The 56113-nt window shown below is 39.3% G+C and carries 71 protein-coding genes and 2 tRNA genes (2 of these 73 running past the window's edge); 70 read left to right on the top strand and 3 right to left on the bottom strand.

Translation table 11 applies throughout. The features are described from left to right. A protein-coding gene (yfkAB, locus tag ACXAJH_RS17365; RefSeq protein ID WP_474994732.1) for a radical SAM/CxCxxxxC motif protein YfkAB crosses the window boundary here: on the bottom strand, positions 1-188 show its 5' end (the start). It extends 1003 nt beyond the left edge of the window; the window shows 188 of its 1191 coding nt (coding positions 1-188); its start codon is at positions 186-188; its stop codon lies off the left edge, out of view. Between the two features lie 144 nt (positions 189-332). Between yfkAB and ACXAJH_RS17370 the strand changes: the two genes are divergently transcribed. The 59 genes from ACXAJH_RS17370 to ACXAJH_RS17660 all read left to right on the top strand — a co-directional run bounded on the left by ACXAJH_RS17370 (position 333) and on the right by ACXAJH_RS17660 (position 50551). Next, positions 333-1856 carry a recombinase family protein gene (locus tag ACXAJH_RS17370; protein WP_474994734.1) on the top strand — a complete coding sequence of 508 codons (1524 nt, stop codon included), beginning with the start codon at positions 333-335 and terminating at the stop codon, positions 1854-1856. Positions 1857-2048: 192 nt separating this feature from the next. Then, positions 2049-2366, top strand: a complete 318-nt coding sequence (locus tag ACXAJH_RS17375) for a hypothetical protein (RefSeq protein WP_474994735.1) — start codon at positions 2049-2051, stop codon at positions 2364-2366. 191 nt (positions 2367-2557) lie between these two features. After that, positions 2558-2767 carry a hypothetical protein gene (locus tag ACXAJH_RS17380; protein WP_474994736.1) on the top strand — a complete coding sequence of 70 codons (210 nt, stop codon included), beginning with the start codon at positions 2558-2560 and terminating at the stop codon, positions 2765-2767. A 177-nt stretch (positions 2768-2944) separates the two neighbouring features. Beyond that, entirely contained in the window at positions 2945-3133 is a 189-nt protein-coding gene (locus ACXAJH_RS17385) for a hypothetical protein (RefSeq protein WP_474994738.1), read from the top strand. A 122-nt stretch (positions 3134-3255) separates the two neighbouring features. Next, complete coding sequence (locus ACXAJH_RS17390) at positions 3256-3450, top strand: type II toxin-antitoxin system HicA family toxin (protein WP_474994739.1); 195 nt, start codon at positions 3256-3258, stop codon at positions 3448-3450. 63 nt (positions 3451-3513) lie between these two features. Then, on the top strand, positions 3514-3807 hold the full coding sequence (locus ACXAJH_RS17395; protein ID WP_474994848.1) for a type II toxin-antitoxin system HicB family antitoxin: 294 nt from the start codon (positions 3514-3516) through the stop codon (positions 3805-3807). A 677-nt stretch (positions 3808-4484) separates the two neighbouring features. Then, positions 4485-4862: a hypothetical protein gene (locus ACXAJH_RS17400; RefSeq protein WP_474994741.1), complete on the top strand. Its 378-nt coding sequence runs from the start codon at positions 4485-4487 to the stop codon at positions 4860-4862. A 320-nt stretch (positions 4863-5182) separates the two neighbouring features. Then, positions 5183-5569, top strand: coding sequence for a phBC6A51 family helix-turn-helix protein (locus ACXAJH_RS17405; protein WP_474994742.1), 387 nt, complete (start codon positions 5183-5185; stop codon positions 5567-5569). 450 nt (positions 5570-6019) lie between these two features. Continuing rightward, a complete protein-coding gene (locus ACXAJH_RS17410) occupies positions 6020-6613 on the top strand; it encodes a hypothetical protein (protein WP_474994743.1) in 594 nt (197 codons plus the stop codon). A gap of 117 nt (positions 6614-6730) precedes the next feature. Next, entirely contained in the window at positions 6731-6967 is a 237-nt protein-coding gene (locus ACXAJH_RS17415) for a hypothetical protein (protein ID WP_474994744.1), read from the top strand. 121 nt (positions 6968-7088) lie between these two features. Beyond that, the gene (locus tag ACXAJH_RS17420; protein WP_474994746.1) at positions 7089-7880 is read left to right on the top strand and encodes a hypothetical protein; all 792 of its coding nucleotides are present in this window, start codon (positions 7089-7091) and stop codon (positions 7878-7880) included. Between the two features lie 100 nt (positions 7881-7980). Next, positions 7981-8556 carry a recombinase family protein gene (locus ACXAJH_RS17425; protein ID WP_474994747.1) on the top strand — a complete coding sequence of 192 codons (576 nt, stop codon included), beginning with the start codon at positions 7981-7983 and terminating at the stop codon, positions 8554-8556. A gap of 154 nt (positions 8557-8710) precedes the next feature. Further along, positions 8711-10456, top strand: a complete 1746-nt coding sequence (gene terL / locus ACXAJH_RS17430; RefSeq protein ID WP_474994749.1) for a phage terminase large subunit — start codon at positions 8711-8713, stop codon at positions 10454-10456. A gap of 46 nt (positions 10457-10502) precedes the next feature. After that, positions 10503-12026, top strand: coding sequence for a phage portal protein (locus ACXAJH_RS17435; RefSeq protein WP_474994750.1), 1524 nt, complete (start codon positions 10503-10505; stop codon positions 12024-12026). Positions 12027-12062: 36 nt separating this feature from the next. After that, a complete protein-coding gene (locus ACXAJH_RS17440) occupies positions 12063-13010 on the top strand; it encodes a phage minor capsid protein (protein WP_474994752.1) in 948 nt (315 codons plus the stop codon). 122 nt (positions 13011-13132) lie between these two features. Next, positions 13133-13792 carry a hypothetical protein gene (locus ACXAJH_RS17445; RefSeq protein ID WP_474994754.1) on the top strand — a complete coding sequence of 220 codons (660 nt, stop codon included), beginning with the start codon at positions 13133-13135 and terminating at the stop codon, positions 13790-13792. Between the two features lie 62 nt (positions 13793-13854). After that, entirely contained in the window at positions 13855-14700 is an 846-nt protein-coding gene (locus ACXAJH_RS17450; RefSeq protein ID WP_474994755.1) for a major capsid protein, read from the top strand. Positions 14701-14780: 80 nt separating this feature from the next. Then, positions 14781-15008: a hypothetical protein gene (locus tag ACXAJH_RS17455; RefSeq protein ID WP_474994757.1), complete on the top strand. Its 228-nt coding sequence runs from the start codon at positions 14781-14783 to the stop codon at positions 15006-15008. Positions 15009-15013: 5 nt separating this feature from the next. Then, positions 15014-15418 carry a hypothetical protein gene (locus ACXAJH_RS17460; RefSeq protein ID WP_474994759.1) on the top strand — a complete coding sequence of 135 codons (405 nt, stop codon included), beginning with the start codon at positions 15014-15016 and terminating at the stop codon, positions 15416-15418. Positions 15419-15423: 5 nt separating this feature from the next. Next, entirely contained in the window at positions 15424-15756 is a 333-nt protein-coding gene (locus ACXAJH_RS17465; RefSeq protein ID WP_474994761.1) for a hypothetical protein, read from the top strand. Beyond that, positions 15756-16187, top strand: a complete 432-nt coding sequence (locus ACXAJH_RS17470; RefSeq protein ID WP_474994763.1) for a hypothetical protein — start codon at positions 15756-15758, stop codon at positions 16185-16187. Before ACXAJH_RS17465 ends, ACXAJH_RS17470 begins: the two co-directional genes overlap by 1 nt. 1 nt (position 16188) lies before the next feature. Next, entirely contained in the window at positions 16189-16551 is a 363-nt protein-coding gene (locus ACXAJH_RS17475) for a phage tail terminator protein (protein WP_474994764.1), read from the top strand. A gap of 39 nt (positions 16552-16590) precedes the next feature. After that, positions 16591-17025 (top strand): phage major tail protein, TP901-1 family, encoded by a 435-nt coding sequence (locus tag ACXAJH_RS17480; RefSeq protein WP_474994766.1) that lies wholly within the window; start codon positions 16591-16593, stop codon positions 17023-17025. Positions 17026-17120: 95 nt separating this feature from the next. After that, positions 17121-17414, top strand: coding sequence for a hypothetical protein (locus tag ACXAJH_RS17485; RefSeq protein WP_474994768.1), 294 nt, complete (start codon positions 17121-17123; stop codon positions 17412-17414). A 56-nt stretch (positions 17415-17470) separates the two neighbouring features. Then, on the top strand, positions 17471-17773 hold the full coding sequence (locus ACXAJH_RS17490; RefSeq protein WP_474994770.1) for a hypothetical protein: 303 nt from the start codon (positions 17471-17473) through the stop codon (positions 17771-17773). Between the two features lie 91 nt (positions 17774-17864). Continuing rightward, entirely contained in the window at positions 17865-20465 is a 2601-nt protein-coding gene (locus ACXAJH_RS17495) for a phage tail tape measure protein (RefSeq protein WP_474994771.1), read from the top strand. Beyond that, positions 20458-21909 (top strand): distal tail protein Dit, encoded by a 1452-nt coding sequence (locus ACXAJH_RS17500; protein WP_474994773.1) that lies wholly within the window; start codon positions 20458-20460, stop codon positions 21907-21909. The genes ACXAJH_RS17495 and ACXAJH_RS17500 overlap by 8 nt, the downstream gene beginning before the upstream one ends. 14 nt (positions 21910-21923) lie before the next feature. Further along, complete coding sequence (locus ACXAJH_RS17505) at positions 21924-26594, top strand: phage tail spike protein (protein WP_474994774.1); 4671 nt, start codon at positions 21924-21926, stop codon at positions 26592-26594. A 54-nt stretch (positions 26595-26648) separates the two neighbouring features. Next, positions 26649-29282: a DUF859 family phage minor structural protein gene (locus ACXAJH_RS17510; protein WP_474994776.1), complete on the top strand. Its 2634-nt coding sequence runs from the start codon at positions 26649-26651 to the stop codon at positions 29280-29282. A gap of 12 nt (positions 29283-29294) precedes the next feature. After that, the gene (locus ACXAJH_RS17515; protein WP_474994777.1) at positions 29295-29876 is read left to right on the top strand and encodes a DUF4376 domain-containing protein; all 582 of its coding nucleotides are present in this window, start codon (positions 29295-29297) and stop codon (positions 29874-29876) included. Then, entirely contained in the window at positions 29873-30322 is a 450-nt protein-coding gene (locus tag ACXAJH_RS17520) for a YiiX/YebB-like N1pC/P60 family cysteine hydrolase (protein WP_474994779.1), read from the top strand. Before ACXAJH_RS17515 ends, ACXAJH_RS17520 begins: the two co-directional genes overlap by 4 nt. 73 nt (positions 30323-30395) lie before the next feature. After that, on the top strand, positions 30396-30824 hold the full coding sequence (locus ACXAJH_RS17525; protein WP_474994780.1) for a phage holin family protein: 429 nt from the start codon (positions 30396-30398) through the stop codon (positions 30822-30824). 67 nt (positions 30825-30891) lie between these two features. Further along, the gene (locus ACXAJH_RS17530) at positions 30892-31866 is read left to right on the top strand and encodes an N-acetylmuramoyl-L-alanine amidase (RefSeq protein ID WP_474994781.1); all 975 of its coding nucleotides are present in this window, start codon (positions 30892-30894) and stop codon (positions 31864-31866) included. A gap of 282 nt (positions 31867-32148) precedes the next feature. Beyond that, complete coding sequence (locus tag ACXAJH_RS17535) at positions 32149-32928, top strand: helix-turn-helix domain-containing protein (RefSeq protein ID WP_474994782.1); 780 nt, start codon at positions 32149-32151, stop codon at positions 32926-32928. A 12-nt stretch (positions 32929-32940) separates the two neighbouring features. Beyond that, positions 32941-33711 carry a P-loop NTPase family protein gene (locus ACXAJH_RS17540; RefSeq protein WP_474994784.1) on the top strand — a complete coding sequence of 257 codons (771 nt, stop codon included), beginning with the start codon at positions 32941-32943 and terminating at the stop codon, positions 33709-33711. A gap of 19 nt (positions 33712-33730) precedes the next feature. After that, complete coding sequence (locus ACXAJH_RS17545) at positions 33731-34996, top strand: DnaB-like helicase C-terminal domain-containing protein (RefSeq protein WP_474994786.1); 1266 nt, start codon at positions 33731-33733, stop codon at positions 34994-34996. A gap of 275 nt (positions 34997-35271) precedes the next feature. Beyond that, a complete protein-coding gene (locus ACXAJH_RS17550) occupies positions 35272-35412 on the top strand; it encodes a hypothetical protein (protein ID WP_474994788.1) in 141 nt (46 codons plus the stop codon). Continuing rightward, entirely contained in the window at positions 35412-36365 is a 954-nt protein-coding gene (locus tag ACXAJH_RS17555) for a toprim domain-containing protein (RefSeq protein WP_474994789.1), read from the top strand. Before ACXAJH_RS17550 ends, ACXAJH_RS17555 begins: the two co-directional genes overlap by 1 nt. 363 nt (positions 36366-36728) lie before the next feature. Further along, a complete protein-coding gene (locus ACXAJH_RS17560) occupies positions 36729-37460 on the top strand; it encodes a sigma-70 family RNA polymerase sigma factor (RefSeq protein WP_474994790.1) in 732 nt (243 codons plus the stop codon). Between the two features lie 346 nt (positions 37461-37806). Next, positions 37807-37883, top strand: a tRNA-Arg gene (locus ACXAJH_RS17565). A 3-nt stretch (positions 37884-37886) separates the two neighbouring features. After that, positions 37887-37960 (top strand) — tRNA-Arg (locus ACXAJH_RS17570). Between the two features lie 68 nt (positions 37961-38028). Next, positions 38029-38739 (top strand): hypothetical protein, encoded by a 711-nt coding sequence (locus tag ACXAJH_RS17575; RefSeq protein WP_474994791.1) that lies wholly within the window; start codon positions 38029-38031, stop codon positions 38737-38739. Between the two features lie 67 nt (positions 38740-38806). Then, positions 38807-39442 carry a cell wall hydrolase gene (locus ACXAJH_RS17580; RefSeq protein ID WP_474994793.1) on the top strand — a complete coding sequence of 212 codons (636 nt, stop codon included), beginning with the start codon at positions 38807-38809 and terminating at the stop codon, positions 39440-39442. A 103-nt stretch (positions 39443-39545) separates the two neighbouring features. Next, the gene (locus tag ACXAJH_RS17585) at positions 39546-40250 is read left to right on the top strand and encodes a hypothetical protein (protein ID WP_474994794.1); all 705 of its coding nucleotides are present in this window, start codon (positions 39546-39548) and stop codon (positions 40248-40250) included. 106 nt (positions 40251-40356) lie between these two features. Further along, positions 40357-41268 (top strand): hypothetical protein, encoded by a 912-nt coding sequence (locus ACXAJH_RS17590; RefSeq protein WP_474994795.1) that lies wholly within the window; start codon positions 40357-40359, stop codon positions 41266-41268. After that, positions 41268-41780 carry a crossover junction endodeoxyribonuclease RuvC gene (locus ACXAJH_RS17595; protein WP_474994797.1) on the top strand — a complete coding sequence of 171 codons (513 nt, stop codon included), beginning with the start codon at positions 41268-41270 and terminating at the stop codon, positions 41778-41780. Before ACXAJH_RS17590 ends, ACXAJH_RS17595 begins: the two co-directional genes overlap by 1 nt. 90 nt (positions 41781-41870) lie before the next feature. Then, positions 41871-42443, top strand: a complete 573-nt coding sequence (locus ACXAJH_RS17600; protein WP_474994798.1) for a thymidine kinase — start codon at positions 41871-41873, stop codon at positions 42441-42443. Continuing rightward, the gene (locus ACXAJH_RS17605) at positions 42443-42706 is read left to right on the top strand and encodes a hypothetical protein (protein ID WP_474994799.1); all 264 of its coding nucleotides are present in this window, start codon (positions 42443-42445) and stop codon (positions 42704-42706) included. The genes ACXAJH_RS17600 and ACXAJH_RS17605 overlap by 1 nt, the downstream gene beginning before the upstream one ends. A gap of 13 nt (positions 42707-42719) precedes the next feature. Beyond that, positions 42720-43028 carry a hypothetical protein gene (locus ACXAJH_RS17610; RefSeq protein WP_474994800.1) on the top strand — a complete coding sequence of 103 codons (309 nt, stop codon included), beginning with the start codon at positions 42720-42722 and terminating at the stop codon, positions 43026-43028. Positions 43029-43043: 15 nt separating this feature from the next. Continuing rightward, the gene (locus tag ACXAJH_RS17615; RefSeq protein ID WP_474994801.1) at positions 43044-43700 is read left to right on the top strand and encodes a deoxynucleoside kinase; all 657 of its coding nucleotides are present in this window, start codon (positions 43044-43046) and stop codon (positions 43698-43700) included. Next, entirely contained in the window at positions 43700-44878 is a 1179-nt protein-coding gene (locus ACXAJH_RS17620) for a NupC/NupG family nucleoside CNT transporter (protein WP_474994802.1), read from the top strand. The genes ACXAJH_RS17615 and ACXAJH_RS17620 overlap by 1 nt, the downstream gene beginning before the upstream one ends. A gap of 23 nt (positions 44879-44901) precedes the next feature. Continuing rightward, positions 44902-45123, top strand: a complete 222-nt coding sequence (locus ACXAJH_RS17625) for a hypothetical protein (protein ID WP_474994804.1) — start codon at positions 44902-44904, stop codon at positions 45121-45123. Between the two features lie 101 nt (positions 45124-45224). Continuing rightward, positions 45225-46220 carry a DNA (cytosine-5-)-methyltransferase gene (gene dcm, locus ACXAJH_RS17630; protein WP_474994806.1) on the top strand — a complete coding sequence of 332 codons (996 nt, stop codon included), beginning with the start codon at positions 45225-45227 and terminating at the stop codon, positions 46218-46220. Positions 46221-46282: 62 nt separating this feature from the next. After that, positions 46283-48625, top strand: a complete 2343-nt coding sequence (locus ACXAJH_RS17635; protein ID WP_474994807.1) for a DNA polymerase — start codon at positions 46283-46285, stop codon at positions 48623-48625. Next, positions 48625-48921 carry a DNA ligase LigA-related protein gene (locus ACXAJH_RS17640; protein ID WP_474994808.1) on the top strand — a complete coding sequence of 99 codons (297 nt, stop codon included), beginning with the start codon at positions 48625-48627 and terminating at the stop codon, positions 48919-48921. The genes ACXAJH_RS17635 and ACXAJH_RS17640 overlap by 1 nt, the downstream gene beginning before the upstream one ends. A 101-nt stretch (positions 48922-49022) precedes the next feature. After that, on the top strand, positions 49023-49436 hold the full coding sequence (locus ACXAJH_RS17645; protein ID WP_474994809.1) for a hypothetical protein: 414 nt from the start codon (positions 49023-49025) through the stop codon (positions 49434-49436). Position 49437: 1 nt separating this feature from the next. Continuing rightward, positions 49438-49842: a hypothetical protein gene (locus tag ACXAJH_RS17650; protein WP_474994810.1), complete on the top strand. Its 405-nt coding sequence runs from the start codon at positions 49438-49440 to the stop codon at positions 49840-49842. After that, positions 49839-50039, top strand: coding sequence for a hypothetical protein (locus tag ACXAJH_RS17655; RefSeq protein WP_474994811.1), 201 nt, complete (start codon positions 49839-49841; stop codon positions 50037-50039). The genes ACXAJH_RS17650 and ACXAJH_RS17655 overlap by 4 nt, the downstream gene beginning before the upstream one ends. Before the next feature lie 2 nt (positions 50040-50041). Next, a complete protein-coding gene (locus ACXAJH_RS17660; RefSeq protein WP_474994813.1) occupies positions 50042-50551 on the top strand; it encodes a hypothetical protein in 510 nt (169 codons plus the stop codon). 110 nt (positions 50552-50661) lie between these two features. On the opposite strand, the gene ACXAJH_RS17665 is transcribed toward ACXAJH_RS17660, so the two are convergent. Continuing rightward, complete coding sequence (locus tag ACXAJH_RS17665; protein WP_474994815.1) at positions 50662-51075, bottom strand: helix-turn-helix domain-containing protein; 414 nt, start codon at positions 51073-51075, stop codon at positions 50662-50664. A gap of 178 nt (positions 51076-51253) precedes the next feature. Between ACXAJH_RS17665 and ACXAJH_RS17670 the strand changes: the two genes are divergently transcribed. The 11 genes from ACXAJH_RS17670 (at position 51254) to ACXAJH_RS17720 (ending at position 55945) form a co-directional block, all read left to right on the top strand. Then, the gene (locus ACXAJH_RS17670; protein WP_474994816.1) at positions 51254-51835 is read left to right on the top strand and encodes a nucleoside/nucleotide kinase family protein; all 582 of its coding nucleotides are present in this window, start codon (positions 51254-51256) and stop codon (positions 51833-51835) included. Beyond that, positions 51825-52166, top strand: coding sequence for an ECF-type sigma factor (locus tag ACXAJH_RS17675; protein WP_474994818.1), 342 nt, complete (start codon positions 51825-51827; stop codon positions 52164-52166). The genes ACXAJH_RS17670 and ACXAJH_RS17675 overlap by 11 nt, the downstream gene beginning before the upstream one ends. 1 nt (position 52167) lies before the next feature. Beyond that, positions 52168-52545, top strand: a complete 378-nt coding sequence (locus tag ACXAJH_RS17680) for a hypothetical protein (protein ID WP_474994820.1) — start codon at positions 52168-52170, stop codon at positions 52543-52545. Position 52546: 1 nt separating this feature from the next. Beyond that, on the top strand, positions 52547-52918 hold the full coding sequence (locus ACXAJH_RS17685) for a GIY-YIG nuclease family protein (RefSeq protein ID WP_474994822.1): 372 nt from the start codon (positions 52547-52549) through the stop codon (positions 52916-52918). Beyond that, the gene (locus ACXAJH_RS17690) at positions 52915-53184 is read left to right on the top strand and encodes a hypothetical protein (protein ID WP_474994824.1); all 270 of its coding nucleotides are present in this window, start codon (positions 52915-52917) and stop codon (positions 53182-53184) included. The genes ACXAJH_RS17685 and ACXAJH_RS17690 overlap by 4 nt, the downstream gene beginning before the upstream one ends. 316 nt (positions 53185-53500) lie before the next feature. Then, a complete protein-coding gene (locus ACXAJH_RS17695; RefSeq protein WP_474994826.1) occupies positions 53501-53683 on the top strand; it encodes a hypothetical protein in 183 nt (60 codons plus the stop codon). 152 nt (positions 53684-53835) lie between these two features. Then, complete coding sequence (locus ACXAJH_RS17700; RefSeq protein ID WP_474994827.1) at positions 53836-54372, top strand: DUF4352 domain-containing protein; 537 nt, start codon at positions 53836-53838, stop codon at positions 54370-54372. A 100-nt stretch (positions 54373-54472) separates the two neighbouring features. Then, a complete protein-coding gene (locus ACXAJH_RS17705; RefSeq protein WP_474994829.1) occupies positions 54473-54931 on the top strand; it encodes a nucleoside 2-deoxyribosyltransferase in 459 nt (152 codons plus the stop codon). Then, the gene (locus tag ACXAJH_RS17710) at positions 54931-55179 is read left to right on the top strand and encodes a hypothetical protein (RefSeq protein ID WP_474994830.1); all 249 of its coding nucleotides are present in this window, start codon (positions 54931-54933) and stop codon (positions 55177-55179) included. Before ACXAJH_RS17705 ends, ACXAJH_RS17710 begins: the two co-directional genes overlap by 1 nt. A gap of 200 nt (positions 55180-55379) precedes the next feature. Further along, complete coding sequence (locus tag ACXAJH_RS17715; RefSeq protein WP_474994832.1) at positions 55380-55541, top strand: anti-repressor SinI family protein; 162 nt, start codon at positions 55380-55382, stop codon at positions 55539-55541. A 242-nt stretch (positions 55542-55783) separates the two neighbouring features. Further along, on the top strand, positions 55784-55945 hold the full coding sequence (locus ACXAJH_RS17720; RefSeq protein ID WP_474994833.1) for a hypothetical protein: 162 nt from the start codon (positions 55784-55786) through the stop codon (positions 55943-55945). 43 nt (positions 55946-55988) lie between these two features. On the opposite strand, the gene ACXAJH_RS17725 is transcribed toward ACXAJH_RS17720, so the two are convergent. Then, positions 55989-56113: the final stretch of a hypothetical protein gene (locus ACXAJH_RS17725; protein ID WP_474994834.1), read on the bottom strand. The gene runs 364 nt beyond the window's last position; the window shows 125 of its 489 coding nt (coding positions 365-489); the start codon falls outside the window, past its right edge; it ends in the stop codon at positions 55989-55991.

Genomic DNA, 56113 nt, shown 5'->3' on the forward strand with positions numbered 1-56113 from the left:
AGAGCCAAAGGGTCTATGTTAGAAAGGGTATGTCCTACAGCACAATGGGCGCACCTCATGTTACAAAGGTATGTTGTAGTAAACTCTACACTAGAAAGAGCATTCCTACCATAGTCCTTAATATTGGTGTAAGCCTCCCATGGGTCATTGTCAGGAGTAGTCTTTCTTTTAACTTGATTATCTATCATTAAAATTCTCCTATCTATGGTACTTCCTAATAATTATGAATAAGGGCTATCACTTATGTCAATGTCAGAAGAGTGCCTGTATATTATTCTGTTGCTGTATATATTGAGTTACAGTATAATGTAATACAGAGGGGAGGAAATGCTGTGGCATTGACTAAAGAGAAGGTAGCTATATATGTCAGGAAATCAAGGCTCAAGGACTCTGAAGCACTTGAAATTGACAGGCAGGTTGAGCTGCTGATTGATTACGCAGATAAAAATGGTTATGAGTATGACATCTATAAGGAAGAAGGTAGTTCAGAGGACTGGAATAGACCAGACTTTCAGCGAATGATTAGGGCTATCCAGACTCAGGCTTATGATGGTGTACTGGTAACAGATCAGGACAGATTATCAAGGGATAGGACAGACTTTGGTTTGTTCTGTAGGATTCTTAAACAAGAGGGGATTCTGCTCCATACCCTGAATAAGACATATAACTTTATGAATGATGAGGATATGTTCATGTCAGGGATGCAGTCTGAGATGGATAACCATTTCATGCGAATGACTAAAAGGAAACTCAGGAGGGGGAGAATCCAAGCAATTAAAAAAGGAGTATGGTTTGGGTCTACTCCATTTGGATACCTCAAGGACAGCAAAACTAAAAAGCTGATGCCTCATCCAGAGGAATCTGAGGTTATCAAGAAAGTGTTTCAATTGTATGTATCAGAGGGCTACAATCAGGCTGAGATTTGCAATTATCTTAACCTGAGGGGTCACAGGACTAGGGAGGGTAAACAATTCACTACAAGGGCTACATCAGTCTTTCTCAGTAATGTTGCTTATCTAGGGATTGTGCAGTATCAGATGGAGAATGAGGAGCCTGTGTACAGAGAGGACTCTCATCCTGCTCTGGTAACTAAAGAAGTGTTTGACCTGGCTCAGAAGATCAAAGCTGAGAAAAGGATTGTGCCTCAGTCATCACAGAAAGGACAGTATGCCTTGTCTAAGCTGATTGTCTGTTCTAAGTGTGGTCAAACTTTATCCTTCTGCCAAAAGTACACAGACAGAGCTGCTAAAGAGAAATTAGATAAAAGCAGTAGGGAGTTGTTTGTTCTTAATTGCCATGCCTCTAAGTCCAATAAGAAAAAAAGGGAATGGGGAGATAAGGAAAGATGCAGGAACAATGGTGTTAAGTCCAGAAGGGTAGAAGAGGCAGTCTTTGAGAAATTGGAACAGAAACTCCATCTGATTGATAAAGAAATTGATGAGATTCTAAGTGGTGCTAATGATTTTATCAATAAGGTTGCAAATGAGGAGCAAGTCCTTAAAGAAAGATTGGAACAGCTTGAGGCTCAGAAAAAGAAAGTTCATCAGGGGTACATCATGGATATCTTTTCTGATGAAGAAGCAAGGAATCAGATCAAAGAGTTAAAGGAACAGCAGTTAGAAATTGAGGAGCAGTTAAAGTCCCTTGAGGGTACTGATGTTAAGTCTGAGATTGACAGGAAGAAGCAGCTCAAGGCTAAGATTGAATACCTACTGTCCATGGAGGCAAATGAACCTCCTAAGACCAATAAATTACTGAATGAGATACTGGAATGCGTATATTACTGGAAAGAGAAATCTGATGTAGGCTCTGAGAAACCTTTTGAAATATGGCTTAAATTTAAGAAACAAATATAATTCCCATTGGAGTAAGTCTCGAAACTGAGGCTTAACTCCTTTTTTTATGGTCTTTTTGTGTCAGTAATAACCTCCTAAGGTACTCTTGTTGGTTAGGAATGTTGCCTGTTAGAATTACAGAATAAGTCATTACAATTTACTGTCTTGTGGCTTTATTGGGTTTTTTAAGTTTTATGGAAAGGATTTGGAGGAATGTCAATAGAGAAACATCAGCTAGAAAGTCATTTGGAGGTAAAATTGATGAGTCCAAGTAGGCATAATTGGAGAGAGGCAATGCCTGTTGTGATTCAAGAGTATTTGCTTTACTTAGGTTATCATCAGCATCATCCTCAAGTTGAGAAAAAAGATGCTCTTATCATTGCAGATCAGTTGCTCAACAGAATCAAGGAAGATTCCATAGATGATGAAACAGTCCAGTATTATAAAACTCAAGAACCTAATACCTACCAGAAAATATATAGAGATTGCGTATGGTATCTGAGGGAATATGGTGACAGGAAAGAATCATGATTCTCTGGGGCTTTTAAGTTTGAAAGTCATGGGGATGCAGTCTAAGTTTGATGTAGAGATTAAAAATCAAAGAACTGGCTGAGTAACTTGTTGGCGGACTTGTTACATAAGAATATTTTAATGGTACAATGTGTCACATATGTAGATAAGCCTCTAATGATAGCTGTGTAATCCAATTAAGGAGGAATTGCATGGCTGATAAAATCATTTTTAGGGGTAAACAGGAAATTAAGGGTACTGTGACTAGTGATAATGGAAAAGTTGCTGTTATCCATCTGGATGCAGGAGGTACAATGACAGTAGCTACAGAGGACATTGCGCTAGTGCCAGTTAAGACAAAGAGAAAAAGAAATGCTAAGGCTGATGAGGAGTCTAAGCAGTCAGGAGAGTCAGAGGAGTAATCCTTTGGCTCTTTTATTTTTATACATAATGGTTTGTCTCACCCTCGAATATCTTGTAAGAAAATTCATGCGCCTGTATGGATGAAATTCTTAACAAATGTCTCAAAAGTGTATTGCAGTATTCTGTAATTTGTTGTAATATAAGTACAGAGTTAAAAAACAAGGAGGAAACATAAAATGTCTCAAAACCACAAAGAATTATTCAATCAATTAATTAAAGGAATGCAGGAAATCTCAGAGGGGATCTTGAATGGTGATGAGGAGTTGAATGAGCTGCTTGCAGATGCCAATCAGGAAACTGGTCTTTTCCAAGAATCTCTGGATGAATTAGTGATGAAAATGCAAGTCTGGATGATGGATAAATAAGTAAGAGTCCTGCTGATGCAGGGCTTTTTTCTTTTTATTTAAAAAAGTCTCAAAAATGTCTCAAAAGTGTATTGCGGTATTCTGTAATGTTTAGTATAATAAGTATAGAAGGGAGGAGAGAGATGACCTACAGAGAAATCACCAAGGCATTAAAGTCGAAAGGGTGTTATTTCTACAGACAAGGGAGAGGGGCGCATGAAATTTGGCGCTCACCCATTACAGGTAAGAAATTTCCCATTAGCAACCATGGTGGAAAAGCAATTCCCAAAGGTACAGTAAAGAACATTGAAAAACAGTCAGGGGTAAGGCTCACATAGAGCTTTGCCTTTGGCATATGATATAATATAGAAAAACTGTAGGAGGTAGGTTATCTCTTGGCTATGTACAAATATTACGCATTAATTGAGAAAGATCAGGTGGATGACTCAGGTGCTTATCTTGTTAGCTTTCCTGATATTGAGGAGTGCTTTACTGATTCAGAAACTTTAATTGGTGCTGTATCAATGGCTCAGGATGTTCTGGAGAGCATGTTAAGTGTCTTTGAGGATGATGGTGATGTCATTCCAGCTCCAAGTAAACCTGAGGATATTAATGTCCCAGATGGTGCAAGTTTAGTCATGATTACAGTAGATACATCTGATATTGCAGATGAATCCCCTCAGGCTGTCTTATAAGGCAGTCTGCTTTTTTTTGTGGGGCAGTTTTTTCTGCGGGGAGCAGTTTTTTTTTGCAGGTGGTGTGCAGTTATTGAGCTGCTAAGGTGTCATTTCCAATAATCAGGGAATTTTCAGCCTCATTTTGATACTGATGTTTTAGGGCTATCAGCCTCATGGTGATACATAAGGATTTGAGGCAGGAGTCAGATCAGGAGGCGCATAAGTAAGGAAATAAAAGTCAGACAATTTTCTAAGCCTTGGGAGACAAGGGATTGAGGCTTTAAAGTATTAACAGCAAAATAATCTTAACAAAATATACTTTAATTCCTTATACATCAGCTAACATACTATATGTAAGAAACTGAATAACATGAAAAATAAACTACAATATAAAAAGTGTTAAACAGTTTAAAACAGTTAAGTAAAACAGTTAATAAACAGTATATAGAGTATATGGTAAGTAAGTAAAAGAATATAGGTAAGTTACTTTATTATGGTGAGGACAGCAGGACAAGATAGTGAGAGAGAAAGGCTCTTGGATGATACAAGCAGATCACAGTCTCCTAATCTCTCTCTCTAAGTCTGTCTCCTAAATGTCTGCTTGAAAGTACATCTGAGGGCTTTTTCAGTCTGATGGTTATTAGCAATTGGCTAGTAGCTGTCAGGCTTTTTTATTTATGTAAGGGGGATATTTGATGTACAGAGAAACAAAAGATGGTTATGCAGAAGTAGTCAGCTTGTCCCACCTTAATAATCAGGTTGTACCCTTGCTAGAGGATGAATTGATTCCTGTAGGCAGTTATGCTGAAAGTGAATGGATTAATACTGAGGGCTTTGGTACTGTGGCATTTACAATGATGTCAGATATTGAGGTGGACAGTTATATTGAGATTCATTGGAGTCATGATGGCATTCATTATCATGGTTCTACTCCTAATGTTCTGCCTAGTGGTATTGGTATTAGAAAGACTGCCATTACTCCTACTTATGCCAGATACTTTAAGTTGGCAATCAGTAATGCAGATGATAAGGATGCTACTTTTGATGGTCATGCCTATTTAAAGGTTATGTAAGGAATTAGGGGCTGTTTCAGCCTCTTTTTTTTTGCCATATATCCAAGTTATTCAGAGAGAAGGACTCCATTTTTACTGTATAGGGGTAGTTGAAAAAGCAGGGGGAGGGTACTTTGAGGACTTGGATTTTTATTGGATAGTAAATGAGCTGCTAATGACCAGTAAATGGACAGGAAATGTACTTTAAATGGACTGTGTTAAATGCCTTAATACCAGTATGTAGAGGCTGTAAATGTACAGGAAATGAACAGTTAGGAAACAGGTAGGAAATGTAGACAAAGAGAAAGCAAAATGTCCAAGAAATGAGGAGTGTAAGCAATATGAAAAATTCTAAAAAAGCACTAAAGCCTGAGCAGTATAAGGCAATAGCATTGATGATATACAAGGATGTTAATGGGCTGACTAATGACCAGATTGCTAAAGAGGTGGGGGTTAATCCTTCTACCCTGTATGAGTGGAAAAAGAAGCCTCAGTTTAATGAGGAGTTAATCAGGCAGTCTGAGGAGATACAGAAGTCCTTCCTTGCTGACACATATACACAGCTTAGAATGATAGTTAATAATGAGAATGTTAAGGTAGGTAACAAACTGAAAGCAATTGAGTTAGTCCTCAAGAATCAAGGCAGACTTAAAGATGTTCAAGAGCAGACAATTGTACAGGAAGAAAAGTCTCTTGATGATCTGCTAACTGAATTAGATAATGTTTAAAGGCAGAGCTTAGTCTCTGTCTCTTTTTTTGTTTACATTTTGATACAAACTTATGAGACTTTACAAAGCCTGATAAATCAAGGTTCAAGAATTGTCTTAAAAAGTATTTACTTTATGAGACAGCAAGCAGCTCAGCATTATGTTCTGTATGCCTCAGAATCCAAAGGGGGTACACAGGGGGGGACTAGGGGTAGGAGGAGGTGGAGGGAAGTGCCTCAGAAATTTCTACAATAAAAAATATCCCTTACTGGTAATCCCTTTCCAGTCCCTATCCAGTACCCTAACTGCTCCCTTACTTTCCCCTAAATGTTCCCTTCCAGTACCCTTCCTGATTCCCTTAGCAGCTCGCTACATTTATCTATCTGATACAAATAGTCCTTGCAGACCTGTCACAGTTTTGGGAAGGACTCTAAGCATAGTCATGAAAAATAAACCAAAGGGGTTTTAAACATGACAAAGACACTAAACAACCAACAAGTACTTGAGGCACTTAAACTTTACTATCTGGATGGAATGGAAAAGTCCAGAATTGCACAGATTTTCAATGTTACTTACACAGTCATCTACAATAAAGTTAAAGGCATCAGCAGTAAGGATGTTTACAATCAGTTTGTGGCAGACCACCCAGAGATTTTCCCTGACCAAGCTGAGTTTGAGCTGGAGGAACAACAGGAAGCACCTTCTATTGCGGACATTGAAACAAAAATATTCTCAAAACTAGAGCAATTTGTAGAAAAATACATGGATAATAGATACAATGCAATTAAAGATTTCCAAGGGGAAAAGGACAGAAGGTTTACGCACCCTGAGCTAGTTAGGGAGCATGTTCAAAGGTTAAAGACTACTGAGTTTAAAATTTATTCTTACCTAAGAACATTAGGAGATGTTGATAACAACACATTTCATTTGCACCTCCAAACTACTGGAAATTTGCTAAGCTACTCTATCACCTCTTTAAAAGGCACATTTAAGGAATTGGAGGAAAAAGGGTACATTCAAGTTGAATATCCTGATAATAATGTAGCTAAGATCACAGTACTTTAAGGAGAGGGGCTAAGGCTCCTCTCTTGATTTGTGTCAAAAATATGATGTGTTTGTAAAATTTATCTGTTATAATGGGAACAGTTGTTCGCCTTTTTAAGATTTAGGAGGTTTGCCTTGATGAAAGACTGGATGAAAGATGTGCCAGATGTTGTATGGTTCTTATTAGAGGATTGGGGTTATTTCAAAACAGACATCAACCTTACTGATGCTGTTCGAGTAGCAAAGATACTGGTGGACAGGTACTGCCAGCAATTGTTTGAAAAATTTATATATGTTGAATTGAATGAGTGTTTGCATTTCATTGCTAAGTGGGAGGAACATGCCACACAGCAGGGAGAGCTGGAGAAACTATAAGAGGGACAGGGCTTAGGCTCTGTCTCTTTTTTTGTACCTTAGATTACAGAATACTGTCACAGTTTGGCAAAGTCATCTAATCAGAGTCCTGAGAACAAATACAGACTCAGGAGGCTACAAGATGACATTTACTACTGGACAGATTGAGGCTTTACTGTCTCAACCAGAATATGCACCAATCAAAAGACTGGATAAAAAGGCATTGTCAGATGAACAAAAGCAGGAGATTCAAGTAATCGAACAGATCACCTCTTTTGGCAATGACATCATTACATTATGGGATGACATGGTAGGATTTCTGGATGAAATTCCTAGTCAGCAATCCTTTGTTAATGCAGGTGTCAACATCATGCTCAGGTACATAGCTGAGAATAGACAGGATGTAGAGGTAACTACCCTGATGGTAGAAGCATGTAAGCTGAGACTGACAAGGACATATATGAGTAAACTGATTGAGCTGCACCTTGACTGCATCATCAGAGAACATCTGCCACACCTTACTCAGAGACATTTCAAACTGGCTGACTCAGTAATGGGTGTAGACCATATTGTTGAGGATGATCTGAAAAGGTACTACATTCATGTAACATCCAATACTCCCTTTGCACATAAGATGCTCATCCAGAAGGAGAAAAGAGGAGGCTATCAGGTGGGCAGGACATATGTACAGTACTCAAGGGATTTCAGCAATGACATTATCCTAAAGTATGATACTGGTAATGAGACAGACACTACACAGATGGTTAATGGTTTCCCATTGTTCAAACCTGACTACATAGTGTGGAGGATGGCAATGGCAAGGAAGGCTAAGAAAGTTGGGGAGCCTTTAACAACCAAGTATCCTAAAATTCAACACTTTATGGATTGGGCAAGGACTCAACTAAACATAGATATATCTGAGGGGATGGCTTAAAGCCTCCTCTCTTTTGTTGTGTCATAATAACGCTTTACACTATACTGTAATACATGATATACTTTTGATACAAAGTTAATAAGACAGGGAGAGATGAGATTTGGCAAGGACATTAGGATACATGCGTGTCAGCACTATGAAAGAAACTCAAAAGTTTGACAGGCAGCTCAACCAGTTAAAGGATTGCGATAAGATATATGAGGATAGAGTGTCTGGAGCAAAGCGGGAAAGACCGCAGTTACAGCAGTTACTCAATGACCTGGAGGAAGGGGATACAGTCCTCATAGTTTCTATAGACAGACTGAGCAGATCAACAAAAGACTTACTTGAGATAGTGGAAATCATCAGAGATAAAGGTGCTTACCTCAAGTCAGCTAATGATGCATGGTTAGATACAACCAATGACAATCCAATGAATGACTTTCTCCTTACTATTATGGGAGCCTTAGGGCAGATGGAGAGGGAAATGGCTAAGCAGAGAATCAAGGAAGGGGTAGAAGTGGCAAGGAAGAAGGGTAAAAAGTTTGGCAGACCTAAGAAGAGTACACCTAAAGTCATTCATGCTCTTGATCTTTACAACAAAGGAGAGCATACAGTTAGGGAAATAGTTGAAATAACTGGAGTCAGCAAGGCTACAATCTACAGGAAAATCAAGGAGCAAGAACAGGGGAGCTAACTGCTCCTCTTTTTTTTTTGCTTTTTTACTGAAAATCTAACTGCATATCTCAAAAAAGCTCCCTGAGCCTTTAATAGCGCCTTACTCAGATGCCTAATAAATGAGCCTAACTTAATTAGGTCATCTATGTGAGGGAGATTTAAAGGAGGGACTTATGTTGTTGATTCAAGACTTGAAAAAATGGCTACAAAGGACTCCTCTTGAGGAAGTTAAAGCCTATAGTGCAAGAATTGAGGGCAAGATAGAGGAGTTTAAAGTGGATGCAAGGGCATTAGCAGCTCAGAATGATGTTGATGCTGTAGAGGGCATCCTTGAGGAAATCAAATATTACAGCAAGGTATATAGAATTGTCAGAGGGTACTATGATGTACTCTTTTTTGCTTATGAATACTTTTCAGAGGACAGGAATCCAGAGAATGAGACTAACTTAATTCCTGAGGGAGTTGGGATTGAGTCTGCTCCTGACTTTCACAGAGAGCTTACCAGTAAATTGGATGAGCTTACCACAACTAATCCTACTAAGAATATAGGATGGGGAGCGCCCAGGGGGTCAGGGAAGAGTGCTTACTTGAGTAATATCTACCCTACTCATGCCACAGTATATGGCACTAGGAAATACATTCTTATTATCTCAGAGACTGTATCAATGTCACAGGCTTTCCTGGAGTTTATCAATACTAACCTTAAATCCAACGCTAAATTAAGGGAGGACTTTGGTGAGCTGCTAAGCATTAATCCAAACAAGAATGAAATGGATAACAATGTAGCATTTATCACTCACTCTGGGACTAGGGTACAGGCATCTTCTATTGGGGGAAGATTAAGAGGCTCTAGGCATAAAAATGCCAGACCTGACTTAATTTTGTGTGATGATATCGAGTCAGCCCAAAATACTAACACAAAAGAGCTTAGAGATAAAAACCTGCATTGGTTCAACTCTGTAATTGTTCCTATTGGCGACCCTACCACCACATCCATTATCTACATGGGTACTCTTGTACATGGTCAAGGACTTCTGCCTGATGTACTCAGCAGACCAGACTATGATTCTAAGATTTATTCCAGTATCAAGTCAGAGCCTGTTAATACAGAGCTTTGGGATAAGTTAGAGGCAATGCTCAGAGATATAGATAATCCTAACAGGGTTCATGATGCTGAGGCCTTTTATTATGAACATAAGGAGCAGATGGATGAGGGAGTAGAAGTACTTTGGGCTGACAGGTTCAGCTACTTTGATTTGGTTAAGAAAAAGGTTGAGGTTGGTTCCAGAGCTTTTGCATCTGAGTACTTAAACCTTCCATCTGATTCAGAATCAGCAATCTTTAAGGAAGAGTACTTTCAGCACTTTGAGGACAAGGATTTGTATGATGCTCAGGGCAGAAGGATGCACCTTGATGTATTTGGATTCTGGGATATCGCAATGGGTAAGAACAGAAGATCAGACTACAATGCCATTGTCATTATTGGAAGGGATACAAGGACAGGGGCTGTTTATGTACTGGAAGCATGGGCTAAGAAATGCCCTCCAAGTGAGGCAATGGAGAAAGCCTTAGATTTCATTGAGGCATACAGACCTAAAACCTTTGGAGTTGAAACCATCTCTGCTCAGTTTGAATTTTACAGACAGATTCAAGCAAAGGCTGTAGAAAGAGGCTATTACTTTACAAGGATTAAGCCAGTCAATCCTACAGCTAAGAAGGAGCAAAGGATTGAGGCACTTGAGCCTCTGTTTGAACAAGGAATTATCAGGACTAGAGCAAGCCAAAGACTGCTAAATGAAATGTTGATGCAGTATCCAGCTCATCCACATGATGACCTGCCAGACTGCTTGGCATCAGCTTTAGGACTTACAAGGATAAATAGAGCAAGAGGATTCTACAGAAAGCCTGAGGGGATTTAATCCCTTTGGGCTTTTTCTATTGGATAAAAATTAGGGGGTTATATTAATGGCAATGTTCGCTAAAGGAGAATTTTACCCTCCTGTTAATCATCAGGACAGGGTTGGAAGATATAAAGAAAACAAGCAATTGTTTGAGGGTAATCACTATGACATTTTCAGAAAGTACAATATCGCAAAACAAGGCAAGCTGTACATCTCGGTAAACTTGGCAGGTATCATCAGCAAAAAGTCTGCTGACTTCCTGATTGGTGATGGGGTTACAGTTTCCGCAGGTAAAGAGGATAACTCTCCTGAGCAGATCGCATTTGACAGATTCAGAGAGCAGAATGATTTAGACATCCTTTTCTATGAGTCTGCTTTGGCAAATGCTTTCAGAGGGGATAGCTTTTTCAAGGTTAGATATGGTCAGGAGTATGCAGGACTATACCCTGCTGATTTTGATGAGCATAGGGTTCAGATTGAAACAGTATCTGCTGAATATGTGTTCCCTGAGACATCCAAACATAACAGAAAGCTAGTAACTGCATATCATGTTGCTATTCCAGTAAGGGTGGATGGCGCTGAGGATGTTAGGGCTAAGAAGAATTTCAAGCTACAGGTTGAGTCTCATTATTCTGGAAGGATTGAGTACTCTGAATATGAGTTGACTGTAATCAGGACTGAAACAGATGGTACTCCAATTGAGTACAAGATTGGTAATCAGATTGGTGAGACAGAGGTTGCTGAAACTGGAATCCCTGTTCCATTAATTGTCCATGTACCTAACTACTCTACAGATGATGGTTGGGAAGGTATTGATGATCTGACTGAATTAAAACCATTGTTTGATGAGCTTAACAATAGGTTGTCTCAGATTGCATCCATCATGGATAAGCACTCAGACCCTGCTTTAGCAATTCCACCTAATTTGCTTGTTGAGGATGAACAAGGCAGACCAATGTTTAGGGTTGCTGACAGTAAAGTGTTTGAGGTTGATAAGCAAGATATTATCCCTCAATACATCACATGGAATGGGCAGCTCCAAGAGGCATACTCAGAGATTGATAGGATTATCTCCATGATACTTACTACAGCAGAAATCCCTGAGGTTGCTTTGGGTATGGGAGATAGCGGTACATCAGGTAACTCTGGGCTTGCTATTAAATGGAGAATGAACAGCTTACTGTCTAAGATCAAAAGGAAAAGGAAATATTATGAGAAGGCTCTGAAAAGGGTATTTATGATTGCTCAGTATCTGGAGCATAACTTAGGCATTGCTGATTATGAAATCACTCAGCCAGTACTGCAATTCTCTGATGGGCTTCCTAAGGATGAAATGGAACAGACCAACATTGCTGTACAGAAAACTGGTGGCGCTGTTCTAATGTCACAGAAAACTGCAATCATGAAACTTGAGGGACTTACAGAGGAGCAAGCTGATGCTGAGATTGCCAGAATTAAAGAGGAGCAGGAGGCTGAAGCTGAAAGAGCTGCTACAGCTAATCCATCCATCTTTAATGAGGAGGACTCAGGACAGTTGGCTATGGACTTTGGAGAGAATGAGGAAACAGATGAGGAGGAGCAGGAGTAATCCTGCCTCTCCTTTTTTATTTGAGGGGGAGACTGTATGGCTTATTTAGATAGAAATGGTATGCCTGTTCCTACTTATGACAGGGATAAGAAAAGGATGGGGAAAGTTTTATCCAAGAGGTATAAGCAGATGTTTGACTACCTTCTACTGCAATTACAATTCAATCCTGATGACCCTAAGACAATTAGACAGGCTGAAATCATGAGGCAGATCAGCTATTGGTTGAGAGAGCTAGATAAGGAAATGTATAGGGAGATTGAAAAGACAATCAGGAAAGCCTTTAAGGATGGACAGGCATATCATCTCTTATCTGTTAATGAGGCTAAGAATTGGGAGGAGGCACTTGATTCTGCATCATTCAATAAAATTCAGAGAGGTAAAGTGGAGGCTTTGATTGCTGATACTTACAATGACATTCTGCTATCCACCAACAATACTGAGGAGCATGTCAGGAAAGTGGTCAGGAATACTGTCAGGAAGGTTGCTCAATATCACTCTGTCCAGAACACAAGATACACAGAACAGATCAGGGACTTAAAAAAGGAATTATCTAAACAAGGACTCTCCAAGACTATTCAAAAGGATGGTTTTGTAGGTGTAGTGGATAGAGCTGGCAAGAGGTGGAAACTTGATACTTATGCAAAGATGGTCATCACTACTAAGGTTAATGATGCTTTTATTGAGGGAGCAATCCATGAAAGTACAGAAACTGGCTTTGACTTAGCTGTGATCTCAGACCATTCAGCAGAGGATGCCTGTAGAAGATGGGAGGGAGTTGTTATCTCTCTTACAGGGGCTACTGAGGGATATCCTACTTATAAAGAGGCAAGGGCTACCAATGAGATATGGCATCCAAACTGTACTCACTATTTCAGCCCAATCAGATCCATTGACATGTTGCATAAGGATGAAATCAAGGAGAACAGCAGGAAGAAAAGAGCGCTGGGCGACTATAAGAACAGGGTTTATAAGAGAAAAAGATAAAAATGTGACATTATTTTTCATTTTTACTTTAATCCCTATATGAATAGCTAGACTATAGTATGACCTGAGTTAGATGCTTAGGTTCTATATAAGGGGATAGAAATGAGGAAGGAGAGATGCTAATGCCTGAGGAGAATGTTGTAACTCCTGAGACTACTCAAGAGGAATCAGTTGAAACTCCTGAGACAAATGCTGAGGAAACTCAGACTAACAAACAAGAGGAGCAGGTAGAAACTCCTGAGACTAAGACAGAGGCACAAGATGAAAAGCCTGAGTCCAATGAGCAGGAAACTACTGAGCAAGAAACTGAGGAAAAAGAGGAGTCCAAAGAGGAGCAACCTACTGAGGATGAAAAGCCTGAGTCTACTGATGAATCTGATGAGGATACTGTAGATGTTGATGAGCTGCTTAAAGACATTGAGGATAAAGGCAAGCAAGTTGACAAGTTGACTGAACAGTATAAGAAAGAACAGAAAAAAGTAGAACAGTACAAGGAGAAAGTTAAAGGGCTTGAGGGTGTAGTTAAATCCATCATTGATACAAAACTTGAAAGCATTCCTGAGGAATATCAGGAGTTAATGCCTGAGGGTGATTTGGTTAAGAGGTTGGAATGGATTAACAAAGCTGAGAGCAAAGGGCTTTTCAATAAGAAAGCTAATCCTAATGTAGAGATTGGTAAGCCTCTGTCACTTAATGACAAGAAGGACAAAGCAAATACAGAGAGTGTATCAGCTCAGCAAAAACTATCTAACTACTTTAGTAATTTTTATTCAAGGAATTAAGGAGGCTCATAGGGAGTCTCTTTTTTATATCATTTTTTAGGAAAAGAAAAGGGGAGAAATAAATGGCAGGTTTAACACTAGCACAGACTGCTGATCTTACAAATGATGAGCTAAGAGCAGGAGTCATTCAGACAATGGCTACAGAGTCCAAACTTCTTGCAGTACTACCATTTCTAACTGTAGAAGGACATGGCTATAGCTATAATGTAGAGAAATCTTTGGCAGGAGTAGAGTTCAGGGCTTTGAACACAGCTTACAATACTGTTGCTCCAGAAACAGAAAGAAAGACTGAGTTCCTTACTATCTTGGGTGGAGAGGCAATTGTTGACTCCTTCCAAATGGAAGTACACTCTAACATCAATGACTTGATGGCAGTAGAAGTTGCTCTTACAGCTAAGTCTATTGTACACAAGTTTGAGAAATCCTTTGTTAGCGGTGATGTTGCTCAGGATTCCAACAGCTTTGATGGAATTGTTAAGAGGATTGCAGGTACAGCACAAGAGATTGCTAATTCTGGTGATGTAGTGGCTGACATTGATGAGCTGCTTGATATGGTTCAAGGTGGAGCAGATGCTCTTATCATGAACAAGAAAACTAGAAGGGGCTTGACTGCTGTTGCTAGGGGTCACATCACTTACAGACAGAATGAGTTTGGTGTTCAAGTTGCTCAGTTTGGTGGAGTAGACATCATTGATCTTGAGTCTGAGCTTATTGGTGATGATGTAATCTTGGCTATCAAGTTTGGTGTCCATGAGGCTGTAGCAGGACTACAATCTAAGTCTGGTCTACAAGTTAAATCTCTTGGAGAGCTTGGTGAGACTCCACAAGTTAAGACTAGGATTGAGTGGTTTGTAGGTCTTGCAGTATTCAATGAGAAAACTGTAGCTTACAGAAAAGCTAGTGCTTAATTGAATAGATACCATTGAGGGCAGGGCAGGAGTTGTATCCTGTTCTGTCCTCTTTTTTATTTTTAGGAGGGAGAGATTAGATGGCAGTTAAAGTAATTGTACCAAACAAACAATATAACACTATTTTTCATGGAGTAGAGTTTAAGCAAGGTGAGGGTATCTTTGAGGATGAGGCTTTGGCAAAGAGTTTGGCAGAGTCCTTAGGGTATGAGATTGAACAGATCAAGAAAGCAGCTCCAAAGAAATCACCTGCTAAGAAATCAACTACCAGAAAGGCTCCTGCTAAGAAAACAGAAGAAAAGGAGTAATGTAGATGGTTACTGTAGCTGATGTAACTCAGTTTATTGCAGACAATATTCTACATTCTAAACTATATGATGAGGCTGATGAGACTGTAAGGACTAAGGCAGTAAATCAGTCTCTCAATACTTTAGAAAAGCATATGTCTGATGTATATAAAGATAGAGAGGCTATTCCAGTTGATGATGTAGCTGAGCAGGTTATTTGGCTATTGAAAATGGATGACTCTATGCAAAGAGCTGAGATGGGTACATTGATGATTACAGTTGATGGTATGCAGATTCAGCTCAAAGAAATGGATAGGACAGTTGCTCCAAAACTTCTTTCTCTGTATGGGAAAAGGAGTACTCAGAAGAGGAGAGTTGCCTCTTATGGAGTGCCTATCAGAGATACCTTTAGGACTAATATGGGGAGGTAATTTTTATGTTGGATTTTATTCCTATGCCTCACCAGGTCACTATTGAGAAAGCAAATACTCTGGATGATTGGGGATTGCCTGTAGCTGATGGGCAGTCCTCTTTTAATGTCAGAGCAAAGATCAGATACAACACTAACAGAGAAGCCATATCAACAGCATCAGGTGAGCAAGTGGTCTACAAGGCTACAATCCTTTTGGGAGGTTTGCCTGAGGTAAGGTATGAGGACTTTGTTACTTGGACTGATGACTTTGGATATTCTCACAGAAAGCATCCTCTGGAGATTGACTATAAACAAGACCTATCAGGGACTCCAGTTGCTGTAAAGGTTGTGGTCTAGTGAGCTTCAGAGTAAGGACAGAATTTGTAGATAGGTCAAAGCTAGTCAACAGGAATGTCAAGAGGGCAATGAAAGATGCCATGCTTGATGTAACCCTTGACTTGAAAAAGACAGCTACTGCCTCTGCTCCTAAAGAAACTGGCTTTCTGGAAAAGAATGCTCAGCATGAGGTTATTACTTCTAATTCCTATGTTGAGGGTTCTGTAGGATTCTCTGCTGTGGAGGATGGCTTTAACTATGCTGAATGGACTCATGATGCAGAGTATGAGCTTGGTGAAAAATCAGCTAAGAAGAAGGGTGGTAAATCTAAGTTTGGCTCAGGTACTGTCCCTGTTGGTACAGGATATCTAAGTAAGTCATTGTCAATGAACAGGCAAGGCTACATGGACTATCTACAGGAAAGATACACAGATGCTTTAAGGAGGGGATAAGGTGAGCATTACAGACCTAATAGTTTATATGAAAGGTCTTGGAATCAGTATTCCATTGTTTCCTTTAGCTTTTCCTGCATCCTCTCCTACAGAAGCAATCATTGTAGAGACAGGACAGGGAGCTGGGAACAGAGGTTCAGTCTATGAAATGACATGGACATTTACTGTCAGAGCAGATCATCCTAGCAAGTCTGAAAAGGCAGCTCAGGAAATTATGGACTTACTGGACAAAAAAACTAATCAAGCAGTAGGAGATGCAGATGCAATTCTCATCAAGTCTGCTCAATTCATTCCTCAATATCTAGGTAAGGATTCTGAGGACAAACACTTTCACATGGTCAATTTTAAAGTCCTAATTTCTTAGGGCTTTTTTTAATGGATAAATTTAAGGGGGAAATAGAGAATGGCGAAAAAAGTTGCAGGTGTAGATGTACTTTTAAAAATGAAAGATGAGTCAGGTACTCTACAGGTACTTGGTGGACAAACAAACTGTACTCTTAACAGAGAGGCAGACACTATTGAGACTACTGACAAAACAAGTGGTGGGTTTAAGACTTCCCTTGCAGGTCTGATTTCTTGGTCTATTGATTCAGATGGTTTTGTAGTTCTTGGAGATACAGCATTCCAAATGGTTGAGGATGCTTTCATGAACAGGAAAGAGGTAGAGGCTGAGATTAGAGTTGGTGCTAATGATGATTCTGATGGAATTACTTACACAGGTAAAGGCTACATTGTAGACCTACCTTTGGAGTTCTCTCAGGATGATGCAGTAACTTATAGCTTGTCCATTGAGGGAGCATCTGCTCTTGTTAAACAACTTGGAGTAGTAAGTCCATAAGTTACTTTAAAAAGTAAATAACAGCTAGACATAGTAGAGAGTGGGATAATACCTGCTCTCTATTATTTTTATGGAGAAAAAAGGAGAGAGTACTTATGAAAAAAGTAGAGATTATGTTGGATAAAGAGAGGACTTTGGCTTTCCCTGTGATGTCTTTGATTAGGCTCAAAAAAGAGCATGGTATTGAATTGAAAGACTTGCAGGATGAGGAAAAGGCACAAGACATGGAAGTGATTCTAGCTATTATTTGGGCTGGACTTATCCATGAGGAAAGAGACTTGGATATTGAGGATGTAGGTTACATGGTTGATATTACTGAGCTGCCAGAAGTCTCAGAGAAACTATCCTCCATCTTTAAAGGAATGAATGAGGGAAAGCAAAAAAAGTAAGCGTAGCTGATCTGACTTTAGAAAACATTTTCAAGTATGGCTATGGGTTACTTAATTTGACATATGATGAGCTTTATAATTTGGATGCTTTTATCTTCCTTGAAATGGTTGAGGGGCATCTGCTTTGGCAGGAGCAAAAGGATGATACCTTACTTAACTGGATGGCTTGGTTTACTGCTAATCAAATGGTCATTACAGGCAATATGAGAAAAGGTATTGATGCTATGGATGTTAAGAGAAATCTCTATGAATCACTTGAGGACAAGCAGGAGAAAAGTGAGGATACTCTTGAGAAAAGGAGAGCAGATGCTCAAGCAGAAAAGGCTAGACTTGCTAAAAGGTTTGGTCTTGAAAACTAAATATTATAAGTCTCATGAGAGCTGTTGGATAACTGAAAAACTAATCCAATGGCTCTCTTTATTTTTATATAAACAAGGTAGGTGTAGATAGATGGCTAATGTGGGTGAGTTAGTTGCAAGCATAAGTCTTGGAGGTATGGATGCAGTCGAAAGACAGCTAAAAACCTTCTCCAGAAAGATGGACTCTGTAGCAAGAGATGCCTCCAAGATGGGTAAGAAACTCAGAGAAGCGGGGGAGGGCTTTAATGAGTTAGGTGAGAACATTGCTCCTCTATCAGCAGGATTTGTGGCTATGGGTGGAGCTTCAGTTGTAGCATCAGACAATATCAATAGTGCAATCAATAACTTTCAAACTAAGTTAGGGGCTACAGGAGCTGACTTGGCAAAGTATGAGGGAGTCATGCAGGAGGTTGCCAGTACTGGTGTAGGTTCTTTTGATGAGGTATCTGATGCAGTAATTGATGTTGCTAAAAATATGAAAGGACTGTCAGATCAGGACTTAGCTACAGTTTCCAATGAGGCAATGCATTTGGCTGAGGTAATGGGTTCTGATGTAGGTGAGGTATCCAAAGTTGCAGGGCAGTTGATGACTCAGTTTGGCGTAGATGGTCAGGAAGCATTAGACCTCATTGCTAAGGGTTATCAGAATGGGATGGACTATGCAGGAGACTACATGGATTCACTCAATGAATACTCTGTTTACTTTGACTCCTTAGGATTCTCTGCTGAGGATATGTTCAATGTTCTAGCTGAGGGTGCTGAGAATGGAGCCTTTAACCTAGACAAAGTGGGAGATGCAGTTAAGGAATTTAACATCAGGGCTAAGGATGGATCTGATTCTACTGCTGAGGCATTTGAGTCTCTGGGATTCAATGCTGAGAAGATGTCCCAAACCTTTGCTAAGGGGGGAGAAGGGGCTAAAGGAGCTTATGCTCAGGTAGTCCAAGAATTAGCTAAAGTGGAAGATCAGACAGAGAGAAATGAGCTGGGAGTAGCCCTCTTTGGTACTCAGTATGAGGATATGGAGAAGGATGTTATTGCCTCTACTGGTGCAATTGTTGACCACATGGGAGATGTTGATGGTACTGCTCAGCAGCTCGCTGATAACAACATGACATTTGCTAAAGAGATGCAGGGTTACTGGAATGAAATACAGGTAGCAATAGAGCCTGTGGGTGAGGTAATGAGGAGTTTCATTTCTGATGTAATGCCTCCATTGGTTGCAGGAATTAAAAACGCAGCTAATGCTTTTACTGGATTGTCTCCTGCCATGCAGAAAGTAGTACTTGCTTTTGGTGCATTCATTGCATTCCTGCCTGTACTCCTAATTGGTTTTGGTTCAGTAATTTCTGTGGTCAGTTCCTTTATTACTACCTTTTCAGGAATGTCCAAGACATTTAGCTTAGTTTCTTCTGGAGGAGCAAAGCTGATTGGTGCATTTAAGAGGATAGGTAGCGCTTTTATGTGGTTAGGTAGGCTGTTCCTAACTAATCCATTCATGCTTATAGTGACTGGAATTGTAGTGGTGGCTGTACTCATCTATAAATATTGGGATGAGATTGTTGCTTTTACTAAGTCAATTTGGTCTGGATTGTCTGCATGGTTCGCTCCTTATTGGGAGTCATTCAAGCAGATGATTGCATCAGTTGTAGTATCAGCACTCGAAAAGTGGCAGAGCTTTAAATCTGGATTTATGTCAATTTTTAATTCTGTACTTTCATTCCTACAAGGTGTGTGGTCAGTAATAAAGACTATTTTCATTGTTGGAATTGCTGTGATAGTAACACTTGTCACCTCAATTTATGGTGTCTTTGTTAATATTTTCACTAAAATTTCTAACTTTGTTAGTAAAATTATTGAATTTATGAAAAAGGCATTTTCTGCTTGGGTTAATGCAATTAAGGCTTACCTAGACCTGGTTAAGAGTGTTTGGTCTAAAGTCTGGAATTTCATTTACAGCAATATCATTTCTCCAATTGTATCTAAGATTAAAGATATGATTGGCAGGATTGTTACCCATGTGCAGCTCATCATGAGCAAGATTAAATCCTTCTTTAAAGCAGGTTGGGACTTTGTTTATAACAACATTGTTAAGCCTATTATTGACAGGATTAAAAAGATAGTATCAACCATTGCTGACAATGTGAGGGAGATAACTGGGAAAGTGAAAAGTTTCTTCTCAAGCGCATTTGACAAAGTGGTTTCCAAAGTGACTGATTCTGTCAACAAAGTGAAAGACAAGATATCAGGAATCTGGGACAAGGCTAAGGAGATTGCAGGAAAGATTAAGTCTGGCTTTAGTGACATCTTTACTGGTATCAAGATACCTAAGTTTAGCATTAGCAATGCTTCACTTAACCCTAAAGATTGGGTCACTAAGGGTATGCCTAAACTTAATGTGGACTGGAATGCTTCTGGAGGTATCCTTGACTCTGCTACTTTCATTGGTGCAGGTGAGAAAGGTACTGAGTCTATTGTTCCTCTGTCATCTCAAAGGAAGATGAAACCATTTGCTCAGGCTGTATCTAGGTTCATGCCAGAGAAAGCTGATGGCAGCTCAGGTAAGACTGAGATTAACATTGCACAGATGGTTGTCAGGGAAGATGCAGACATTGAGAAAATTGCTAAAGAGCTTAACAAGCTACAAGAAAGAAAAGGGAGAGCAATAGGGGGATTGAGTTTTAATGGCTAAATTTAAAGGAATCTATCTGAATGATATAAAGATGCCTGACTTTGTGAGGGTGCTGGGGATTGAACACAGCATCCTCCCTCCAGTTAGTCAGGAGTTACTTACTATTGGAGGAAAAGCAGGTGCATATGATTATGGTAATGAGTTGGGTGTCAGAGAAATAACAGTTAATATTCAGATCATTACTCAAGAGGAAAACACATTGCCTCAGTACTTGGAGCAGTTGTCTGCTTGGTTGTACTACAAGGATGCTAAAAAATTAGTGTTAGGGGATGACCCTGATACTTACTATATGGCTAAATTCTCAGGAGACTCCAATATACAGGAGTCTTTTTTAGTTGGAGAAGGTTCTATAACTTTCATCTGTACTGAGCCTCACAAGTTTGGTCTGGAGAGGACAGTGCTTATCCCTGACTCATATGATGGGACTCCATTGATGATTAGTAATGGTGGAAATGCTGAGACATTCCCTAAGATGAAATTCAACATCACTAAGGATGTCAGTACTTTCTCAGTTGTATCTGGAGATGAGTTCATTGATCTTGGCTCCCCTTATGATGTTGAGGAGAATACCATTGTTAATCCTAATAAAAGGGTTTTCTATGACCAGTTGACTTCTAAAAATGGATGGTCAAATGCTCAGAATGTGGAGGCAGGTACAAGGTATGGAACATTTGAGGTGTATGCTTCTCATGCTTTCAGACAGGAAGGATTGGACTTTGGTGAGGGTATCTCTGGTTGGCATGGTGCTTCCATGGTTAAATCATTGACTGCTCCTACTCAGGATTTTGAAATGAAATTCAATCTGAAAATGAGTACATCTGTTGAGAAAGTAGGAAGGGTTCAGCTACAGCTACATGACTCCAATGGAAAGATGCTGTTCAGGACACAGCTAAAGGATGCCACAAGAGGCTATACCAGATTTGAGTTTGAATCATGGGCTTATGACTCTTCCGGAAAGAGGAAGAAGATCAGTCACAAACCATTTGGCAGCTCCTTAACTTCCTTTGATGGTTATATCAAGCTGAGTAGGATTGGTAAGAAACTCAAAGCAGAAATCTACAATGGTACTGAGTTGCTACACAGGGTAGAGATTGGCGATAACAAAGGGGCATATCAGTCTAGGATTGCAAAGGTTAATCTCCACATTGGAGTCCATGGCGATGAGTCACCTGCCTACATGGAGGCTAGGGATATTGTTATCTATAACAAGGATACTGAGGTGGATGCTGAAAATGGAGAGATACCTTTAATTCTACAGGCAGGAGATGTACTAGAGATTGATAACAACACAGGGGCTATCTTGAAAAATGGAGTTCCTTTCTTTGAGTACTTAAATCCTGCAAGTACTTATATCAGCTTGGAGAAAGGAAGTAATGGAGTCATTGTTGCTCCTAATGATTGCTTTACTGATGGAGAGATCACATATACAGAAAGAAGTCTATAAGGAGGCTGTTTTAGTTGGCAGACAAACAATTGAATTTGTATTTACTTGATAAAGGTAAAAAGACAGTAGGTGTCCTATCTAATAGGATGCCTTTTTCTTTGCCTTTTTATGATGATTTTCAGACTAGAGACCTGGATGAGCAGACTGATTATCTGGAGTTGAAAGTACCTGCTAATCATAAGGATGCAGTAAATGTTGTGGCTGATAATTACATTCTTTATCCAGATAAGATGTATGGTTTCAAGCTGTACAGAATCAAGGAGCTTAATGATGTTAGGGATGGTGGCACACTTTATAAGAGTGTCTATGCTGAAATCTCTGCACAAGATGATCTGATTAAGGATGTAGTTAGACCAGTAACATTTAACTCTGCTCAGATTGATGAGGTTGTAGAGTCCATTCTTGCAGGTTCTGATTGGGTTCTTGGTGAGGTAATGGATGACTTTGGACTACTGGATATTACTATTGATGACTACCCTAACAAACTTGAGGCTTTGGTTGATGTAGCAGCTCAATATGGTGCTGAGATTAACTATGAGTATGAGGTTCAAGGGACTACTGTTACTAAGCAGAAAGTGTCTCTTTACAGGGAGATAGGTCAGAAAACAGGTAAAACATTCAGGGTTGGTAAAGACCTCAAAGGAGTTGAAAGGACAGAGGATACATCTAAGCTAGTTACTGCTCTTATTGGGGTTGGTAAGGTAGTTGATGGCAAGCCTATGACTTTCCACAATCAGACTGAGGGACAGCTAGGTAACTTCTATGGTGGGTTCCCTGAGGGTTATGAAAAGCCCAACAATGCAGATTATGTAGGTTCCTTGAAAGCTGTTGAGAAATACAGCAGGGATGGAGAGCATATCATTGGTGTTTACAAGGATACTGAGGCTGAGTCCTCTTATGAGCTTTTCCAGAATACATTTGAGGCTCTACAGAAATATGAAAAGCCATTGATGACCTATAAGACTACTGTTGCTTTACTTGCTAAGGTTGCAGGATTTGGTTATGAGGAGGTAGGCATTGGAGATACCATTTTAGTAGTTGATGGTGAGATGGTTCCTGAGCTTTATGTTGAGGCAAGAATCAGAAGGATGTCTGTATCCATTACTCAACCTCAAGAGGATTCTGTAGAGCTGGGCGACTACATTGCTGTAATCCCACCTGCTACTCAGAGACTTGAGGAGCTTCAGAAAAAAGTAAGGGCTAAAGAGGAGACTTGGAATCAGGCTGAGGAAATCCCACAGATCAAGCAAGACCTATCTAACTTACCTACTATGGAGGATGTTTTCACAAGCAGCTCGCAGAGGTTACAGGTTAGATATGTCAGGGATTGGATTAATGGTTCTGATGCGAATAATGCTAACCATTGGGTAGAGTTGAAAGTACTCAAGCAGGGAGTAAACATTGCTGAGGGCATTGTACCTACATCCAATAGTCAATCCCTCCAAGATGCTGAAAGGGCTACTGATGGTACTGTAGATTCTTCTTTCTATGCAAGGACAGATGCAGGACATAACTACATCCAGATTGACCTGGGAGAAGTAGTTACAGATGTAGAGTATATCCATGCATGGCATTACTATTTTGATGGCAGGACATATCAGGGACACATGGTTGATGTTTCTGAGGATGGGGTGAATTGGACAAGAATATTTGACTCTGAGAGGAATGGCAGACAACCTGAGTCCTCTGGTGGTCACATTATCCCTGTAAACTCCTCAGCTATCATCAGACAGCAGGAACAAAAGCAGTCAGAGGTTGTAGAAGATGTAAAGAATCTTAAAGATTTCAAGCTATCTACTGAGGCTGAGCTGCCAAAGAAAGTAAACATCACAGACTATAACTCCAAGGTACAGCAGTTAGAGCAAAACCTTGCTGATAAAGCAGGTCTGGAGTATGTAAATGGTCAGTTGGTTGATAAGGCTAATAAGAATGACACCTACACTAAAACAGAGGTCAACAATGCTCTGAAAGGAAAAGTAAGTACTTCTGAGTACTCTACAGATCAGGAGGGCATAGTGGACAGGTTTGAATCTGTTGAGTCAAGTGTAGAGCAGACTGTTAATAGCCTGTCATTCAAGGTATCCAAGGATGAATATAACAGAGGTATTCAATCTACAACAATGCCTAAGCTGTTGACCTTCTATGGATATCCAATTGCAATCAATAGTGCATGGGATGTAGATGTAGCAGTACAGGAGTACATTAAATATGACTACATCATCCTTGGAGACACATACCAAGACCCTAACCATGAGGAGTATGCCAGCACCACAGCAATCATTGAGAAAATCAAGATTCTGAGTCCTGAGACAGTAATCTTTGGTTATATTCCTTTGGGTAAGACTACTCAAAACAGGACAATCAGTACTTTGTTGAAAGGTATTGATGATTGGCATAATGCAGGGGTTCATGGCATCTTTGCTGATGAGTTTGGTTATGACTACAGGGTATCCAGAGAAAGACAGAATGCTATTGTAGACCATGCTCACTCTTATGGAATGCCAGTATTCGCTAACTCATGGGTGGCAGATTATGTCTTTAAGAAAGAGAACATCTACATTGATTGGGAAGATTTTGATGGCAACCCTAACAATATCCCTACCAGTATTGGGGCAGAGGATTATGTAATGATTGAGTCCTTTATGGTCAATGACTGGTATGCAGAGAATGACAGCAGAAATGGCTTTATGGATAAGTGGGCGCATGAGGGGTACACTTCTTTCTTTAACTACAGGAAACAGTTTGGCACTAAGATTCTTGCTCAGGCAATTATGGATGATGCCAGACCTGATCTGCAGAAGAAAGTAGAGATGTCCTTTGCTACTGGTGTCCTGTACAGCTTGGATGCTGTGGGTTATGCAAGGACTGATTTTGGTGCAGGAAATCCTAACCTGTTCACATATAAACTCCCATCTATGAATGTGGGAGATGACTATTATGATGCAGCTCAAGATGTTGCTCATGCTGATTACAATGGAGTTTATTGGGGCAAGCACACAAGGGTTACAGGTAAAGGAGAGGTTACTGTCATTACTGATAGTGACAATAACTACTATGATGCTATCTATCCAAGGGTTGACCAATATGCTGAGGAAAGGGCTAATGCATATACAGATGGAGAGGTAGATGGAGTTAAGACTGTTCTCAAGGACTTAGATACTGAAATCAAGCAGACTGCTGAGGATATCAAACTAAGGGCAACTAAGGATGAGGTTAAGACAATTGCTAAGGCAGAGAATGCTATTGCTTTCAGATACATGAGGTATTTGGGCAGAGGAAATACAGTAAACTCAGGTAATCACCTTGTAGAGATACAGGCTTATAAGAATGAGGAGAATATTGCTCAAGGGGCTACTGTTACATCAGGATATGAGTCAGCTACAGGGCTGAATTATGTTACAGATGGACAGATCAACTCCAGTAACTATGCTGAGTTGGGTTCAACCTATGAAACTGGTTGGGCAATGGTTGACTTAGGAGGTGTCTATGAGGCAGTAGAATCCATCAAAGTATGGACTTACTTCCATGACAATAGGACTTACTCTTATGAGTTCCAGATTTCTGAGGATGGTATCAACTGGATTTCTCTTTATGATTCTGATAGAGATGGAGAATATGCTTCAACTGATGCAGGTTTTGAAATCTTTGTTAATCAGCAGAAAGCCATTTACTCTTATGCATCACAGATCAGGGTAAACTCTGAGGCGATTACATCTAAAGCTGATTCAGCTATTGTTGATGATCTTGGCACTAGGTTGCAATCTGCTGAGGAGAAAATTGAGGATGATGCAATTATCACCACAGTCATGAAAGTGGATTCTCCATTGATTGAGGCTCTTAATGAGAAAGCTGATTCAGAGGAATTGTCTGATTATGCTAAGGCTAAAAGACTTGAGGAAATGGAAAAGGCCTTTGCTGAAAACTATGCAACCAAGTCAGAGCTTGAGCAGTCAGATGAGGACTTTAATTTCAAGTTTAAGAGTGGTGGAGGAGTCAACCTGCTGAAAAACTCTGTAGGGTTTGCAGGTACTGATTTCTGGACTGTAACTGGTGGTGCTGAGACTGTTCAGAATGCTGAGCTGGAGGCTAAGGGTGCAGGTTCTGGATTCATGCTTTCTAGTTCCAGTATTAAGCAGAGCATCCCTGTTAATGGTGGAGACTATACCATCTCCTTGAAGGTCAAAAAGGGTTCTAGTGGTAGTGGATACTTGAAAATCAGCTATGATGATGGACAAGTAGATGAGGTATCATTTGACTCTGGTACATCCTATGATTATGACATTGTAGAAAGATACATCAATGTCTCAGGGAATCAGATTGAGGTTGAGTTGTATGGTACAGGTGCTAGTAATATCATCTTTACTAATCTCATGGTCAATACAGGTAAGCTACCTCTCCAATGGCAACACTCTACTGGAGAAGTCTATAACAGCAATGTAACTATAAATAGAAATGGAATCAAGGTGTTTTCATCTGAGTACAATGGCTTCACATCAATTACTCCTGAGGAATTTGCAGGTTACTATGAGGTTGATGGACAGCAGGAAAAAGTCTTTACCCTAAATAAAGATGTAACTGTTATGTCTAAGGCTGATATTGATAAGGAGATTACAATGTCTCCAATCAAGGTAGTGCCAATTCAAACCTCAGGACTAAATGGATGGGCATTTGTAGCGGATGAATAAGAGAGTAGGGGCTTATGCCTCTGCTCTTTTTTATTTACAAGGGGGAGATTTTAAATGGCTTTGAGTGGTTCATTTTATAAGACTATAAGAAGTGGATACACATTTAAAGTAAACTGGTCAGCTACTCAAGATGAGGCTAACAACAGGAGTACAATTACTCTTAAATCTTATTTGATAGCTAACTATTCAATTTATTCAAGTGCTAGTAAAAGTGGTAGGTCTTATGTGGATGGTAGCTACTCCAGTTGGTCATATAGTGGATTTAATGGTTCTGGTACTTACCACCTGAACACTACAACTAAAACTGTTGACCACAACTCAGATGGTACATTAACTGTTGATCTGAGAGCATGGTTTGACATCAATGTAAGGCTGTCAGGTACTTACTATGGCAGACAGGAAGCAAGCGACAGGGTAACACTTGACCCTATTCCTAGAGCCTCTAGCATCTCTAATGATAGGGACTGGAAAGCAGGTGGATTCTTTAGAATTAACATCTCCAGAGCATCATCTAGCTTTACTCATACAGCCAGAATTTATGTTAATGATAACTGGATTAAGACTGTATCAGGCATTGGATATACAAAGGATGTCATCTTTACTACTGCTGAGAACAAAGACATTTTCACTCAGTTGAATGGAGCTGCTACTGGTCAATCAAAGGTTATTCTTGAAACTTATAAAGGCAGCTCATACATTGGCTCAAAGACTTATTATGGTACTGTAACTGCTCCTGAGGCTTCAGCAACCAATAGTGCCTTTGACCATTATGTTTATACTGACCAAAAGATTGACATTGGACTAGATGTGGATTTGGATGATTTCACTCATAAGATTGTCATTACTTTGGGTAACTTTACAAAGACCATTACTGGTGTAGGTTCATCAACATCATGGACTCCAAGCAGCTCAGAGCAGAACAGTCTTAATGCTGAGATGCCTAATGATTTGTATAAGTCAGGTAACATTGCTGTCTATACCTATTATGAGGGTGTGCAGATCAGGGAAACCAGAAATGCTCTGTTGCAGTTTTATATCCCATCAGGGAGGGAGCCAGTCTTTGGAGGGTCATTCTCTTATAAAGATACTAACTCCACAACTACTGCTGTGACAGGTAACAATCAGTATATTGTCCAGAATAAATCAGATATTCAGATCACTTTGCCCTCCTCATCTAAAGCAAGTGGTAAGTATGGTGCATCCATCAAGAAATATATTGTTACTTTGAATGGTGTTCAGAAAACAGCTAACTACAGTTCTTCTGACATTGTTCTCAGCTTTGGGTCTATATCTTCTGGAAGTGATGTGACTGCATCCATTAAAGCAATTGACAGTAGGGGAGCAGAGTCCACCATCAGCAGGACTATCAGCATTCTTCCTTATAAGAATCCTAAGGTTAATGTTTCTGCTAAGAGGCTGAATAACTTTGAGAGTGACACAACAATCAGCATGTCAGGTTCTTTCTCAGCATTGACTGTTGGTAGTGTTAAGAAAAACTCTCTGGTATCCATGAAATACAGATACAGGCAGAAAGGGACAGGTAGTTATGGCTCTTGGAAGGACTTTTCTTTCAGTACTTCTGGCAGCTCATTTACAGCATCTAATGTGTCTGAGAGCCTTGATAACCTTAAATCATGGGACTTAGAGGTATATGTATCAGATAAGTTGGGAAGTGTCTCAGAGGTCATCTATGTAGCCTCAGGACAGCCTGTACTGTTCATTGATAGTAAGAAGAGAGCAGTAGGAATAAACACTTTCCCTACTTTGAATGACAGGCTTGAGGCAAGGGGTGGATTTTCCCTTATCAATGATTCATGGACTACTTTAAATATCAAGTCAGAAACTGCTGATACTGATGCTGTACTACAACTAGAGACTCCTAATGGTGATTGGGCTTTAAGGAATGATGAGAGCGACAGTAACAAGATGGATTTCAGATGGAACAATTCTACTAAATTCAGCTTTCAGACTGATGGTACTGTGGACTTGAATGGAGCCTTGAATCTGCATAATAATGCAATTATTGCAGAGGAGGCAGGGTCTACTAACATTGACCATATGTATCATGATGATGCAAGTAATGCTTGGCACTTTGTTTCTGATGGTTCTTACAAACAGGAAGGAAACAGTACTCTGGTTGCAGGTAGCATAATGTTGACCAGTACAGGAGATGTAAGTGCCTCTACAGCTTCTACTAGGGGTATAACTATTGGTAATCCTACAAGTGGCTCCTCTTTGAAAATGGATACTAATGAGGTTTCCTCTTTTGATGATGGAGGACAATCTGTGCTATACCTCAATCCAGATGGTGGAGATGTAAGGATTAATAGTGCTACCAGTAAGCCTCTCCTTATCTCAGATGGAGAACTGGTCAATGAATCTTATATCAGGGCATCCTTACTTAATGGTTGGGAGCATTATGGAGGAGGATATGGCTATGTGGAGTACATGAAAGATAAAAATGGAATTGTACATCTACATGGACTGACTTTAAGAGGAGACTCAGGTAGTGATATCTTCCATCTCCCTAGTGGATACAGACCATCTCAAACAGAAATTCATACTGTTTACACAAGTGGTGGAGGTCTAGGTAGGGTTGATATTTATGATAGTGGAATTGTGAGGCATAAAGATGGTAGCACAGGCTATGTAACCTTATCAGGCATTTCATTTAAAGCAGGTAACTAAAGGGGGATTATTATGGCAGTAAAACAATATCATCAGGTTGATCTTCAGACAGGCATCATTTTAGATGTCTGTCTTTTTAATGATGAAATTACAGATAAAGAGGGCAATGTAACTAAACTGGAAGTGCCAGGGGATTATAAAGAAGGTTGGGGAGATAGAGTGTTCTATAACCCTGTCTTTGACTTTGAGCTGCAAGATTGGGTTGAGAGCAGAGATGTAGAGGAAATCATTAAATCTGAAAGGGCTAAGAAGGATGCGGAATTGAATCAAGCCTGTAAGGAGGCTATCTTGGCAGGATTTTACCATACCATTGATGGAGTGGATTATCATTTCTCTTATGACACAGAGGCTCAGATTAACTTTGGGGACTCCAGAGAGTTGCTGTCAGAGGGACTTGTCTCAGAGATCATGTGGACTGTTAAAAAGGATGGGGAGTATACCAGAATCCCTGTTAATAAAGAAATCATGCAGGAGTTGACTGTGGCTATTATACAGCATAAGCAGGGGAATATCTCCAAGTACAGGGATGTACTGATGCCTCAGGTGGAAGCAGCTCAAACTGTAGAAGAAATACAAGCAGTTGAATGGAAATGAAAGCAGGAGACATCATCTTTGTTAGAGGCAAGACTCCAATCTCTGGGATTATTAGATATTTTGATAAAGGGGAATTTTCACATGTAGCTGTAGCTGTTTCAGATACTCATATCATTGAGGCTGAATGGTCTACTAAGTCAGTCATTACCCCTCTGACTCACAAGGATTATGAGGTATTTCCCATGGACTTGACTGAGGAACAGAGGGACAGGCTGATTAAAAAGGCTATCCAGTTGACTGGTAGGTGGTATGACTATCCTCAGCTTTTGAATTATGTGGTCAAGGAAGATAAGTGGGGCAGTCCTAAAAACCTGATCTGCTCAGAAATAGCTTATCTGTTATTGAAAGAGGTAGGTGTAGAGGTGAGTAATGCCTCTGCTACTCCTAATGAGTTGTACAGGGATTTAGTACTTTATTCTCAGTCTCTCAGAAATCCTAATAAGTAGGAGGCTCTTGGACTTTATCTGTCTGGGGGTCTCTTTTTTCAGGCTTATTTAGGGATGGAAAGGGGGATGCTGTTTGTCTTACTTGAATCAGATCAGTACATGGATAGTGGGAGTAGCAGGGAGTGTCTATGCCTTTGTAACAGGGCATTTTGATGTAGCTACTCAGATACTCATTGGACTGATGCTTATGGATATAGTGACAGGGCTGATGAAAGGTCTACAAAAGAAAAGGCTGAAATCAGCAATCATGCATATGGGAATCATGAAGAAAGGCGCAATAGCTTTATCTATTGTCTTTGCTTACATGCTTGACCTGTTGCTCAATGATGGTCAGCCAGTATTTGTAACCATGATGACATGGCTATCTATTGGTAATGAGGGCTTGTCAGTAATTGAAAATCTGACTGCTCTTGGAGTAGGTATTCCTAAACAGATTACAGACAGATTGGCTCAGTTTGCAGATCATTCTGAGCAAGTGCATGAGGAAAAAGACAGTAAGTAGTTGGCAGAGGCTCAGGGTTTTTTCCTTGAGTCTCTTTTTTATGACTAAATTTAAAGGAGAGATATAAATGGGAGGTTCATTGCCTTTTTACTATGACTATGTACAGGTGAACAAATATTCAAGACCTGGTAGTAAGCTGGTTGCTCACAGAGGTATTGTCATTCACTACACAGCGAATAGAGGAGCAACAGCAGAAGGGCATCAGGATTACTTTGATGGTTCAGATGGTGGTGGAGGTAGATATGCAGGGGCGCACATCTTTGTTGATAAGGATAGTGCTGTATGTATTATTCCTCTGGATGAGGTTGGCTACCATGCTAATGAAAAGTCCTGCAAAATCAGTCACTTTAAGGCTAAGAGTGGAACATATTCAGGTAATGCTAACCTGACTACTATTGGCATTGAAATGTGTATTGAGAAAGATGGCTCATTCCATCCAGAGACAGTCAGGAGGACTCAGGAGGTTGTCAGATATCTAATGGATCTGTTCAACATTCCTCTTAAATATGTAGTAAGGCATTATGATGTGACAGGTAAAATCTGTCCTAAGCCTTATGTAGACAGTCCTTCTGCTTGGAACAGTTTCAAGAATGGTATTAGCAGCTCAAAGGTTTCTACAGCTTCTGTTTCTACAGCTTCAGGTCAGATTGGTGTAGTTGAGGTTCTGGTTTCATCTTTAAATGTCAGGGAGTCTGCATCCTTCTCATCTGAGATTGTTAAGGTCATCCATCAAGGGGAGAAATACAAAGCCTATGATAAGAAGAATGGTCTTTACAATGTAGGTGGAGATCAATGGGTTTCAGCAGGTAGTAAGTATGTCAAGTTTACTCCTGTACCAAAAGACAGGTTGGTTATTGTAGATACTCCTTCCCTTTGGACTTACAACAGTAAGGATTGGGATGATAAGGCTGAGGTTGTTCATGAGGGTGAGGCTTTCACTATTGTAGGTGAGTACACAGTTGGTGGAGGAAAGATGTATCAGATCAAGTCTGGACTCTACATTACAGCTAATCCAAAGTATGTAAAGGTTGTTGACCAGTAAGCAGCTCAATATCAGTATCATTTTGATAGCGTATCTTACTACTATTAAATAAATAAAGAGAGATATATAAGTAGTAGATAGGGTATCATTTTGATAGCGAAAAACAGGGTTATCAGTATCATTTTGATAGCGATAAGTGAATATTGTAGGAATTACTGGAAAAAGGGAGGCTTTTTAAAAGTCTCTCTTATTTTTTTATTCTTTTTTGTCACAGGTGTCACAGTTTAGAAATCTGTCTCTAATGATGACTCTGAAAGCAATACTTTAAGGAGGTCATTATAGATGACTAAACAAAATGCAGTTCTCTCAGTAGATTTCACTAAGATTTACTCTACTGCTGAGGATGGTGTTATTGACACAGCTAAAGTATGTATCTCGAAAGAGGCAATACAGTCAGGAATTATCGCAGACATCGGAGCGAACAGACTGGCAATCCTGTTAGCCATTGTTAGCTACATGGATGAGAATGGTCAGGCTTTTCCAAGTCAGGAGAAGATTGCTGAATTAACAGGACAAGGCAGAGCGACAGTACAGAGAAACATCAAGTACTTACTGGAGGCTGAGTTTAATGGACAGAAGCTCCTCAGCAGAGAGTTGCAAGGAGGCACTAAGAAAAAGTCCATTTACACAATTACTCATGGTGAGGTTACTGGTACTGATCTGACTGATGAAACAGCAAAAAAAGCTGAGAAACCTAAGCAAATGAAAAGTAAGGATTATGTATTGTATTTTGCTGAGAAATTCAGACAGCAGTATGGGCATGACATAACCATTGATTGGAGAAAAGATACAAGCCTCATGAAAAAAGTAGTTGATAACTATGGAAATGAGGAGGAAGTCATTAAGGCTCTCATTGATATCTGTTTCAGAGAGTACAAGAACAAATGGTACAAGCCACAGTATCCTACTCCAAGCATTTTCACCTTCTATAAATTCATTGCTGATGCTTGTCACAACATCTACAAGGTTGAGCTGGAGCAGTCAATGAAACAGCAGGAAAGAAAGCAAAAGGCTGTAGAGCAGGATGACACAGATAGAGCCTTAGACTTGTTTGATATTTAAGGAGGATTACAGATGACTAACCAAAGAGAATGCAGTTTCCATAAAACAGAAAGAGAGTGTGATTACACCTGCTTCCCATGTACTTTCATGCATGGGGTTGAGGGTGGTAAAGGAGGCATCTGGGCTACTACTGGTGTCCCTAAGAAATACAAAGGAACAAGGCTTGAGAATCTTCCTATTGAGGAGCAGAATCCTAAGGCTTTTGGAATCCTGAGCAAGTACATCAACAATATTCTCCATTTTGTACAGGAGAAAAATGCAGGGCTGTTCCTTTACAGTCTGCCAGATGATGAAAATCCATTTGGTACTGGTACTGGTAAGACAACATCAGCTACTACAGTCCTTAACCATTATGTCATTGAGAGATCAAGAGCCTATCTGAAAGGGCAACAGGAGATGAAAGACAATCCTGCAATCTTTGTAAAGGCTACTGAGTTACAGAATGCTTTTAATGCACAGTTTAGAGGGACTATGGAGATGAAAGATGAAGCCTCTCAAAGATACTACAACCTCAAAAGAGCAGTTAAGAATACTGAGCTGGTTGTACTGGATGATATTGCAACAAGAGGCTCCAGAATCTCTGAGCCATATGAGGATGAGCTTTATGAAATCTTAGATTACAGAGATACACAAGGGACAGGGGCTACCATCTTTACCTCTAATGTGAACATGGAAGAAATGAAAAACTCACTAGGAGATAGGATTGCATCAAGAATTGCAGGTATGACAGTCAAGATTGGCTTTAAAGGCTCAGACAACAGATTAGATAGCTTGTTTAAGTGATTACTAGGAGGCAGACATAATGAGCATGATTGAACATCAGTTACTAAGTAAAGTCCTTGAGGAGAATAACTTTTATGTCCTCAATAAATTCAACATCAAAGATACAGATTTCTATACAATCCCTGAGGTCTATGAGTTCATCAGAGACTACAGCAAAGAGCATGGGGATACTCCAGACTACAGAACAGTAGTATCCAAGTTTAAAGCATTTGAGTACATGCCTGAGACTGCTGATAACTTTGCCTACCTATGTAAAGGTCTTAAACATGCTACAGCCAGAAGATCATCTGTAGAGCTACTGCAAAAGAAAGCAGGTAAGAAATATGATGAGCTGCAAGGCACAGACTTCATTAATTGGTTAGCTGATGAGGTTAATGGAATCAAAGAGATGGCATCTGCTGATAGTTATGCAGGAGTCAACTTTGCTACCTCTGGTCATGAAAGATGGGAAACCTATGAGGAATCCAAGGAGCAAAGAACATTCAAATTTATCCCTACTCCATATGAAAGCCTGACCAGATATTTAGGTGGAGGATTTGAGCTGGGGGACTATGTTTTGCTACAAGCCTACACTAACAGAGGTAAATCATGGATTGGTTCCCATATTGGAGTAACAGCATGGCTGAATAACTTTGGAGTACTGCACTACTCTCCAGAGCTTTCAAAGGAGCAACAGTCTCAAAGGAATGATACTCTGATTGGTCACTTTAACAATGTGCATCTTAAAACTGGTCAGCTAGATAATGAGGGGACTTACAAGAATTATCTTAGTGAGTTTAATGAGGAGAATGAAATTCCATACATCATCAAGACTATGGAGCATCTTCCTCAAGGATTGTCTACAGATATTATTTCTGCTGATCTGCAATCCAATCCAGACATTAAGATGGTCATTATTGATGGATTCAACCTTATGAGTCACAAAGGTAAAGATGGCAACAGGAACAACATGAGTAACACATCAAGGCAGCTCAGACAGTTGTTTGCCAGACATGGAGTTGTAGGCTTGGTCATTCACCAGACTCCTACTTCTGCCGAAAAGGAAAACCAATCAGATGATGAAACAGGAGTCAGAATTGTAAAGCCCCCTGAGCTGCATCAGTACTCTGAAACAATTGCAGTTATTCAGGATGCTTGTACTATCCTCAGCTATGATGCACATGATGGAATAGGTAAGATCAAGATTGCAAAGACAAGGACTCCCTCAGTAAATAAGGAGATTACTCTCCACACAGATTACAACCATGGTTACATCAGGGAGGCTACAGTTGTTGACTACATCTAGGAGAAGTATGCCCAAAGGGTTACAGTATAGCGAAAAACATTTTAAAGGATTACAAGTGGTGAGAAGGAAAGGAGGTGTCACAATGCCCTACAGCATTTATAACAATAGCTTAGTTGGCAGGAGAGTACTGGTTAAGGATTTCAGCAGACTTGCATCAGTAGTACAGGATGGCTCAATGGAAGTCTCTCCTTTTGTCGCAGTCAGATTGGATAATGAGCCTAATTTCATCAAGGTTTGCAAGTTGGATGAGGTTGTAATTTTAGGAGGTAATTCTAATGGGATTTCACAAGGATAGTCAGTCAGTAGGAGTAGGGTTCTGTGATGAATGTTATATCAGAATCTTTGCAGATGAGACTCAGGTGGTCATGGATGGAAAGCTGATCTGTGAGGACTGTGTAGAGGAGATGGATGAATAATGGCTGTAATCATAAGAGAACAAGAGGTTGATGTGGAAATTGAGGAGGAGCTTGAGCCTTATATAGAGGAGTTTCCTAAAGCCAGAGTCAGGGGGAACAAGTTACAATCCTGCTCTCCATTCAGACATGAGAAAACTCCATCATTCGCTGTAAATCTGGAAAATGGAACATGGATTGACTCAGGAGCAGATGATGAAAGTTGGTACAAAGGTAATTTCATTCAGCTACTGGCTTTCCTTATGGGTGTCACTTATGAGGAAGCTGAGCTGCTACTGTGGGAAAAGTACAGGACTATCTATGCTGATGTAGACAACCTTACTCTTAACATTCAGTTGGAAAAAGAGGAGGAGCAGTACAAGATCATCACTAAAGAGGAGATGGCTCCTTACCTATACAGACATCAATACTTAGGTAACAGAGGGATTAAGGAAAATGTACAGAGAGCATTCAAGGTGGGCTACTGGAGGGATAAGAAAGCAGTAGTTCTGCCTTGGACTGATAAAGAGGGCAATATCATTAATCTCAAATTCAGATCAGTTAAGGATAAGAGGTTTTGGTATCTGCCAGATGGTCAGCCAATCAAGCATCACATTTATGGACTGCATTTCTTCTTTAAGAAGGATTTTAAGACAGCCTTTGCTGTTGAGTCAGAAACAGATGCTATGTACTTGTGGAGCTGTGGCTATCCTGCTATAGCTTTTGGTTCAGCATCAATGAGCAAGCAACAAGAGAAGCTGTTGATTAACAGTCCTATTGAGAGGCTTGTGATTGCTACTGATAAGGATAGTGCTGGGAATAGGTTCAAGGGGAATTTAATTGAGAGGTTACAGGGGGTCTTAGAGGTGTGGGACATGCCTATCCCCCATGGTTGTAAGGATGTTAATGATATAAAGGCAGAGGACATGCATTGGGCTACAGGACAAGCTGAGAGGGTTACAGTCAGCTTTCTGTAGTCCTTTCTTTATATTGAATTACAGAATACTGAAAGATAGTGCCTAAGACCTATGGGCAGAATTACAGTATCCTGATATTATATTCATTGTAGCAAGTGCATTACAGAATACTGAAATTCAAATAAGTGACTTACATCAGGAGCAAGCAATAGCAGAGGACAAGTATGGGTACTCTCCAAGGCTTTCTTTGAGTACCTTTTTTTTGCCCTCCTGATTACAGGATACTGAAATTCAAATAAGTGAAAGTAGCTGATCTGCTCTTTTGAGGAGAAGCCAAGTCCTGCCACAAGTATGTCCTTTTGATTACAGAATACTGTAATTCACTTCGCAAATAAAAATCTAACTTTCAAAGGAGTTTTTACTATGTCTAACATCATCATCAAAACAAATGAGGAAATCAACGCAATCGCTATGGAGTACAAAGCAGCTCAATCTGAGGATGTGTTCATGGAGCTTTACAGCGCATGTCTGCCATTGGCTCAGAAAGTGGGCTACAAAATGTACCACCAGTCTAAAGGTCTTGGTAAACCTGCTGAGGATTTTCTGAATGTGGCTGAGTATGCAATCTTTACTGCTACTAAGAATTATGAGGCTGAAAAGGGTGGGTCTTTTACTGCTTTCTTGAAGAGGTCTATTCAATGGGCGATTAATGATGAAATCATCAAAAAGGCATCTACTAAGACTGAGCAGTTTCATTCTAAGGCTCTTTCTTTGGACAAGCCTCTTTCAAGTGGGGAAGGTACTTTTCTTGATGCTGTTGAGTACCAGGTCGCTACAGAGGCAGATGAAGTCTTTAACCAAGTAGCTGAATCTTTGGAGTCTCCTCAGGATTCCTATATGTCTATTGTCAATGATCTGATTGCTGAGTTCTCTCAGTCTGCGTCTGATGTAGATGGTGACATTATCAAGCATGTTTTCTCTACCATTTTATCTGTAGAAGATGCTACTGCAAGAGTGGTAAACAAGGCTCTTGAGTCAGCTATGCCTGATTTCAAGTCAGCTACTCTTAGAAAGAAAAAATCCAGAGCTTTGACTAGATTTACAGACTTTGCGAAAGAAAAAGGATTTTCTCAGTTAGACCTGTCACAGTTTTAAGTGGCAGTCTAACTATAGTAATGAGGCAGGGGGCTAAGCCTGAGGGCTGATGCTCCTTAACTGCCTTGAGTAAGATTGCAATACATTTGGTTAATGTATTACATTATACAGTTATCCAATATATCGACATCTTAAACCTGTTTTTAAGGATTTTTAGAGAAAAAGTTAAATAATTATTTTTGATACTTAATCTCTGAACCAATAGAGGCTCTATAAGTGTGGATATAAAGTTACATTATTCTGGTAAACAGTAGTCTGAAAGTCTCTAATTAAACTATAGGTATTACTATATTACAGTTTACTGGAAAAGTAAAGGCGATTAACCAATCTTTTTAACTATATTTACCTGCTAGTAGCTCAGTTGGATAGAGCGACTGCCTCCTAAGCAGTAGGTCACAGGTTCAAGTCCTGTCTAGCAGACCATATCTCCCTATAGCTCAATTGGATAGAGCATCAGCCTTCTAAGCTGAGTGTTACAGGTTCGAGTCCTGTTAGGGAGGCTTTATATTATGGGCAATTTGCTCACCTAAATTACAGCTCAATGTAGCTAAAGGAAAGGGAAATGTTAATGTCAGTAATTACAGCAAAAGGCAGTCAAGCTAAAGAGAATGCTAACAAAAAAGCTAAGGTGGATACTTCCAAAATCTATCTAAGACTTAAAGAGAATCAATCTCATAAAGTTAGGGTTCTGGGAGTAGAGGATTATGTTGAGTATGAGTCCAGAGGAGAATACAATCTAGGAATTTACAATCAACCTGTAACTCCTGACAGTCCTTTGAAAGTGGCTCATGAAAAAGGTGGAGAAAAGTTTAAGCCTTTGTTTGCTAAGAAAAGATATGTCTTTGTATTTGGTTCACTAGAAACAGGTGAGCTGGTAGCATGGGATGCTTCTAAGAATCAAGCCAAGAAAATGATTGCTGATATTGAGGACTATCATGAGCAGGAGGTACTGGATGAGATTGCATTCAACCTTAAAAGGACTGGTGATAAGACTGATACTGTCTACAGCCTAACTCCTATCATGAAAATGAAAGAAGAGGACAAAGAAAAGTTTGAGGCTTTCAATGGTACTGAGGTTGAGATGGAGTTCTTTGAGCAGATCATTCAGCCTAAGGATGATAAATTCCTTGCTAAGTTGCTGAAAGATGCAGGTTTTGATGTAGCGACACACCTTCCACATATCCAGTTGGATGATGAGGAGCAAGGCAATGACTCTGATGAGGGAGAGCCTATTACAGATGATGGGCAATCTGATGAAAGTCTGCTAGAAACAATTTAATTACTGAAAAAGGAGATGAGGTTTTTCCTCTCTCCTCTTTTTTTATTACTACTCAGGAGGGAATATATTGAAAAAACTATTAGCTGTACTGGTGTTTGGAATGACAATGTTTTCTGGTTCTACTGCCTTTGCTCACACAGTTGAGGAAGGAGATACAATGTCTGATATTGCTAAGGAAAATGACATGAGCCTACATGCTCTAAGTAAACTGAATCCACAGGTTAAAGACATTGATCTGATTATTGTTGGACAGGAGATTAAGACTGAGGCGAATGTATCTAAAACAGAGGTTAGAGAACAGCCAGAAGTCAAACAGGTGAAAGCAGCTCAAGCTAGTGAGGTTGCTGTAACCCAACATGAAAAGGACTTAATGGCAAGACTGGTAAGGGCTGAAGCTCAAGGAGAATCTTATCAAGGTAAGGTAGCTGTAGCTGAGGTTATTGTAAACAGGGTGGAGTCAGATCAGTTCCCTGATACAGTATCTGGAGTTATCTACCAGAGTGGTCAGTTTAGTCCAGCAACAAATGGCTCAATCAATAGAGCTGCTACTGAGGATTCTAAAAAAGCAGTTAATGAGGCTCTTGCATCAGAGTCCAGTATTGTAGGAAACAGTCTGTTTTTCTATAATCCTCAAACAGCATCTAGCAGATGGCTAGACAGTAAATCAACTAAGGCTGTCATTGGAAATCACACATTTAAGTAACTGAGTGGAGCAGAGGCTCCTCTCTTTTTTTTATGCTTACTGTCACAGTTTGAATAACTCCTCTAAGGATAGTTTTGAAAGTTAATCCAAGGAGGCAGATATAGTGGAGTTTTTTGAATTGCTAAAAGGTATTGCAGAGGGTAATTATGGTGAGGGTGATATGTTTGAATCCACATCAGGCTCTAAGCTCATTTACAAAGAGGGAGTATTGCATTGGGTAACATCTGGAGGGTATGTTGGGACTCCTCTTATTCTGAATGGTGAGGTCATTAGTGAGCAATGGACTAAGAAAACAGACAGTACCATCATTACATTCCTTGAGGCTTTACCTCTAATTCATAAAGGTATTGAGGTTAAGATTAAGGTAGGTACAGAAGATGCAATCAGATACTATCCAGTAGACAGTTTAGATGAGCTGGACAGAATAATTTCCAAAAAGGAATACTTAGATGATCTGTATGTAGCTGATGTATTTGTAGAAAAGAGTGACTTACCTATTGATATCACTAATAACATTAGTCAGCATTTTGTGATAGATGATTCAAGAGCAGTAGTTTCTCCTGCTCTTAACATTAAAGAGGCATTTATTTTACCTAAGGTGAGGAAAGGTAGAAAACTGGAGTACAATGAGGCTTATGAGATTCATCACAAATATCACTTTGCTAAGAAGGGTGTTCCTCAGTTAGCCAAAGAATATGATGTATCAGAAAGAATGATTTACTATGTCTTGGATGGTACTCATTGGGAAGCAGCTCACACAGCATTTCATGAGGAGTACTGTGTAGTAAAAGATGATTATATGATGTAAGCAGGGTAGGGGCTTAGCCTCTATCCTATTTCTGTATGCAGAAGTGTCACACTTTGTCACTCTCCTCTAATTATAGCTATGCAAGTCACTAATAAGGGGGATATGCATGGTTAAGATTAGTAAGGCAGGTGCAAAGAAATTAAGGGCTGAGGCTCTGGGATTGGATACAAGTACAAAAGGAGAGAAAATGGCAAAGCAGTTGATTGACCAATTTAATCAGCTACATGCTTTGGACAGAGTAAATGATGATAAGGACATTGAGGGGATCTTGCTCAGACAGAAAGAATATGAGTTTGAGAGGATTGACTCTACACCTGATTATCCTACAGATATTCCAAAGTTTAATCCATCAGGAGCCAGTAAGCCTATCATGGATTTATACCTAAAAGGAATTGGTACTCCTGAGGTCAATACAGACAAGTACCCTTATCATAAGAGATGGACTAGAAATGGCAGTTTCATTCATGATGCAGTCCAGAGGGATTTATTGTACTCAGAGAAACTACTCCCTAATCCACATTTCACAGTAGATTTCACAGAAGATGGACTTCCTGCATGGGAGAGAAACATCCTGACCTGGAAACAGTTTGAGCATAAAGGGTACAAATTTATCCTCAATGGGATGATGGATGGAATCCTAACTTATGAGCCTACAGGAGATAAACTTGGTTTTGAGTTTAAGACTAAGAGTACAACAATAGGACAAGTTGGGCATTACAAAATGAAAGATGCTCAAGAGGGACACAAAGAGCAATGTATTGCTTATAGCTTACTGTTTGGCATGGATGATTTCATTATCATGTATGAGTCACTTGCTAAAGATGGTTGGACTAAGGGAGCAGAGGCAAAGCCAGATATCAGAGCCTTTCATGTCCATGTAACTGAGGAAATGAGGACTGAGCTGCTAGATAAATTTGCTGATGCTTGTCATCACATAGCTAATGGTATTGAACCAGAGGACAAGTCTTTAGGATTCTTCTCAGGTTATAAATATCTGTTTGAGGGGGATGAGAGCTAATGGCTAGTACAGTCATTCTTGCTCTTGATCTGTCCCTTACTTCCACAGGATTTGCTGTAGGGAAAGTAACAGATGGAAACCTTGAGCTGCTAGAAATTGGTCACATCAATAACAAGAGATATGCAAAGAAATCCCAAGCCTATAGACTTAATGAAATTGCTAAGAGGCTAAAGAAAATCTATGAGGATTACAAAATAGATGTTGTGGTCAAAGAAAGAGGATTTGTAAATAGTAGAGCAGTTGCTACTCAAGCACTCTTTAAAGTGGCAGGAGTTGCTGACTTAGTTAGCTTTCTAAATGGGCTGGAGATAGAGAATGAGCTGCCTCCAAGTACAATAAAAAAGCAGATCACAGGAAATGGCAGAGCAACAAAAGATGAGGTTATGTCTGCTGTAGAGGATTACTTAGGCAGAGATACTAAAGGGTTGAGTCTTATCAAATTTGCAAATGATGATGAGTCAGATGCTGTTGCTGTTCTAATTTCATACTGTATCAAGGCAGGGCTAATTTAAGCTCTGTCTTTTTTTATGTCTAGGTGTCACAGAAATAGACCTGTCTCTAACTATAGGAATGAAGAACAAAACAGAATAGGAGAGGATAAGATGCCAAAGTTACAACCTAAGCTAGTGGTCAATGCAGGAGGCATGTTTGCAGGAAAGTCTACTACATTGATGGCTCAGGGAGAAAGACACATGTTGGCAGGGCATAAGGTTGTCTACATCAAGCCTGATTATGACAGCAGGTATTCTGAGGATGAAATTGTTACTCATGATGGTCAGAAAGTTAAAGCAATGGTCATCAAGGCAGACACTAAGGTTTCATTCACTCAGTTTATCAAGATGGCTACTGCTGATGTAATCCTGATTGATGAGGTTCAATTCTTTACTGAGAAAATCATCACCTTGGTCAATGATCTTCTAGCAGATAGCAAAGTAGTCTACTGCTCAGGACTGGACATGGACTACAAAGGAGAGGCCTTTTCCAATACAGCAACCCTTCTGGGGATGGCTGAGGATGTAAATAAGCTAAAGGCAGTCTGTTCTGACTGTGGCAATGATAGCTATGTCACAGCTAAGACCTCTGGCTCTAATAATAGAGTAGAGCTTGGAAGTAAGGACAAATACAAACCTGTATGTAGAGAGTGCTACAGAAATAAAAAGGGAGAGATTGAGTAATGAGCAAACACATGACTAAAGCACAAGCAAAGGTAACTAAAGCAGTAAATGTATTCAGTCAAGCAATCAAGGAAGTTGAACAGGCGCAAGAGCTGCTAAAGCAGGGTGTGCAAGATGATGTCTTTAAAGTAGCTAGTCTTGAAAAGCAAATTGACAGCATCAATGAGCAGATTAAGCAGATCAATAAAGATAAGGCTGAAAAAGGCAAGCAAATGAAATCTAATACTGAGCTGCTTGAAAAACTTAAAGAGTTCCAATCCTGAGGAGGTTGCTGAGATGAATCTTATTAAAAAGGTGAAAGACCTCATCACTCCTAAGGAAATCAAGCAGGAGCTGGAGAGTTACAAAAGGCTTACACAGGCTCAGAAGAAGAAAATCTATGACTATGAATGTGAGATAGATGGTCTGGAAAATGAGTTGGATAGATACAAGAGCAGAGTAGAGGATTTGGAGGATAGTGTAGATGACCTTCAATGGGAGTTGAGAGAGGCTGAGGATAAAGTGTTTGATCTTGAGGTAGATGTGGATGACCTCAACCATCAAGTACAGGAATTAGAAATGCAAGTAGAACAGGAATCTTTTTAGAAGAGAGGGGAGGCAATGTCTGTGATTGTAGTAGGTGGAATGATTGGGTTAGGAAAGAGTAGCACAGCTAAGGTACTTGGTGAGGCACTTAATTCTGAGGTTTTCTATGAGAATGTAGATGACAATGAAATCTTACCTCTGTTCTATACAGCCTCTGAGGAGGAGGCACAGATCAAGAGGTATCCTTTCTTGTTACAGCTAGAGTTTCTGCATAGCAGATTTAAGGATATAAAAAAGGCTTTATCACATCAGCATAATGTCCTTGATAGGTCTATCTATGAGGACTGGTACTTTGCAAAAGTTAATAATGATCTTGGAAGAATATCAGATACAGAGTTTAGCATCTATGAAAAACTTCTCTACAGCATGATGGAGGAGCTGGATGAGCTGCCAAAGAAATCTCCTGACTTGATGGTATATCTGAGAGCCTCCTTTGAGACTACCCTCTACAGGATTGGGCTGAGGGGGAGAGAGTTTGAGCAGGATGAGGGTCTGGTGGAATATTACAGGACTCTATGGCAGGGATATGATGAATGGCTGTTTAATCACTATGATGCTTCTGAGGTTATTGTCATTGATATGGATTCTACTGATGTTGTGAATAATCCTGAGGATGCTCAAAGAGTGATTGCAGAGGTTAAAGAAAAACTATCAGAAATGGGGATTTCATAATGACTACTCTAATAACTATTGCAGGTATTATTACAATGCTTGGGCTACTTTATCTACTATCAGATAACAAGAAATCCATCAATATCAGGACTGTAGGAACAGCCTTAGGGTTGCAGATCATCCTAGCTTTCTTCTTAGTTAAGTTTCCAGTAGGAAAGTACATTGTTGAAAAGGTATCAGCTTTTGTAACAAAGGTTCTGGGATATGCGAATGATGGTATCAGTTTTGTCTTTGGTGGGTCAGCAGGTCAAGGTATCTTTTTCATTGATGTGTTACTGGTCATCATCTTCCTGTCAGCATTAACCTCTATCCTACATTATCTAGGAGTCATTGGTTTTGTAATCAAGATTGTTGGTGGTTTAGTAGGTAAGGTTCTTGGAACAGAAAAAGCTGAGAGCTTTGTAGCTACAGCAAATATCTTCCTTGGTCAAACTGAGTCTCCATTCTTGGTCAGTAAGTTCATGCCAAAGATGACAAAGAGTGAGCTGATGGTTGTCCTTGTAGCAGGAATGGGAAGTATTGCAGGTTCAGTACTGGTTGGTTACAGCATGATGGGTATTCCAATGGAGTACTTGCTGATTGGTTCAGCTTTAGTACCTATGGGAAGTCTGTTGGTTGCTAAGATTCTTACACCAGAAACTGAGGTTAGCCAGATCACAGAGGTTTCCATTGATAGAAAGGGAGACAATACATCAGTATTTTCAGCAATGTCAGAGGGAATTAACAATGGCTTGCAGTTGGCTTTAGGTGTAGCAGGTTCATTGATTGCAGGGATCTCAATTATTGCAATGCTGAATGGTGGATTAGATTTAGTTGGTACATCTTTTGAACAGATTTTATCATACATTTTCTTACCTATTGGGTATCTGATGGGACTGCCTACATCTGAGGCATTGGTTGCAGGTCAGATGTTAGGAGTCAAAATGACTGTCAATGAGTTTGTGGCTTATTCGCAGCTCACACCAATGGTAGCTGATCTGTCAGAAAGAGCATACATGATGATTTCCATTGCTTTGGCAGGTTTTGCATCATTTACATCTATCGCAATTTGCACAACAGGCTTAGCAGTATTTGCTCCAGAGAGAAAGAATGACATTGCAAAGTTAGCCTTTAGAGGAATGCTTGGAGGAATGTCAGTAAGTATCCTGTCAGCAATGATTGTAGGATTGTTCATCTAATGAGACATGGGGGATTGAGAAATATGAATAAAAATGTAGGTATCCTTGCAGGGCTGGCAGTAATTGCTATCATTCTGTTTGGACTAGCAGTAAACTTTGTCCTGATGCCTTACCTGTTAATGGTAGTGCTTGGAGCATTGGGTCATCAGTTCAGCTTCTGGATTTGCTTAGCATTCTGGGTAGTGTTCTCAGCAATTGCAAGGAGACTGGTTCCTAAAGTTAATAAGACAGTAAATCATAGTTAAGAGAGTGAGGCTCATGCCTCCTCTTTTTTTTATGTCTTAATGTCACAGTTTGATCTGCCTCTCTAACTATAGCTTTGAAAAACAGTTAGGGAGGCTTTTTAATGGAGAAGTTAAAAGTATTTGAGGTATTTGCAGGAGTAGGTACGCAACATATGGCATTAAAGAGAATGGGTATTCCCTTTGAGATTGTGGGTATCTCTGAAATCAAGGATGCTACCATTGCATCTTATGAGGCTATCCATGGTGAGGCTAACAATTTAGGAGACATCAGCAAGTTAAATGTTGATGAGCTGCCTGAGTTTGATTTTATGACTTACTCATTTCCATGTCAGGATATCACTAAAGCAGGTAAGAATCTGGGACTGTCCCAAGATAGTGGAACCAGGTCAAGTATGCTGTGGGAATGTAAGAGGGTTATTGAGGGTAAGAAACCTAAGTTTCTACTTCTGGAGAATGTGAAAAACCTTATCTCCAAAAAGCACAAAGACAACTTTGATTTATGGTTGGAATGGTTAGAGGAACAGGGATACACTAACTACACTAAAGTAATCAATGCTAAAGACCATAACATTCCACAGAAAAGAGAAAGAGTATTTACAGTATCATTCAGAGATGACCATACATTTACTTTCCCTGAGGCTAAACCATTAGAAAGAAAGGTTATGGACTTCTTAGATGAGAACAGCTTGGACAACATTGTTGATTCTTACTATACTGATCTGCTTGTAATGGAGTATCTGGAGGATGGTATTAAGATCACTAATAACACTAAAAAGGGATATGACATTGCTAAGATTGGGGATACCATCAATTACAGCTATCCTACCAGTAAAACAAAGAGAGGTAGGATTGGTAAGGATGGGACAGTAGTTACTCTTATGACAGGAGTTGAGATTGGTATTGTAATGCCTGACCTGTCTTTAAAAAGATTAAGTCCTCTTGAATGTTGGAGGTTGATGGGAATGTCAGATGAGGATTACTACAAGTCAGCATCTACAGGAGCATCCAAGTCCCTACTGTATGAGCAAGCAGGAAATGCAATTGTTGTAGATGTACTGGTGGATTTATTTAAAAACATGTTCACAAATAATATGTAACTGTCACAGTTCAGACAGCCTCTCTAACTAGAGTAATGAAAACAGTTAGGGAGGCTTTTTATATGAATTTTTTCACTAACATTAATGGTGAGACAGCAGATCAGAGTTCAATGGAAAGAGTTAAGGAGGCAGAAAGGAAGAAAACAGCTAAAAACTATGAGCCTTTATGGGAAGAGGTGTGGGTTACTGGATACCCCACCACAACAGGCAAGCACAAGAAAGGTATCTTTCAAACTAAGATTGCAGGTAAGGACATGGAAAGATTACAAGCTGTTAAGACTGCAATTGAAAATAATGAGATTGGTACTGGTGTAGAGTCGCTAAAGAAATTCTCCAAGTCACATGCTCTTAACTTGTACAAAGAGTTAAAGTTACTCAGGAGAGAGGGCATTGTTAAGAAGATGATTGCTGACAAGCCTGATAACTACCACCTGATTAACACTCATGAAGGATTGGAGCAGGTAGTTGAGCTGCTAAAGCATGAGGATGTTGTAGCATTGGATACAGAGACTACAGGTGTAGAACATGTAGATAGAACAGTTGGGATTTCCCTCAGTTTGCCTGTAGCTGATCTGCATGTGTACATCCCATATGGTCATGTTACAGATGTACCTCAATTGACCAGAGGCTATGTGATGAAAAAGCTAAAGCCCCAGCTCGAAAGAAAAGACATCAAGTTAGTTCTCCATAACAGTAAATTTGATGCTCACATGCTACTGAAAGATGGCATCAGAATCAGAGAGAATATCTACTTTGATACTATGATTGCTATGTCTGTTCTTAATGAGAATGAGGACAGTTATGCATTGAAAAAGTTAGCTAATAAATATGGTCAATTCTTTGGCTACAAAGATGACAGCTACACATTTGAGGAGTTGTTTGGGAAAGACCCTCAAGCATTCATTGAGGCTGACATTATGTTGGCGACAATTTATGCATCAAAAGATACTCACCTGACTCTCCTTTTTTACCAATGGCAGATGAGCATGATGGAGAAACAGCCAAAGCTAAAGTCTGTGTACTTTGACATTGAGCAGAAAAATACACATGTTGCCTTAGAGATGGAGGGCAATGGATTTGCGATTGATTTTGATTTTGCCGAACAGTACAAGCATGAGCTAAGACATCAGGTAGATGAGCTGGAGGCTAAGATCAGAAGAATGTGGGGAGATGTAAACCTTAACTCACCTAAGCAGTTACAAGTACTTTTCTATGACAAGTTAGGTTTTGAGGATGTATCTAAAAAGCAGTCAGTTGATGCTAAGACCCTCAAGATTCTGGCTAAGAAACATCCTGAGGTACAGAATCTACTGGACTACAGGGAGTTAAATAAATTGCTGTCTACCTATGTAATTCCTCTGCCTGAGAAGGTGAGACAGGATACTAAGAGATTACATGGTCAGTTTAACCAGACAGCTACAGTTACAGGGAGATGGGCAAGTAAATCCCCTAACCTACAGAACCTACCTCCAAGGGCTAGAAAGTTAATTGTTGCTCCTAAAGGTAAGATTATTCTAGGTATTGACTATTCTCAGATTGAGCCAAGGACTCTGGCAAGTATGTCAGGGGATGAGGGACTTATGCATCCATACTTAACAGGTATTGATTTGTATGCATCCCTAGCCTCCAAGATATTTGAGCTGCCTTATGATGCTTGTCTTGAATCTGATGATGAGACATGGAGAAACACAGGACTACCTAAACATCCAAGGAAGATGATGAAAGTTGGGCTACTGGCTGTAATGTATGGAATTGCTGTTCCAAGTCTGGCTGAATCCCTTGGTATTTCAATGGATGAGGCTCAGAAATTCATGGATGATTTCTATGCAAGTTATCCAGTCATGACTAAATGGATGGAGAAGCAGGTTGCTCATGCAGATGCTAATGGTTATGTAGAGACAATGCATGGCAGAAAGAGAAGGTTTATAGGACATAAGGAAGTAGCTAAGCAGTACCATGCTGTAATGAAAAGGATTAAGTACATCTTAGGCAGAGAGCCAGAGAACATTTTTCATGAGCAGTTGCCTAGAGAGTTGAAACAGTCCTACTGGAAAGTTAAAAAGCAGTATGCAAGGGTTGAAAGGATGTCAGTCAATGCTGTTATCCAAGGCTCTGCATCTGAAATTCTAAAGAAAGCCATGATTAATGTTTATGAGCATTTAGCTACTATGGGCATTGAGGCTAAGATTATTGCAACAATTCATGATGAGCTGCTGTTTGAGGTTGATGAGAACATTACTCCAGAGCAGATCAATGAGATTGAGACAATCATGAAAAACACAGTTGAGCTGCAAGTGCCAATCAAGGTAGATACAGAGGTAATGGTCAGATGGGGAGAGGGTATCCCTAAAGCTGAATGGATTGAAAAAGGCATGGGCAGAAAAGCATTTGCGGAGGCAGTCTAATGCAGACATTACTGGAGCATATCAACCAGAGGGAAAGGCAAGTATTAGTACATTCCTTTCTCTACTACCAGTTAAATTCAAGTATTGTATCTGACCATGATTTTGACAGGTGGAGTATGGATATTGTCAGATTTAAAGAGAATCATCCTGATGTATTTAAACAGTCTGCTTACTATGAGGCATTCAAGGACTTTGATGGTTCATCAGGTTATGATCTGCCATACTCCCATCCTGAGATACAGTCTACTGGATACAGGTTATTACAATATGAGAAGAAGATGAGGCAGTCCAAGTGACTGTCTTTTTTATTTATTTTTAATCAGGGTGTCACAGAAAAAGTCATGCCTCTAACTATAGGAGTGAGCAAGGCAAGATGAAAAATTAGGAGGCAGAAATTATGCAAAAAACTTATCAGCTATGGGAAATCATGAAAGATGGTAAACATGGTGAGATTTATGAAATCACAAAGGCAGCTCTTGCTGGTTATATAGGTAAGCAGGTACAAGTTTACTGTGAAGATGATTTTGGCAAGGAGTACAAAGCTCTAGTTAAGCCTAACTCTACAGGTAATGAGGAAGCTAATCTAGTTAGACTTTATGGAGTATATGGCACAGCAACTTATATTAAGAAAAATGTATATACACCAATATCTGCTGAAAAAGCCTTAGAGAAACTTAATGATTTCAAAGAGGTCTTTGTAAAGAAAGATGGGCAGTATGTAGAGTTTAGCAGATACAGTTCTTTTTCTTACTATGACATTCATGATGTTAGCGACCTAATGGGAACAACCTTCTATTTGGAGGGTAAGTAAGATGCCAGGGATTACAAGTAGACCTGCACCAGTAGTCACACCAAAAGTGAGTACACCTAAGAGTACACCAAAGGTAAGTACTCCTAAGTCCAGTAGCAGCTCAAAGTCTACAAGTAGTAAAACAACTACTAAGACAAAGACAGCTAAGTTACAGAAAACAGATACACCAAAGACAACTACAGTTAATAACTATCACCAATCATCATCTGCCATGGACTGGCTACCCTTTGTATTCCTTTGGGACATGATGGATGAGGATGATACTGAGACAGTAATCATTGAGGATGGCAAGGTAATTGAACAGCCTGAGCAAGACATTAATGGATGGAGTATTGCTACAAGTATCCTTTCCATTACTTTGGTTGTAGCAGTTTTAGCTTTGATTGTAAGGAAGATGTTTAAGTGAGCAGATTACAAACCATGAGCAGGTATCAAGAGCCTGATGATATAGAGCCTGATGTAATGTCTCAATGTGAGGAATGTGGGGAGCCATTACTGGAAGGTGAGGAAGTATTAAAGATGGAGGATGACTACTTTTGTGATGATTTTTGCTGTCATCAATTCCATGAAATCAAAACAGTTATTCTAGGGGAGGACAATTAATTATGAAAGTACAATTTGCAGGAAAACTAACAGTAGAGAAAGTTACAGAAAAACTAACTGAGGTGATTGAACATACAGCAAGTAAAGTAATGGAGGAGAATCCTGATGTAAAGATTACTGGTCATGGGCTGGCAGAGGCTGACTTTACAGTTAAATTTAATGTAGAGGGTATTAAGGAGCCTCAGATTCTAACAGTTGAGCATCATACAGGACAACCTGAGACATTTACATGGATTGTTGATGTTGATAAAGGTGAGTTATCTAATAATGAAAAAGAGTCCATGTTTGATGAGTGGACAGTAGCTAAGGCTAAAGGACAAGATGCTAAGTTTAAGGAGATCGAATCCTATTACAACCCTCTTGATCTGACTGAGCTGCCAGAGCTAACTGAGGATTATGGTGATATGGCTAAGAAAGTTTATCAGCATAAAGAAGGTTTCCAAGTGGCTAAGATTTTCCAAGATGAGAAGTTAGTGCAAGAGGTTAAATTAATTCCTAAAGAAGAAGTTTAAAAAAGGAGCAGGCTTAATTGCCTGACTCCTCTTTTTTTACTGTAATGCATTAACATTTTAAATTGGTTGTCTAAAATTAGTTAAGTATTAAGTATTTAAATGATTATTTATTACTTTAGGTTAGCTTTTAAAAGGTTCTCTTTATACATGTCTCTTACTTCTATAGGCATATGTTTAGATTCTTCCCAATCATCTCTTTGCTCTTTGTATTCCAGTTCTAAATCCTCTGGGAATTTTATTTCTATTAATTCACTAAGGTCAGTAATTCTTAAAGCAACCATTATAGCAAAAAATTGTACTTTATTTAATGAGATACCTTTCCCATTAACTATTTCTGATATTGTTCCAACCCTCATACCTGTCATTTGTGCTAAATCTTTTTGTGTTATTCCTCTATTCTTTAATGCGTCATCAAGTTTAATTACAAAATGAGCATCTTTCATCTCACCTGCTGTAGACATGACAACATCATTCATCAAGCTATGACCTGACTTTAAAATGTCATCCACCTTTACTTTTTTCATGCTTATATTTCCTCCTCAAAAGGGTTTCCTCATAACCAAGATGTTCCATACCTATAATATTACACTATTCTGACCTCCATTATACTTTGTATCTGTCACAGATGTAAATAACTCTCTAACTATAGGAGTGAGATAAGTAACTAATTTACTTTCTAATTCACTTCTGGGAGGCAGATACATGACAGATATTAAGCCTGTTAAATTGGGGATTTTAGGAGAAATCAGATCAGGTAAAGACACAGTATCAAATTTACTAAATGACCAATTATTAGAAATTAATAAAAATCATTATGTGCAATATTTAGCTTTCTCTACTGGTATTCATAAGGTGATTGAGCTGCTTTTCCCCCATGCATATGCTAATGGAAAACCTAGAAAATATCTACAAGATATAGGTCAGTACATGAGGAAAGTGGAGCAAGATGTATGGATTGATTATTTATTTAAGTCTATCCCATATGAGATTGCTGAAACCTACAATTTACACATGATAGTTACAGATGTAAGACAGCCCAATGAGGCTAAGAGGCTTCAAGAGGAAGGATTTAAAATTATTAAAGTAGTTGCTGACCCTAAAGTTAGGGCTGAGAGGGCTAAGAAAGCAGGAGATAACTTTAATCCTGATGCTTTCACACATGAGACAGAAATCTCTGTACATCAATGTGAATATGACTACTTAATTGATAATTCATCTACTCTCCAAGATTTAGAGCAAGAAGTTGCTTATGTTCTAAAGGAGGTAGTTGAATATGAAAAGTAAGTTGGATAGAACAATTCAAGAAAGTTATACATTGCCTGAAATTGAAAAGGCACTTAAAAATAAAGATTTGCTGTATGTCTATGCTGAGAAAGGTGATCTGGACTCTATCCATTTAATTTTAGATGCAGAGAGAGCCTTACTAGAAGCTAAACCTACAGAGATTCAACTTAGGACAGTAGAGTTAGTTTACAGGATGGGATATAGCTTGGTGGAAGCAGGAAGAGAGTTAAATGTTACTCCACAAGCTGTAAAGTTTAACCTTGAGCTGCTAAAAGTGAAAATGCAGAAAGTATTAGATGAGTGGAAGAGAAAAGACAGGGGAGATAGCTGAGATGAGACAGTATATGGAAGAGTTTACTGAGAGATGTGAGGCTTTGGCTAATACTAAATTAGCTGATTGTCCTCCTTTAGCAGAGAGGAAAAATCAAGTTGAGGAAATGATTGAAAGTTATTATTCCTATGTAGGACAGATGCCTAAGAATTATGCTCTTGAAAAACTAGGAGACTATCTGTTGATTAAGGAATTAAAAGATAAAGATGTAGATAAGGTGACTAATAATGAGTTTCCTATTTTATCTGAAATCCAGCTCAAGAGGAGAGCAAGAAAACAGATGCTTATGCAAGATCAGACCATTGACTTTCTTAATACAAAGTTTAACCAGAATATAGACAGTCTGGCTAAGAAAGCAGTTAAGAAAGTAGAGTATTAATATGATTACATTAAGGGAGCTTTTAGATAAGGCTCTCCTTTCTGTACCTGAGACTGAGGAAAGTCTGGATGTTAATCAGTTACAGAGGGGGAGGAGATTTCAACATAGGGGAGGGGTTTATGTATTTTACAGTCAATACCATGAGCCTCTGTATGTTGGAATTTCTAATGATGTAGGAAAGAGAGTGGCTGAACACATTGGCTCTGAGAAGGGCAATCCTGACATTAGACAATATGTAGAGTCAGGTAAGCATCTGTACTGTAATGTATTTTATGAGGATGAGAAAAGTCATCAAGAGATATATGAATGTTATTTAATTATTGTACTTAACCCTAGATACAATGTAGGCAAAACAGGGAGGCAAAAGGTATGACTGAACAGATCAGCTTTTTTGATATAGATGTTGAGGAAAAAGAGGATGAGCTGCTTAATGCATTTCATGAACAGGATAAAGTCAGAATTAAAAAGGTAGATGACTTAGTAAATCCTGATGTTGAAACTGAGGCTTACTTACAAATACATGGAGGTAAGAAAGGTGTAATCAAGCAGGTTCATGACAGTTCAAGTCCTTCCTATCTGGTAGAGCATGGCAAAGGTGAGGCATGGTTAAAGGCAGATGAGTTAGTTTACTTAGGTTAAGTATGTAATCAGTATTTCATTTTACTGTAAATCAGATTATAGTAATACTATATTGTGTGAAAGGGAGTTAGTGATGGGCATTATACTAGGTATTGTGATCTGGGCTATCTTACTCTGGATTGGAGTATCTTTCTTTAAATGGTCTATTAGGAAGTTTAAGAATGACATGCAAAAAGCTAAAGATAAAACTAGAGGATAAAAGGTGGGAGCTGATGCTCCTGCTTTTTTTGTTTTATGGAAAATAATTCTTTACTTTGGAGGTAATTAGGCTTATATTTCTAACAGAATACTGAAACACAGAAAAGGAGGAGAGCAAGTGGAGATAAAGTACAAAAAGTATCCAGATAAAGTAATCAAGATTGTTAAAAGAGGAAATGAGACTGAGTACATAGAAATGACTCGTGAGGAGTACAAGGAATCTCAGGAGATAAACAGCGCACTTGCAGGTTGTGCAATGATACCTTTTATCATATTTATATTATGGTTAGTGAACATTTAAGGACAGGCTTACTTCTATCTTTTTACATTTATGGAAAAAACACTTTACTTTGGATTGATATGATATTATACTGTTTTTTGTAATACTTTTGTATCAGAATACTGGAGTTTGATGCACTTTTTTTAAAACTTCATAAGGGGGAGACTTTCATTTTGAAAGCAAAAAAATTCTTTTTGTCTACTGTAGGTATGTGTTTGTTGGCAGGAGGTATACTTACAGGTTGTGGGGAAACTCAGGTGGAGGATGTTTCTAGTGACAATGAGGCGCAGGCTGAGGGTGAAAAGACTACAGAAGAAGAGACTGAGGAAAAGGTTTATTCTGTAGGAGACACTGTAAAAGTAAATGACTTGGAGATTACACTTAAAGATGCCTCATTTACTGACCCTGCTGAGTATTCTCCATCTGAGAATGGTAAAATCCTAACAATAAATATTGCTACTAATAATACAGGGGAAGAATCAACTTACATTGACTCTACTGAATTTAATATCTATGACCCTGAGGGTAATCAACTATCTGAATACTATGGGTATGATGAACTTTCAATTTCTGGGGATGTAAACTCTGAAAAGAAACTGGCAGGAAAATTATATTATGATGTGCCGGAAGCTGAGTCCTATGAGTTAATTTATAAGCCAAGTTTTTCATGGGATGATAAGGAAATCACATTTAACATAAAACCTGAATAATACTTAATCTAAGGGAGGCTGATGCCTCTCTTTTTTTTATGTCACAGTTTCAGATCAGCCTCTAACTATAGTGATGAAAGACATTACAGGAGGCGATTTAATGAAATCTGAAATGAAAAAACCTAATATCTACCTTGCTAGTCCATTCTTTAACCCTGAGCAAATTGATAGGGTGGAAAGGGTGGAGGCAGCTCTTGAGGCTAATCCTTTTGTTGGGATGTTCTTCTCTCCAATGAGACAACAGATGGACATGTTCCCCTTTGGTTCTGAAAACTGGAGGAAAGCAGTCTTTGGGAATGATATCTTTCACCTTGAATGGGCTGATGTAATTGTAGCTGTCCATGACTTTGAAGATCATCATACAGATGCAGGTACTGCCTTTGAGATAGGATATGCCTTTGCTAAAGGTAAGCCCATCATTCTAATTCATGAGAAGGATACAAAAGTAAATCTTATGTTGTCTGACAGTCTACATGCTTACATGACTGATGCTAAACAGGTTGAGGATTACAATTTCCTCAAGATGCCTAAGAGTGTTTACACAGGGGAGGTCATCTAATGGGCTTGATGAAAAAGGTTGAGAAAAAGACATATGAGAATAAAGTAGATGAGCAGATGCTAAAGGAGCTGGCAGTAGCTTTGCTGAAAGAGGACTTTACTGTACTGGAGTTTTCAGTTGAGACAGAGCCAGTACACTTAGGTAGCTTTGATGGATGGCATCATACTGTGGGAGGCATGACTACTGAGCAGGTAGTACTGAGATTGCCTCAAGGAATAGAGGTAAGTATCAAACAGGAGAGGGCTTAAAGCCTTCTCTTTTTTATTGTCTCAAAATACTGTATTAAAAAATGTCTCAAAATACTGTATTAAAAAATGTCTCAAAAAGTTACAAAAGTGTATTGCGGTATTCTGTAATTGGTGGTATATTAAATATGCGCTTGAGAAAGCAATAAAAAATTTTAAACTATCAATTACAGAATACTGTAATTCGCTTAGGAGGAAATGGAATGTTAAAGAAAGAGGATTTAAAAGGTATGTCACTTATGGAAGCTGTTTATCATATTGCTTGGATTGAGGATGAGTGGAAGAGGCTAATGCAGGAGGCTAAAGAGTTAGGTCTGAGTAAGGAAGAGGTAAGTAAGTTTCTTGATGGGGGAGCTGCTAAATGATTAGAGCATTGAATGATTACTTTTTTGGTGAGGAGCATATCAGTTGGCATGATGCTTTATGGTTTTATGGTTGCTGTAGCGTAATCATCTTAATAGGTATTTTCGTAGTAATTCCATCTTGGTTTAAGTTACTTACTTTGTAGGGGAGGGCAGTTGCCTTCCTCTTTTTTTTGTGCTGTCACAGTTTCAGATCAGCTTCTAATCAGAGTAGTGAAAGACATTACTTTGAGGAGATGGTATGAATGGAACAAACTGAGGTTAAACCTTATTCAATAATTGCGGAACATCTTGGATTGGAACAGCCTAAGGAGGAAGATATCTATATTACTAAGGGTGGAGTTATGGTGGTGTCAGAAGGAGAGCCAGACTTTAAGAACCTTGTTAAGAAAGCCTTGAGCCTGTAGTGGTTTGGGGCTTTTCTTTATATGAAAAAAGGAAAGGAAACAGTTAATCCTCTCCCCCTTTTAAAAACTTTATGTACTCCTTGAGGTTATCACTTGCCCTTAGTCCCATACTGATAAATTTTTCTGTCCTTTCTAAATTGATGGATTGAGTAGCTATATCTGTAGACA

This window comes from Halobacillus sp. ABD4_316, assembly GCF_056161385.1.

Coding starts and splice junctions, on each gene's coding strand:
- ACXAJH_RS17375 (WP_474994735.1), top strand. CDS start 2,049: ATGTCAATAGAGAAACATCAGCTAGAAAGTCATTTGGAGGTAAAATTG.
- ACXAJH_RS17380 (WP_474994736.1), top strand. CDS start 2,558: ATGGCTGATAAAATCATTTTTAGGGGTAAACAGGAAATTAAGGGTACT.
- ACXAJH_RS17385 (WP_474994738.1), top strand. CDS start 2,945: ATGTCTCAAAACCACAAAGAATTATTCAATCAATTAATTAAAGGAATG.
- ACXAJH_RS17390 (WP_474994739.1), top strand. CDS start 3,256: ATGACCTACAGAGAAATCACCAAGGCATTAAAGTCGAAAGGGTGTTAT.
- ACXAJH_RS17395 (WP_474994848.1), top strand. CDS start 3,514: ATGTACAAATATTACGCATTAATTGAGAAAGATCAGGTGGATGACTCA.
- ACXAJH_RS17400 (WP_474994741.1), top strand. CDS start 4,485: ATGTACAGAGAAACAAAAGATGGTTATGCAGAAGTAGTCAGCTTGTCC.
- ACXAJH_RS17405 (WP_474994742.1), top strand. CDS start 5,183: ATGAAAAATTCTAAAAAAGCACTAAAGCCTGAGCAGTATAAGGCAATA.
- ACXAJH_RS17410 (WP_474994743.1), top strand. CDS start 6,020: ATGACAAAGACACTAAACAACCAACAAGTACTTGAGGCACTTAAACTT.
- ACXAJH_RS17415 (WP_474994744.1), top strand. CDS start 6,731: ATGAAAGACTGGATGAAAGATGTGCCAGATGTTGTATGGTTCTTATTA.
- ACXAJH_RS17420 (WP_474994746.1), top strand. CDS start 7,089: ATGACATTTACTACTGGACAGATTGAGGCTTTACTGTCTCAACCAGAA.
- terL (WP_474994749.1), top strand. CDS start 8,711: ATGTTGTTGATTCAAGACTTGAAAAAATGGCTACAAAGGACTCCTCTT.
- ACXAJH_RS17435 (WP_474994750.1), top strand. CDS start 10,503: ATGGCAATGTTCGCTAAAGGAGAATTTTACCCTCCTGTTAATCATCAG.
- ACXAJH_RS17440 (WP_474994752.1), top strand. CDS start 12,063: ATGGCTTATTTAGATAGAAATGGTATGCCTGTTCCTACTTATGACAGG.
- ACXAJH_RS17445 (WP_474994754.1), top strand. CDS start 13,133: ATGCCTGAGGAGAATGTTGTAACTCCTGAGACTACTCAAGAGGAATCA.
- ACXAJH_RS17450 (WP_474994755.1), top strand. CDS start 13,855: ATGGCAGGTTTAACACTAGCACAGACTGCTGATCTTACAAATGATGAG.
- ACXAJH_RS17455 (WP_474994757.1), top strand. CDS start 14,781: ATGGCAGTTAAAGTAATTGTACCAAACAAACAATATAACACTATTTTT.
- ACXAJH_RS17460 (WP_474994759.1), top strand. CDS start 15,014: ATGGTTACTGTAGCTGATGTAACTCAGTTTATTGCAGACAATATTCTA.
- ACXAJH_RS17465 (WP_474994761.1), top strand. CDS start 15,424: ATGTTGGATTTTATTCCTATGCCTCACCAGGTCACTATTGAGAAAGCA.
- ACXAJH_RS17480 (WP_474994766.1), top strand. CDS start 16,591: ATGGCGAAAAAAGTTGCAGGTGTAGATGTACTTTTAAAAATGAAAGAT.
- ACXAJH_RS17485 (WP_474994768.1), top strand. CDS start 17,121: ATGAAAAAAGTAGAGATTATGTTGGATAAAGAGAGGACTTTGGCTTTC.
- ACXAJH_RS17495 (WP_474994771.1), top strand. CDS start 17,865: ATGGCTAATGTGGGTGAGTTAGTTGCAAGCATAAGTCTTGGAGGTATG.
- ACXAJH_RS17500 (WP_474994773.1), top strand. CDS start 20,458: ATGGCTAAATTTAAAGGAATCTATCTGAATGATATAAAGATGCCTGAC.
- ACXAJH_RS17510 (WP_474994776.1), top strand. CDS start 26,649: ATGGCTTTGAGTGGTTCATTTTATAAGACTATAAGAAGTGGATACACA.
- ACXAJH_RS17515 (WP_474994777.1), top strand. CDS start 29,295: ATGGCAGTAAAACAATATCATCAGGTTGATCTTCAGACAGGCATCATT.
- ACXAJH_RS17520 (WP_474994779.1), top strand. CDS start 29,873: ATGAAAGCAGGAGACATCATCTTTGTTAGAGGCAAGACTCCAATCTCT.
- ACXAJH_RS17530 (WP_474994781.1), top strand. CDS start 30,892: ATGGGAGGTTCATTGCCTTTTTACTATGACTATGTACAGGTGAACAAA.
- ACXAJH_RS17535 (WP_474994782.1), top strand. CDS start 32,149: ATGACTAAACAAAATGCAGTTCTCTCAGTAGATTTCACTAAGATTTAC.
- ACXAJH_RS17540 (WP_474994784.1), top strand. CDS start 32,941: ATGACTAACCAAAGAGAATGCAGTTTCCATAAAACAGAAAGAGAGTGT.
- ACXAJH_RS17545 (WP_474994786.1), top strand. CDS start 33,731: ATGAGCATGATTGAACATCAGTTACTAAGTAAAGTCCTTGAGGAGAAT.
- ACXAJH_RS17550 (WP_474994788.1), top strand. CDS start 35,272: ATGGGATTTCACAAGGATAGTCAGTCAGTAGGAGTAGGGTTCTGTGAT.
- ACXAJH_RS17555 (WP_474994789.1), top strand. CDS start 35,412: ATGGCTGTAATCATAAGAGAACAAGAGGTTGATGTGGAAATTGAGGAG.
- ACXAJH_RS17560 (WP_474994790.1), top strand. CDS start 36,729: ATGTCTAACATCATCATCAAAACAAATGAGGAAATCAACGCAATCGCT.
- ACXAJH_RS17575 (WP_474994791.1), top strand. CDS start 38,029: ATGTCAGTAATTACAGCAAAAGGCAGTCAAGCTAAAGAGAATGCTAAC.
- ACXAJH_RS17590 (WP_474994795.1), top strand. CDS start 40,357: ATGGTTAAGATTAGTAAGGCAGGTGCAAAGAAATTAAGGGCTGAGGCT.
- ACXAJH_RS17595 (WP_474994797.1), top strand. CDS start 41,268: ATGGCTAGTACAGTCATTCTTGCTCTTGATCTGTCCCTTACTTCCACA.
- ACXAJH_RS17600 (WP_474994798.1), top strand. CDS start 41,871: ATGCCAAAGTTACAACCTAAGCTAGTGGTCAATGCAGGAGGCATGTTT.
- ACXAJH_RS17605 (WP_474994799.1), top strand. CDS start 42,443: ATGAGCAAACACATGACTAAAGCACAAGCAAAGGTAACTAAAGCAGTA.
- ACXAJH_RS17610 (WP_474994800.1), top strand. CDS start 42,720: ATGAATCTTATTAAAAAGGTGAAAGACCTCATCACTCCTAAGGAAATC.
- ACXAJH_RS17615 (WP_474994801.1), top strand. CDS start 43,044: ATGTCTGTGATTGTAGTAGGTGGAATGATTGGGTTAGGAAAGAGTAGC.
- ACXAJH_RS17620 (WP_474994802.1), top strand. CDS start 43,700: ATGACTACTCTAATAACTATTGCAGGTATTATTACAATGCTTGGGCTA.
- ACXAJH_RS17625 (WP_474994804.1), top strand. CDS start 44,902: ATGAATAAAAATGTAGGTATCCTTGCAGGGCTGGCAGTAATTGCTATC.
- dcm (WP_474994806.1), top strand. CDS start 45,225: ATGGAGAAGTTAAAAGTATTTGAGGTATTTGCAGGAGTAGGTACGCAA.
- ACXAJH_RS17635 (WP_474994807.1), top strand. CDS start 46,283: ATGAATTTTTTCACTAACATTAATGGTGAGACAGCAGATCAGAGTTCA.
- ACXAJH_RS17640 (WP_474994808.1), top strand. CDS start 48,625: ATGCAGACATTACTGGAGCATATCAACCAGAGGGAAAGGCAAGTATTA.
- ACXAJH_RS17645 (WP_474994809.1), top strand. CDS start 49,023: ATGCAAAAAACTTATCAGCTATGGGAAATCATGAAAGATGGTAAACAT.
- ACXAJH_RS17650 (WP_474994810.1), top strand. CDS start 49,438: ATGCCAGGGATTACAAGTAGACCTGCACCAGTAGTCACACCAAAAGTG.
- ACXAJH_RS17660 (WP_474994813.1), top strand. CDS start 50,042: ATGAAAGTACAATTTGCAGGAAAACTAACAGTAGAGAAAGTTACAGAA.
- ACXAJH_RS17665 (WP_474994815.1), bottom strand. CDS start 51,075: ATGAAAAAAGTAAAGGTGGATGACATTTTAAAGTCAGGTCATAGCTTG.
- ACXAJH_RS17670 (WP_474994816.1), top strand. CDS start 51,254: ATGACAGATATTAAGCCTGTTAAATTGGGGATTTTAGGAGAAATCAGA.
- ACXAJH_RS17675 (WP_474994818.1), top strand. CDS start 51,825: ATGAAAAGTAAGTTGGATAGAACAATTCAAGAAAGTTATACATTGCCT.
- ACXAJH_RS17680 (WP_474994820.1), top strand. CDS start 52,168: ATGAGACAGTATATGGAAGAGTTTACTGAGAGATGTGAGGCTTTGGCT.
- ACXAJH_RS17685 (WP_474994822.1), top strand. CDS start 52,547: ATGATTACATTAAGGGAGCTTTTAGATAAGGCTCTCCTTTCTGTACCT.
- ACXAJH_RS17690 (WP_474994824.1), top strand. CDS start 52,915: ATGACTGAACAGATCAGCTTTTTTGATATAGATGTTGAGGAAAAAGAG.
- ACXAJH_RS17705 (WP_474994829.1), top strand. CDS start 54,473: ATGAAATCTGAAATGAAAAAACCTAATATCTACCTTGCTAGTCCATTC.
- ACXAJH_RS17710 (WP_474994830.1), top strand. CDS start 54,931: ATGGGCTTGATGAAAAAGGTTGAGAAAAAGACATATGAGAATAAAGTA.
- ACXAJH_RS17715 (WP_474994832.1), top strand. CDS start 55,380: ATGTTAAAGAAAGAGGATTTAAAAGGTATGTCACTTATGGAAGCTGTT.
- ACXAJH_RS17720 (WP_474994833.1), top strand. CDS start 55,784: ATGGAACAAACTGAGGTTAAACCTTATTCAATAATTGCGGAACATCTT.